Origin of the sequence: Paenibacillus sp. S02 (genome assembly GCF_019454065.1) — a bacterium.
Lineage (GTDB): Bacteria > Bacillota > Bacilli > Paenibacillales > Paenibacillaceae > Paenibacillus > Paenibacillus polymyxa_B.
In genome coordinates, this window is sequence record NZ_CP073682.1 from 4,913,624 (window position 1) to 4,971,294 (window position 57,671).

Below are 57,671 nucleotides of genomic sequence, written 5' to 3' on the forward strand. Positions count from 1 at the left end.
GTCTTTCGGTAGCAACCAGCCGAGGTTGCTCGCAATCAACAGCAGACCTTTCAGAATACCGGACCCCGCCATAACTCCGAGCAACGGTGCAAAAATGCTGGAAATTACGTCAATTACGGCACCAAATCCTTTGTTGCCTTTAGCAGAATGATCTTCTTTTCCAGTTTCATTCAAAATATTGGATACTTTGCCGATTGCATTATATACCTCTGGTACTTTGTTGCCGACTACAACCTGGAACTGACCACCGCTCTGCTTTACCGTGATAATTCCATCGGTTTTTTCCAGCTTTCCCTTGTCTGCTTTTGCCTCATCTTTTAGCACAAAACGCAGGCGAGTGGCACAGTGAACGAGCGATATTACATTTTTTTCGCCACCTACCAGGTGTACAATTTCCTTAGCCAGTTTTTCATAACTCATGATGGACACCTCCATGTTCTAAGGGGCTTTTTACATATTTAGGCACACAAAAAACCTAAGCCTTGAAAAATGGTGGGCACTTTATTCCCGCAATTTTTCATGACTTAGGTTTTGCCTGCATAACCAGTAACAATCCCAGTTAAAACTTATTAAATTCCTGTTGCTATCATAATATAATTAATCTACCATATTTGTCAACAAAAACTTTTAATCGTATATTTTTGACCCTTTTTCGTCGAAAAAGTTCGACTTATCTATTCACCACCCGTTCAATATGCACGGTCAGATATAGCTTTTCTTCGTTCGTCAATTCGTGGTTGTATTCTTTTTGCACAAAAGCCCCGATTTTCTCTGTGCAAGCAGCTGCTTCCTTGTGCTTTTCCTTAATCATGTCATACAAATGATCATAGTTATTTTCATAGTGATTTCCCTTAAATACGCGCTGGGCGAAAAATTTCAGATGCGTAATAAAACGGAAATAGCTCAGAGAGTCCTCGTCAAAATCGACCTTAAAATGATATTTTGCGATATTGATAATTTGCTGGATAAACTTCGTGATACTCATGGTCGTAATGACTTCCTCGTTCATTTCAGCATTCACGATGTGAATCGCAATATAAGCCGCTTCGTCCACAGGCAGTTCAATACCGAGCCTTTGTTTGATTTGCTCCAACGTTTTTAGACCAATCGCGAATTCTTCTTTATACAGCTGCTTGACTTCCCACAATAACGCGTTTTTGATTTCCAATCCTTCCCGGTATCTTTCAACAGCGAAATTGATATGATCGGTCAGCGAAACATAAATATTTTCGTTCAGCTTTCTGTTCAGATTATGCTTGGCATCATTAATGACTTCCTCCACAATCACGATCAAATCAAGCGGTACCTCACGCAACAACATTTTAAAGTTATCGGACGTCTGCTTGTTTTTCAGAGCAAATACCTTCTGAATTCTGGTTTCGTCTACTTTGTCTCCAGGCTTTTTCTTAAAAGCAATCCCCCGACCCATTACCACGAGTTCGGTACCGTCCGTCTGGTAGACGCTGATTACATTGTTGTTAATGACCTTTGCTATGTTCATCTCGATCCCCCGTTCCATATGCCAGCAAGAGCCACACATGCTCCATCCTCTTTATTGTAAACAGAAAAAAACCGAAGCACGCCAAATAAACAAGACTGTAACATCTTCTTATTTGTGGCTTAGGTTTTGCCTGCTACGCAGTAACAATCCTAAAAATGATGGAATTGCGTCAAGTATAGCCCGAAGAGGAACGATTGTCAACGCTTTCAATGAAGAAACGAAGATCGGAAATCCCCGTGGGCCCGGGACGTCCGATCCTATTTTCTTATGGTACGATTATTCGCCCAGATTTTCGCCATCGGAATGAATTACGTTCTTGTACCAGTGGAAGCTTTTCTTTTTAATACGTTTCAATGAGCCGTTGCCTTCGTTGTCGCGGTCCACATAAATATAACCGTAGCGTTTTTTCATCTCTCCTGAGGAAGCGCTGACAATGTCAATAGGTCCCCAACTTGTGTAACCGATAATTTCAACTCCGTCTTGAAGAGCCTCACCCATTTCGGCAATATGCCGCTTGAGATAGTCGATCCGGTAATCGTCGTTAACTTCTCCTTCAAGCGAAACCACATCATTGGCACCAAAACCGTTTTCCACTACGAACAGAGGCTTTTGGTAACGGTCATGCAATTGGTTGGCTGTGATGCGGAATCCTTTTGGATCGATCGTCCAGCCCCATTCGGACTTGTCCAGATATGGATTGGCCACAGAGCCAAACACATTGCCGCTGGTCATGTTCTTCACGATTTCCGGGTCTGTGCTGGTCGTCCGGCTTGAATAATAGCTGAATCCGATATAGTCAACGGTATGATCTTTCAGAATGGCTGCGTCGCCTGATTCCATCTCAATGTTTAATCCATGATCCTTGAAGAAGCGCTTCGCATAACCAGGATATTCGCCGCGTGACTGTACATCAATGAAGAAGTAGGACTCGCGGTCTTTTTCCATGCCCTGATACACATCTTCGGGATTACACGTATACGGATAGAAGCTGCCGGCAGCAAGCATACAGCCAATCTTGGCATCCGGGATAATCTCGTGACACGCTTTTACAGCCAGCGCACTTGCCACAAGCTGATGATGTGCAGCCTGATACTGAATCTGTTTAACGTTTTCACCTTCTTGAAAAACAAGACCAGCGCCGAGAAACGGCAAATGGAGAAGCATGTTAATCTCGTTGAATGTCATCCAGTATTTCACTTTATCCTTGTAACGGGTGAATACTGTTTTAGCATAGGTTTCAAACAGGCCTACCAGCTTCCGGCTCCGCCAGCTTCCATATTTCTCGACTAGATCCACTGGCACGTCAAAATGAGCGAGGGTAACGACTGGCTGAATGCCATGTTTATGCAACTCGTCGAACAAATCATCGTAGAATTGCAAACCTGCTTCATTGGGAGTAGCGTCTTCTCCTGTTGGAAAAATACGAGCCCAGGCAATGGAGACACGCAGCGCCTTAAATCCCATTTCTGCAAATAGCGCGATATCCTCGCGATAGTGATGATAGAAATCAATGGCTTCGTGGGAAGGATAGAATTCGCTTTCAAGCGGAGTCAGCGAAGGAACATTCCCTTTCATTATGTTTCTTCTCTTCTCTCCGGTAGGCAGCAGATCTACCAGACTCAATCCTTTACCGTCTTCCAAATAAGCACCCTCAGCCTGATTGGCAGCAAGAGCACCGCCCCATAGAAAGTCTTTAGGAAAAATATAGCTGGACATAAACATTCTCCTTCCAAATGTGTGATAAAAGGGATACCCGAGGGTAACAGATAATAAAAAAACCCAAACCAGCCTGTATACACTTACAGTGTAAACAAGCCAATTCAGGTTATGCCCTATCGGTAACATCCCATGAAAAGGTTATACGTATTTGATTGAAACTCTAACAAAGATTTGGGAACCTGTCAAATTCATTTGATATAATAGCACGCAATTAACAAACCAACAGCATTATTTCAATCGCCTATTGGGTAATGAATAGAACTATGAAAAAAAACCAGATAAACGACTTTACGAAAGATACCTAGCTGTTCGTCTTTGTCTGGAAGGGCACACGTTTTCGAAGATCGGTGATCTACTCAGTCGCTAATTTAAGATATTTTGTTGCAAGAAATTTAGAAAATCCCTTTGCATAGAGCCAAGAGGAATAATTTTTTTGATTATCTTGAACCTCCAATGCTGTCCTTTAATGTTAAATGACCATATTGCAGAAGAGAGATATATGGAATGATATTTTTGTTCTTGTAAATCAGCTACTTCAAATTCAACTTTTTCTACTACTTTAGATGAAAATAGATTGAGGAAAAGTATGACAACCCTATCATTATTCAGGAGTAATATAGCTCGACTTGTACAAGCCGAAAGACTCTGAGGAGTTGAATAGCAGATAAGCATGTTAGACTCTCTATGCGATTCAGTTAACTTATCAATAGTTTTTTTGTTAATGAATATCATAGTCAAATACCTTTCTATTTGGATATTCAAACGAAATAGCTTCTTAAAGAATATACTTCAAAATATTCAAAATTCCAATTGTCTATGATAAGAGCAAATATATTATATGCTACCACAAGTAAACTATTCCAAGATAGGCTAGATACCCTATTAAGATGGTTACTATATAAACCGTAATTAAGATCATAACCTAACCAGTAGACGATCAATTGTTTCCAGTGGTTGTTTATTGATTCGTTTCATAAACTGGCCGACATGAAGCTTAATCTTATAAAACTTCTCAAAAAAGACGTTATTCACCACATTGGATTTAAGCCACAGCATAGCCCCTCGACTGGATTAAGGTTGGGACTATAGGGCGGAAGAAAGGCCAGGTGCAGGCGTGGATGTTCCTAGTCTCAATTGGCAATATAAATAGTCTTATTGATGATATAACCCACACCAGCAGCTGTGGGTTATATCATCAATTGAGACTAAACCATGCCTAGAATAGCTATCTTTATAACGTTAATCAAAGATATTTATAACGTCTAGTAGGATAAACGTACCTTTTCTATAAGATACACTGAGATAATAATTGCTGGTATTTTCACAGGGATTCCTTCCTTCACTCTCTATGAGGTAGAAGGCTTCTCAACACACATTTGAGACACGCCGTAAAGATTTATGACCGTGAAGAAATCCGCTGGAAAGGCGGTAGTTATTGAAGGAAAGTTTCATGCAACTTGGTATTCTAAAGAGATTGTGGAAGATACAAAAAAAGAAGTCTGTCTATCATGTTTTTTAATAATATCATTCAACTCACGATAAAATGTCTTCTAGGCGTCCCCCTGTCTTTATCTCCAGCTCCTTTATAGCTGGCATCCTACGGCGGCCTGTAGAATTATATAAAAGTATCCGCAGCAGTCTAAATTCGATATTACGTAACATGATGCTCCCTTATTATTTAACAAACTCAAACACTACCTTATACTGGCTACATGGTATGACAGCTGCATTCATTGTTATTTGCTATAAGCAACTGTCTTACAACCCGCATAGCAGGCGATTATTGTTTCGCACGCTTTGAGTACTTAACTGGCTGAATACATCATTAATACCCGCCGTTACTATAAACGGCGGGTAAAATTTTACCGAATACCCTCATATCATTGTCATTTGTTGCAAGTGACTGACATCCGCTTCGAGCTCCACGGAATATTCATTTTGATTATGGACATGAACTAAGCTTAAACTAGCATTCTGTGCCTGAGGAGCATCCCATACATTCCGTATAGTTTCTTCTTTAAAATAACACATCAGCAATTTCAAGACTACACTGTGGGAGACGATCAAAATTGATTCCGTGGTGCGGTCATTGAGGATACGTGATAATAATCTAATCGCTCGGTTCTGAACATCAAAGAAGCTCTCTCCTTCCTCAGGTCTGAATGATTCGGGGTGTTGACGAAACTGCTTAAACAAAGCTGGATTTGATTGTTCCGCCTGCAGGGGAGTTAGACCATCCCAAAGACCAATATCCATCTCATATAGGGATTCATCATGTATTAAAGCTGTTCCCCTCTGCCCCCTGATCATGTCAGCAGTCATCGTTGCTCTTAAGCTTGGACTTGTATAGATGCAATGCAAGTTGACACCCCTTAAACGTTCCGCAATTAAGGCAGTTTGCCTTTTACCCAGTGCGTCTAATGGAGAATCTAATCTAGATTCCATAACTCCTCTATGGTTCGCTTCACTTTGCCCATGCCGAATTAAATATATCGTGCTCATTGTATATGTCCAGTTAGGACGCCTTGTGCATTATTAACTGATGGAATGGCTAATTCATCTACAATATGTGTTTTGAGAAGTGGACGGTCAGTTTCATTGGCAATAATCTCTCTCCAATCAAAGCAGCTGCGGATTATCGTTTCATATTTCCCGTTGCTTAGCTCTTTATCAGCGTTAATCATATCGTTCATGACTTTCCAATAATGCAAGTCATTAGGCAATGTCTTTATCCACACTCTTGCCATCAATCGGCCGAAATAATCTCGTGCATCAAGCAGGGCCGCTTTAAACTGATCTTCGTTTCCTTGATAAGACCTCGTAAACATTGCCTGTATGCGTTCTACATCATTGGGTAACGCATGGTAGGCCTGATCACCTAACTCTGGAGTGATCAGGTTTCTTTCAATTAGATTTTGCTGGAATACCTCCACTAATACGTCAAATGCTCCGCCTGTAAATGGTTGGGACAAATTATGAGGCTTTTTTACCCATTTTCCAAGTATTTCGTCGAAAACGGGCTTCACATCAGACATTTTCATATTATTGAAAGCTAGACGTATTTGGCGTGAATCACTTAATTCACCCATACGCGATAACTCATTAATAGAAAAGAGGTTTCCTTTTGTATTGTAGAGAACGTGGTTAATTACAGAATCAAAATGTAGAACTGAGACAATAGCCACCAGATCTCCAAACGCCTCATGGTGCCCATGGTATTCTTCTGTATCCTGGTTCTCTGGCCATCCAATGATTGAATTTTTAATTGTATGACCCGTTTCATGCGCAAGAACATCAAAGTTTTCACAGTGCGGATTACTATGGTCGATGCTGCCATCTATGTTTCGTCCATATCCAAATTCAAGGAATCCATAACCTGATTGTGCATTATCCCATTCCACGAGAGGAATAAGCTCTAATTTATTAAAACGCCTGTGGAAAAACCACTGAATCGGCTGTTCAAAATAATCTTCCCAAATATCTAGAACGCGCCTAACAGTAGCATACATAACTGTTGACGAAAACTCACGGGTATTAGGCTGAATATGGTCAAAATGCCCCTCGCGATTGGGCTGAACAGGTGGAAAACGAAGACCAGAGTACGGAGGGCCTTCCCCTTCAAATTGATAATGCCTCTTGTCCTTCGCATCAACTACATACATTCTTTCATCTTCGGGACCTGCTTGTATAGAACCGAGAGGTATATTAATGTACACCACCTCAGCATGCTCAAAGCCCTTTAACCGCTTATTTTGCGGATAAACCAAAAATCTTGTACCAGTTCCCCTCGCTTGTTCATCTAATGATTGTGACAATTTAATTTCTCCTTTTTATAACTGGAATTTTTCAAACAAAAGTATTATTAGTCATTAAGCCAAGTTTTATGAAATCCTAAATATATTATTAGTCCATTTATTTCATTTTTTCTTAATAAAGAAAACATTTATACTAAATTGGTACTCATGCAATTAATCATATGTCGGGGTTTTCTCATAAAATGAATATGAATGAGCGTCTCTCTTTACTCAGCAGAAACATGACGCTCGCCTCCTTTCAGAGGTAGGCGATTTCTGTGTCCCCGTAGGTATGATACGGCTATGCCCGCCGATCGGTACAACAGCTCTCCTGCTAGGATACCGCCAACGACATCCGCTAGTACATGCTGCTTGACCAGCAAAGTGGACGCTATAATGACAATAGACATCGCGGTGACTGCCCAACGAATCGTTCTTCCGAATACCCTTGCTCCACGAAGCATCAGGTAGCTGGTTAGCACATGAATGCTCGGGAAACAGTTAAACGGCTGGTCATTGCTGTACACCAACCAGACCAAATGGTTGATGACGCCTGTCTGGGCTAGATTGTCTGGACGGTGAACAGCCGTTTGGAAAAGGGCATAGACGATATAAGAAAGGATCAGCCCTCCACAGAGCGCAAGTAGCGTCCGGTAATAAGCTGTTCTGTCCTTGAACGCAAGTCCGATCAGTACAGATGCAATGAACGGGTACCAAAGAACATAAGGAATAATAAAGGACGGAACGAATGGCGTTAGGCGATCTAGGTCCGTTACGAGGCTATAGACGTGTTCGGTAGGATGGTTAAGTATACTGTAGAAACTATACAATAACGGAACCACTGTAAGCCATAGAAGAGACAGCCAAGTTGAAAGGAAGGATTGTTTTGTAGGGTGAGTCACGTTATCATCTCCTGATTAGGTTTATCTATAGCAATGAACCCATCATAATGATAAACTCTGAAGAACTTTAGAGGATTTTTCTAAAGAATTCCTTAACATTAGTTGGTAGGGATTATTCCCTTTCGCATCTTATTTATAGGGAAACTTATCAACGATTTACGTAATAAAAAGCCTTGCCAACTTATTTTTGTTGGCAAGGCTTTTTGGGTTCTTCAATCAGATCAGCTTTCTGATTTTCGTGCACTTCTTGCAGACTTCGAGTCTGAATAGTGTACACATCTTCAGATTTTCTTTAGATATATCCTCGTAAAATCCTTAGATTTTTTCGTTACTATTTTTATATGAAACAAAACGAGGAGATATGGCAATATGTTTCGGATTATTTCTTCCAGTTGTTCGATATATCATCCCTTTATTTGTTGGGTTAAGCAGGGTTAAATTCAGTAAATTTGCCCTGATATCATATTGCAGCGCTTTATTATGGACAGTGACGTTTTTTTCTGTCGGCAGGTATTTGGGGGAAATCATATTTTAGATCTCGATCTTTGATCGAATGAACCCAAAAGGGAGAAATTAAATAATGGGGGAAAAACAGTTGAATATCAGTGAATGTCTACTTTTTTTGCAAGGATTTCTCACAAATCCACAACGAGTAGGAAGTGTTATACCTAGCTCCCGATTTCTAGCAGCTAAAATCGTTGAGTCTGTACCATGGAATGAGGTAAAGGTAGTCGCAGAACTCGGGTCAGGTACAGGTGCTATTACACGTTTCATGAAGCCACATTTAACCAGATCAACAAGAGTGCTATTGTTCGAAAGGGATAAGAAAATGAGAGCTACTCTGAAGACAGAATACCCGGATTTCGCGTGTCATTCAAACGCTTGCCAATTAATCAAAAAATTGAATCAAGATGACATCGGCCAGCTTGATTGTATTATTAGCGGATTGCCATTTTTTAATTTTACGAGTGAAATGCGAGAAACCTTACTTAATCAGATTATTAAAGCATTAAAACCAGAAGGAATTTTTGTCGCTTATCAGTACTCACTTCAAATGAAAAAAAAATTTGCCGAAGACTTAATCATCGAAAAAATCGAGTTCGTGCCCTTCAATTTCCCTCCAGCTTTTGTATATACCTGTCGCAAAAGGGGACGCAATAATCGGTATTAATAAACTTTTCGTAGCAATCATTAGATTTGCCTTAATTATAGAATTTTAGTAGCCGTAATCATAAAAAATAGGAAAGGGGTATCATGTAATGGATACAATACTTGTTGTAGGTGACGATACAGAGATTCGAGATGTCATTCACGTTTATTTGCGCAATGAAGGATACTTTGTCATAGAAGCTGCAAATGGTATGGAAGCGTTAGATTTAATAAGATCAATCTCTTTCGAACTTGTCATCTTAGATATTATGCTGCCACAGATGGATGGCATTAATGCTTGCATTAAAATAAGGGAAATATCGAACACCCCCATTATCCTGCTATCGGCAAAGGAAGAAGATATTGATAAAATTGTGGGTCTTACTCCCGGTGCGGACGATTACATGATAAAACCCTTTAATCCGTTAGAATTACTCGCTCGAGTAAAAGCTCATTTGCAGCGACAATCATTAATAGGAAAAGAAGAATTTAATTCTCTTATATTCTTCAAAGATCTTGTTATCGATAAGACTAAACATTCCGTTACATTGAAAGAAAATAACATTTCGCTGAACCCTCTTGAGTTTTCAATTCTAGAGTTGCTTGCAAGCCACCCTGGGCAGGTATTTAGCTTTGATAAGATTTACGAAAGTGTGTGGAAAGATCCTATTGGGTATTCCGATAATACCGTGAAGGTCCATATTCGTAATTTACGAGAGAAATTAGAGGAATCCCCCAGAGATCCTCAGTATATTAAAACAGTTTGGGGAGTTGGTTATAAAATTGACTGAAAATGTGCAAAAGCCAAAACGAAAAAAAAGGATGATTCAGGTCAATATTTTAATCAGAATGATGCTAAGTCTTATTTTCACCACAACCATAAATAACATGTTCATTTTACTTTTACTGGAGATTGGCTATGGCATGAAATCCGAGTGGCTCCTCAATTTCATTCCGTATATTTTCCCCCCCTTGTTTATGGTTTTCTTTATTATTACTTTCCTCGCTTTGACTCGACGAATCGTAAGAGACTTAATTTCGTTGGAGCAGGGGCTTCAAATTATATCCGAGGGTAATTTAAACTATCGAGTACCTGTCATGCGAAAAGATGAACTCGGGAGGGTTGCGTTTAATATCAACTTGATGGCGGAACGTCTGCAACAGCAGATCGAAAAGGAACGTAAACTAGAAAACTCCAAGTTGGAGATGATAACAGGCATATCACACGACTTGCGTACGCCACTTACAAGTATTATTGGCTATATAGAACTTTTAAGAACAAATTCATTTCAGAATAAAGATGAATATACGCGATTTGTTCAAAACACTTATAACAAAGCTATTCATTTAAAAAAATTGCTCAATGATTTGTTTGAATATACCCGACTTACTTCGGTCGATACCCGCCTGGACCTAAATAAGATCGATGTATTCCAGCTTCTAGATCAATTAGTTTTTGAATTTGAACCGATCGCTCAAGAGAACGGTATCAATATTATTAAAGATTTAGGTAACTCTCCTATTATAACCGTTATTGACAGTGAAAAAATTGCCAGAGCAATCGATAATCTACTCATGAATGCCCTTAAGTACTCTGTAAAGCCGGGAACCGTTCGTATTTTAATGAAGTTGGATAATAAGCAAATTAGTATTGAGATCGAAAATAAAGGGAATCCCCTCACACAAGAGCAAGAAAATAAACTCTTCAATCGTTTTTATAAAGTAGACCATTCAAGAAGTAGTGAAGGCATTCAAACGGGAGCAGGTCTGGGTCTTTCTATTGCTAGAAACATTATTGAGTTGCATGGAGGAACCTTAACGCTCAATCATATAAATAACATATTTAAATTTACTCTTACTTTGCCTTTCGAAAGAGTTCTGACCAGTTCCATTGGATCAGAAGAAGGCCACTCCAGCAACCTTGATGTATAAGTTAAAAAACTTAAGCCCCCATCAATACTTTGTCCCGGGCTTAAGTTTTGATTTTTAGTATCAAAATTAAACTTACTCTGTTTCCTTAAGTATAATCTTCGAGAGTGCTGACAGATAATGTGTTTATGTAAAACAAAAAAGCCGCGCTTATCACGGCCGTACCATAATTAATGCTCATATATTTAGCCTGTTCATTATGCAGCTCTTTTCTCATCTACTCTCTGAAAACAATATCCCGTATATAATGCTTCAATGATAAATTCATTTAATGCCTCCAACATGTATGCAGGTGCATCCCTGTCTGCTCCAAACGTTTGCCCGCTATCATGAAGAACGATAACAGCTCCACCCTTTAGCTTGGACAGCAGCCTTTGCTTAATTTTTTGCTTGCCGCCAGAGCTCTTCCAGTCACCTACAATAACAGACCAAAGAATCATGCGAAATTGCTTCATCAAAAAAAAATCAAATAGGTTAATGATTCCCCACGGGGGCCGATAATAGAAGGCTTTCTCTCCAATAATACGATTAATGACATTGGCCGTTTTGTTTACCTGCTCGCGAACCCTCTTAGGACTCATTAAAGCATTTGACCAATGTACATAATTGTGGATTCCGACAAGATGCCCTTCATTGTGCATCCGTTGGATTAAATCGGGATATTTCTCTGCTTTGCGACCAAGGACAAAAAAGGTACCCTTTATATTATATTTCTTTAATAAATCAAGCAAAAGAGGCGTGAATTCTGGGTCCGGACCGTCATCAAAAGTTAAGGCAATGGGCTGCTCGCCCGTTCCCCTTTTATAAACTCCGATTCCAAATAGTCGGATTATAAGGGTCGGGATAATCGTGTATACGAGTAATGCACTAATGAGAATTATCAATGCCTGCTTCATGATCCTGCTCCTTTTTAACAGTAATAAATCCATGCTTGCCTTTTATCTAGGAGCATATCTTTATTTCACTGGATCTATTATTCATTGCAATAGTTCCAAAAATAACTTCTAATGAAGCAAACGCGGACTCTTTAGGATGGATCTGTTTAGTATTTTCTATCATATGTTGAAGAAGTTTTGCATCATCTAGTAATTCCGATAGGCGCTCGGTTAGATCCCCAGATGTCTCTGCATGAATGGCTACCCTAGAACGAACTAAAAATTTGGCATTATCCTGTTCTTGACCAGGGATTGGTTTACAAAGTAGCATCGGCAGTTCCATAGCAATCGCCTCAAAAGTCGTGACTCCTCCTGGTTTGGTAATCATAATATCAGATATAGCCATTAACTCATGAACATAGTTAATATAACCTGTTAAATAGATGCGATGTTTGGAAATTTTCAGACTCTCATTCAATTTCATTCGAAGTTTTTCATTATGCCCACAAACAATGATGAATTGTACAGGCTGTGACAATAGATCAAATTTCTGAATAGTAGAGCTTCCATCACCAATCATGCCGCAACCTCCTCCCATCACAAGCACAGTAGGCATATGAGGATCTAAACCATACTTCTTAGCTGTTTTCTCTCTTTCTATGGACTGAGAAAATTGCTGACGAATGGGAATTCCCGTATCTGCAATCCGAGTCTCTTCAACACCTAATTGTATTAAAGAATCACGTACACTTCTGGAACCCACAATATATTGATCTGTAAGGTGCATACTACAATAGCTGGCTGTATTTCATTAATCAATTTCATCATTCGTCCGATTCCTGTAGAAAAAATGGTCTTTATAATATAGGATAGGGTGTTTTGTCTCCGCGTTTTCTGATATAGATATCCATAAACTTGAGGGAATGTTTTTACGGCTTGGAGATAAACATTTCGACTCAAATGATTTATATAAGGATGGACCCATTCCATAAAATCAATAATGACAGGTTCCATATGAGGAAATCGAATTTGCATCGCATCTTGTATTGCTTGGGCTACTTGAATGTGACCATCTCCATAATTTCCGGTAAGAATCAACATTTTTTCTTTCGTTCCTTTTTTCATGGAACACAGCTCTCCTTTTCAAAAAATCAAATCTCAGAAACTGTTAAGAATTACCTTCCTTTTATGTTAAGAGAAATCGGCATAAACTGAAGGCACAGAAAGGATGCTTTCATATGCCCAAGAAATGATTCTTATTATTGATGGTGAAATGAAATTCGGGAGTTGGTGGGGGTATATCTGACTATGACGATTAATATTTTTAAATCAGCAGTTCGCCTTATGTGAAAACCGTTTGAGCTGCTAGAATATATAGCAACAGTGAAATCATAACTTTGTTGTATTTCCTTTAAATCTATCAAAAGTGAACTTGCGAACCTTCGGCCAAATCAAAAATGTATTTAAACATGTGTCGGGTCAGTTTAAAAAAAGAAAATAATAAAGGCTGGTCTAGCTTTAGAAAAAAACATCCCGCTTGTAATCGATTTACAAACAAATTGATACAAGTTATTACAATGGCGAAACTGAGATATGCAATGACGAGACTGAAAACTAACGCCAAAAAAATCTCAAAGCAAACATTTCTTTTGCCGTTTATCAGTTTCAATTCTCTACCCAACTCCCCAAACGGTTTTTATATATCGCGGCTCTCTTGGGACATCATCTATTTACTCGTGTAAATTCAGAATTTAAACTACTACCGTATTATCTAAATTTCCTAAAGGTTGATTCCACACATCACGCTTTGCTCCTTTTCCGACTTTTAAGAATCATGAATATGACAATTCCTATGATTAAGGCAAGTCCCACATATATACCGTAGTGATAAATCACTGTCCCGATTGTTTCCACATGACCACCTGCAAATTGGCCAACTACAAAAAAGACAGACGTCCAAGCAAGCCCGGCTGTATAGGAATAAAGGATATAACGGCGAAATGACATTTTATTAATTCCGACTAAATAGGGAACAATATGCCTCACCACCGGAAAAAAGTAGCTAAAACTCAATGCAATATTTCCATATTTATTTAGAAGGTGTTCTGATGTTTGTATATGCTTCCCCAATTTTTTTTTATGGCGAAGTTTATCCAGCACCGGCGAACCGAAAAACCTGCCTAGAATATAACCAAGAGATAGCCCGGAGATAACTCCTAAATAAGTGATAATAAATGCTGGGAAATAATGGAGTATTCCTACTTTACTAACGGCTCCGCCGGTCATAACGACAACCTCGTCCGGTATTGGCATTCCAACAATTCCGAGCCATAATGCAAAGAATAAAGCAGCATAACCAAACTGCGCAATCCAATGAATAAGTGTGTCATAACTCACTTAAATCCCCTCCTTCTTACGGCATGTATAAACAAAAGCAGGAGGAAAATTGAGGGGCACAAAATTGATTTTATCAATAATGAATTTCTCAGATAAATGTTTCTTCATCTGAAGGGAGTATTGAAAAGCGATAAATTTGCCCTCTGGTTTTAAGGCTTCGGTAATTTGATGGAGTAAAGTTTCTCTTAATTCGCTCTTAAAATTAAAAAAGGGTAATCCGCTAATAATACAGTCCAACGGATTTATGCCTTGTTGATTCATTATTTTTGTTAAATGACAAGCGTTTGAATGACATGAGAAGTTTGGGTAGGTTGTTTGCAAAACCCTCCTCATCTTATCGTCCATTTCAAACAATAACACCTTAGCAGATCGATTTACTCGCAGTTCGATAAAGCGTGTGATAGCTCCTGTGCCAGAACCGAATTCTGCAATTGTGCTCACATCATCCCATGACACAGATTGAACCATTTTACTCGCCAGAAACCGTGAACTGGGCAAAATACTTCCGACTCGCTTTGGATTTTTAATAAATCGTTGCAAGAACATTGCATACTGATTTGAAATCAAATGACTCTCCCCCTTTCATCTATTTTTTTCATTTGTCCACCAGCTTATGCAGTAAGGTCGGATAATTTCGACTTGAACCACTTGGTTGTGATAAAGGTGCCAACGGCTATGATTAAAGCAACCACGGCCAATTTAGGATCGATCAAATCTAGCAAATTCAATATATAATGTCCAAGGAACTTGCCAAAGGCAAAGAACGTTGCGGTCCAAATAAACGCGCTGGAATACGAAATCAAAGCAAACTTCTTGTATGAGATACCGTTTAGACCAACGAATACAGGCAAAATATACCGAACGACTGGTATGAAATGTCCAAGACACATTGCGATATCTCCGTGTTGTTCAAAAAATTTCTCTGCTTTTTGAAAATGACGGTTGTTTTGAAACTTTAGTTTGAATTTTTCTCCAAAGATTCTGCCCGCAACATAAGCAATTGTAATTGCTGTAAATAAGCCAGCGAGGATAACAATATATACAATCCACGGGTTTAAAGCTCCGTTGTTACTCAAAATTCCACCTGTTAGTATGGTTATTTCATTTGGAACCGGGACGCCGAATGGGCCTAGACAGAAGGCTAAGAAAAAAAAGAGATATCCATAATGATCGACTAGCTGTAAGACGATATCGCTAATCATGTTCTAACCTCCTCGTTAATGTCGATGAAAGTATATTATTATAAAAATCTTAGGAGCTTATAGGGATATTTCTAAAGAAATTCTGAAGTAATGCAAAAACGCCTTCAATTCTCCCCTCCAAGCCATGGCTTGACACCTTAAACTGTTTTTACGCCGAATGTAGGAAAGGTCTGATCAGCTTTTAACCAAGCTAATTAGACCTCAACTTTATCCTAACACTTTGGTAATTCTACTTCTTTAGCACTGATGGAAATTGAAAAAGAGAGAATTCTCTCCTATTCCCACTCGTACTGACATTGAAAGAATGATAATAGCAATTAGTTATCTTCTGATCAAAGTTATTAAGTACTCCACTGAGCCCGGGATCATTCACCTTGTAATGAAGTGTAACAAAGGCATCCCATTTTGAGAGTGAAAGCAAAGCTTCACCCTACATACAAGTAGAAGAAAATACACGATCACAAACATCCTCCTCCCCAACATTATGAAGGGATACAAATTAGAGTAGCGCTTGGCCTTTCTATAGCCATAAATATCATTGAATTGCGTGGCGAAACAGTTTGCCCTTATAAAAAAGCCTTACCGACTTGGTCGGTAAGGCTTTTTGGGTTGGATGATATAGATTTTAAACCTTCTATAGATGAATCTTTAGATTTTCTTTAGAAATATACTCATTAATTCCTTAGTTTTTTTCATTATGATTTCTGTATCGAAATAATAAAGAGGTGCAGAAATAGAGGGGATTGGGCCATGTGCATCGATATGTTCTTCCCAATCGTACGACATTTCCTCCTTATGTCTTTACTTCAATTTTCTCATTTTTAATCGTTTCGGTATCCATCCGTTTCGATAAAAGAAATAAATTTGTTTAATATTTGTGCCATATTCAGCATTGTTCCTGACAATAAAAACAGTAATGGAGGAAAATCAGTTGAAACTTAATGAATACTTTTTATTTTTGCAAAGCTTTATTCGCAGCCCAAGAAATGTAGGCAGTGTTATACCAAGCTCCCGATTTCTAGCGACCAAAATGGCGAAACAAGCCCCCTGGAACGAGATTAAGGCAGTCGCAGAACTCGGATCGGGTACAGGTGCTATCACCCGTTTTATCAACGCCCAGGTGAGCGAACCCACGAAAGTATTATTGTTTGAGATGAATGAGACTATGAGGAATAATTTACAGACAGAATACCCAGACTTCTCCTGTCATCCGAACGCTGCTCAGTTAGTAGAAGCAATGAAGCAAGAGAACATTCATCAGCTAGATTGTATTTTTAGCGGACTACCTTTTTTTAATTTTGAGCGTGAATTGAGAGATACCTTGGTTGAACAGATCTATAAAGCACTCAAACCTGGAGGCTTGTTTATCGCCTTTCAATATTCGCTTCAAATGAAAAAGCAGCTTTCCGAAAAATTTATCATTGAAAAAATTGATTTAGTGCCTTTCAATATCCCTCCCGCTTTCGTTTACGTCTGTCGCAAAAAGGAAACAATTTAAATGATGATGACACTTTAATTCACTCCATTAAATGTTTCGCTTATGCATATGTAGAAAAAGTGAAGACTTTACCTTATCATCAAGATATCTATACTAGTTGCAGTAATTTCAGGAACCTTAGATACCCTAATTCTACCAAGTCAAAAAAGAAGGAGCAGTCAGTAATGAATACCATTCTTGTTGTGGATGATGATTCCGAGATTCGGGATGTCATTCATGTATATCTTCGTAATGAAGGATACCATGTAATTGAAGCAGCCGATGGTGAAGAAGCCCTGGATGCCATAAAGACAACACCGATTCAACTGGTTATCCTGGATGTCATGATGCCACGAATGGATGGAATCAGAGCATGCCTTAAAATAAGGGAAATATCGAATACTCCGATTATCATGCTGTCAGCCAAGGAAGAAGATATTGATAAAATTAACGGATTGACCACTGGGGCCGATGACTACATGATTAAACCGTTCAATCCATTAGAATTGCTTGCTCGCGTAAAAGCGCAGCTACGTCGTCAAACATTAATAGGAAAAGAAGAATTTAATTCCCTTATTCTTATTAAAGACCTGATCATCGATAAGAGTAAACATTCCGTGAAGTTAAAGGGCAACGAAATTTCGTTGACTCCTCTTGAGTTTGCTATTCTGGTCTTGCTTGCCAGCCATCCTGGGCAGGTTTTTAGTTCGGAGCACATTTACGAAAATGTGTGGAAGGCGCCATACGGATTTTCTGATAATACCGTAATGGTTCATATTCGTAATTTACGAGAAAAATTAGAGCAGTTCCCAAGAGATCCTCAGTATATTAAAACGGTGTGGGGAGTTGGCTATAAAATTGAATAAACATGTACAAAAGTCAAAACGAAAAAAACGAATTCAAGTCAACATTTTAATCAGAATGGTGCTAAGTTTTATTATCGCCATTGCTATAAATGATATTCTCATTTTACTTTTCTTGAAAATTAGCAGTGCTATGGAATGGCATTGGTTTCGCAATTTTTTTCCTTATCTTCTTACCCCCTTGTTTATGGTAACGTTTATTTTTACTTTTTTAGTTTTGACACGGCGAATCGTTAGAGACTTAATTACATTGGAGCAAGGGCTTCAGATTATTTCCGAAGGTAATTTAAAATATCGGGTACCTGTTGTTCGGCAAGATGAACTTGGACGTGTTGCGCTCAACATCAATCGAATGACAGAACGTTTAGAGCAACAGATTGTAAAAGAACGTGAAATAGAGAAATCCAAGATGGAGTTGATCACAGGTATTTCACATGACTTGCGCACGCCTCTGACAAGCATTATCGGCTATATCGAGCTTTTAAGAACAGACTCATATCAGGATAAAGATGAATATACGCGCTTTGTTCAAAACACCTATAACAAAGCAATTCATTTGAAGAAGTTGCTCGATGACTTGTTCGAATATACTCGGCTCACTTCTGTCGATACCCACTTAAATCTCAGAAGCATCAATTTATTTCAACTCTTGGATCAATTGCTATTCGAGTTCGAACCCATTGCTGAAGAAAACGGTGTATATATCGTGAAAGATATCGGTGACTCCCCGATCGTTGCCTCCATTGACAGCGATAAAATTGCTAGAGCAATCGATAATCTTCTCATGAACGCCTTAAAGTATTCCTTGAAGCCGGGAAGCATTTGCATTCGACTGAAAACGAGCCCTGAGCAAATTACGATTGAGGTCGAAAATAAAGGAGCTCCTCTCACGCAAGATCAAGAGGAGAAGCTATTTGATCGTTTTTATAAAGTTGACCATTCAAGAAGTAGCGAAGGTATTCAAACAGGAGCAGGACTGGGCCTTTCCATTGCTAGAAATATTGTTGAGTTACATCAAGGTACCTTAACGCTTAATCATAGTAATAACGTATTTACATTCCAATTGAAATTGCCTTTTGAAATTAGCTCAAGTAGCTAACCGTGTCAATTAAAGTTTTTTTAAAGACTTCTATGGAATGCGGAGAAGCTCCGCTTCCTAAACCTCTTATTTACTTACTGCTTTAAATACAAATCACTCAAAACATTTCTTTAAAATTCTATGACAGTATCATTAATTGAAGCGAAGTGCACCTAAACGCTCAAACTGATCCACGCTTGATCGATCACTCTTCTAATTTGTTGTAAATCCAATCTAATCTTTTGGCATACGAGTAAACTTCTCTTGCAAGCCTAAACTACCATGACTGCTTTTAGAAACAGGCTCTTAAGCAGCACTTATACCTGTATAATAGAGCGGTTTCATTGTAAGTTTTTTATAATGTTACCTATACGCATGCCCATATAACAAACGAATTAGACATAATTGCATCCCCCCGCTCTCCAGTGTGGGTGAGAATCAAAATGCACATCGTGAAGAAAAATTAGCGCGTCTGGTATTCCAATATGGCGGGAATTGGTATGGATTTGAAGGATTACACCGGTACAAAGAAAAATTCTCTCCTGAATGGCAAGCACGATATTTAGCTTATCCGGCAGGTATGGCACTTCCAATGCGTACACTTGATTTTGTCCGGTTGGTATCTCTTCTTCCGGAATAACCAGAACTAAAGATATTTATAACATCTAGTAGGATAAACGTCCTTTTCTATAAAATACACTGAGATAAGTATGTTCCACTGATTGTTATCAATACATAGATGTTAACTGTATATTCACGAGTGGGATTGCCCCATTAATAGTAATATTGATTTTGGAAAACGAATAGATTTATCAGTGAAATTAATTCATTTAGTTATTTATTTCATCATCTGTTTGCAAATTAATAAGGTGAACTTTTCAAATAAATCTCTTGGCTTAAACCCTGAAGACTTCTCGAACCAGTCCCTTGGAATTTTCCCCCTTCACACACTCTATCAAGGTATATATAGATTCCATATTCTTTCAGAGTATACATAATATGAACTACAATCTTTTCATTGAGTTATTCAGCTTGCCATATATCTTTCAATTTCCAATATGTCAGCCCATTTACTAGTGCCTCTCCACCCTCCGTTATGATTTCTATGCCTAGCAATTTCTCACTCGGATAGATGCGACTTGTCATCGTAGCTTGCCCTTCATTCGCAAACATTTCAATGGATGAGCGATCCAGATATACATGCAATGTCAGCTGTCCCTCAGCATTGAATGCTGTTTGACGTACTCCATCTGTCTTCTTACCTGATTTAGAACAATTAAGCATAAGTTTCTGCTCCGGAATAGAATATGTGATAACCGTTTCTTCTCGACCTGTTCCGCGAAACTTCAAGCCTACCAGGTCTGCACTTGACTTCGTGAGGTCGAACACTACCTTAACTTCAAGCAGATCGGCTTCAACTTCCTTGTAGTAACTTCCAGAAATAGCGCCATATTGATACAAAACATGTTTACTTTGACGAAGTAACTTCATTTCTTCAACTGGAGTCATCAGTACTTTATTATTGTCACCCAACGTAATTAAACGTGGGATCGTCATTGCTCCACACCAGCCATCTGCTTTCGTCGGCATATCCGATTCCCACATATCCATCCAGCCAAGCGCAATGCGGCGACCTTGATCATCTAGAAAAGTTTGAACCGCATAGAAGTCATGACCATTATCCAACTCGATGAACTCTCCATGCTTATATTCATTACTATCATAATTATATTCGCCAACATAATATCCCGTCTGGAACAAGTTATTGTACTTATCTCCTTGCGCATCAATACCTTGTGGGGAGAACATAAATATATGCTTACCGCTCAGTTCAAAGAAATCAGGGCACTCCCACATGAAGCCCATATTCTTATCTCCCTGCAGAAGCACACCATGATAGGTCCAAGTTCTAAGATCAGGAGATGTATATAGAATAACACGCGGCAGATCTTCTTTCGTGCTGTTACCTAGGATCATGTACCATGTATCCTCATGCTTCCATACCTTCGGATCACGGAAATGCTTGGAGCTATCTGTCGGAGGTTCAGCGATTACGGGATTCTGCCTTAGTTTTGTAAAATGAATGCCATCTGTGCTTACTGCCACATTTTGATTTTGGAAAAAGATATTGTTTGGTTGATCAATATAGTGATGTCCAGTATAGATCAATGTCAGTTCGCCGTTATTATCTACTGCACTTCCTGAGAAGCAGCCATCAAGGTCACACGCATCTCCAGGCGCTAATGCAATCGGACAATGCTCCCAATGTACAAGGTCTTTACTCTTCACGTGTCCCCAATGCATTGGACCCCAGTTCTCATCATAAGGATGATGCTGATAGAAGGCGTGATATTCACCTTCAAATTGAATTAATCCATTTGGGTCGTTAATCCAGTTTGCTGGTGCCATAATATGATAACCTAATCGGTACCGCTTGTTCATTTTTGCTTCTGCCTGTTTCAATGCTTCCTCAGCTTGCTTCGTATTGTTATTATATGTGTTCATTTGTCTTCCTCCTATGCTGTTTCAATATGCTTGTTAGGGTTGGGATCCAGATTTTTCGGTTCTTTCTTTAAGGTAAAGATTGAGATTGTTGTAAAGGCAAATACGAAAACACCCATAATCACGTACGTATTTGCAAAGCCTCTAATGTCATAAGACATACCGGCGATTGGCGAGAAGATCGAAGCTCCTACCTGACTCATAAACTGGTATCCCACCAAATATAAGATCGAAGACAGACGCGTATCGAAATTAGCAGCCAAGTACTTAAATACGGAGATCAGCATGATTGGCAGTTCCAATGCGTGAATCAATTTCATAGCGGAGATACCATAAGGTCCAATAACTAAGCCTGAACCCATGATCCGGAACGCCATCAAGAACCCTGCCAATATCAGACCCTTTTTTGCTCCAATTTTGTTGACAATGAAAGGCTCTAAGAACATCATACCTGCTTCCAAGAACACTTGTAGGGAATTTAAGTAACCGTAAACTTGATTGCCTAAAGCAACCGTTGAGAACGTCGATGAAAAGTAATTCGGGAACTGCTGGTCATACACATTGTAAATACAGGTAACACCAAGAACATATAAAATGAAGAACCACAAATGCTTATTTGCAAACAAATAGCCGATTTGCTTAAAGTTAACGGACTCTGCTCGCTCCATCTCGGAATCTGTCATTTCAACTTTAATTGTCATCGTAATGATAAACAGAATGACAGCAGATACTGATGCAATCCAGAAGTTAATGTTAGAGTTGATATTGAAGAGCTGACCAGCAAAAAATGTTGCTGCTGCCCAACCTAGCGAGCCCCACATACGAGATTTTCCATATTCAAAGTCATATTTTCGGCTGACTTTCTCGACATAAGATTCGATGGCTCCGATCCCTGCCAAAAAAGAAATACCCAAGTATAATCCACCTACAATTGCGCCGAGGAATACATTGTATTGAAGTAACGGCCCATAGATAAAGATATAGAAAGGACCAACAAATAAGAGCAAAGAACTGATTAGAAATAAAATATGCTTCTTTAATCCGATTTTATCAGATATATAGCCATAAAGCGGTTGCATACATAGCGCAAAGATAGCGTTTACAGTAAAGATAACACCTGTTTCAGCACCATTCAGACTGATTTCTTGCCCTAGCCAGATGGAGAACAATGAATAACTTGCTGACCAAGTAAAGAAGAAAAAGAAGAAATAGGCACTTAGTTTCCAGTACATGCTCTTTGACTTTCTCATATCGAACGCTCCTCTAAGTTGAACATTTAATGTAAATGAAAGCACTTCCGTATTTACAGATCGATTATATGTCAACCGCTTTCATATGTCAACCGCTTGACATATTTCCGAAAGAAAAAGAGCTCTCCTCTTTGATTTCAATTACTCTAATAAGGATAGCTCCACCTTATATCACAATGCTGAGAACTATGGAAATTGTATTAAGCTGTACTAGCTTCAATCAGTTTCACTGGTAGATAGGTTTCTCGCGGGACATCACTGAATCCACCTTCAATTTCTTTAATAAGTAACTCTATAGAAGATCTCGCGATCTCCTGTATTGGTTGCTGAATTGTCGTTAATTCAGGGAGAAGATTGCGGGTTGTTTCTGTTCCGTCATATCCAATTACGCGAATATCTTCAGGAACACGTTTTCCTCTTCTTCTTGCTTTAGCAATAAAAGACGCAGCCACCAAGTCATTACTCGCAAACAATCCATCTACTTCAGGATGTTCATCGAGCAAGCGTTTAATCGGTTCATCGTGATTCTGTTGGTGGAAGGGATCATGTACTTCATAGGTAATTGCCTTTCGACCATACTGCTCCATCACATCTTCATATGCTTTTCTTCTTAAGCTTGCCGGTGTCTCTAATTCAACAGGGCCATTTATGTGTAAGATATGCTTGCACCCCTTTTCAATAAGCAGTTCTGACGCCAGCTTTCCACCCATATAATTATCCGATCCTACAACTGGGATTGAATCGGATAGGAAGCGATCGATCGCAATGACGGCAATATTCTTCTGTTCATAATTTACGATACCTCGGTTGTGTGTACCAACGATAATACCGTCAACTTGATTTCGCATAAGCATATCCACATAAGATTCTTCTTTATCCAGCTGATTCAAACTGTTACAAAGCAATAGCTTATAGCCTAATGACGCACAAATATTCTCTATATGAAAAGTCAGCTCTCCGAAAAATGGGTTGCTTGTAGTTGGAATGATTAATCCAATCAGATTTGTTCGTTTACTAAATAATGACCGAGCCACATCATTTGGAAAATAATTCAACTCCTGCATCGCTTTATGAACTTGATCCTTCGTTTCTTGACTGATATAGCCACGATTATTAAGTACGCGAGAAACCGTAGTCGGTGAAACTCCAGCTAATTGTGCAACATCGTTAAGTTTTGGTTTCATTGATTCTCCCTGCCTTCTCTCCATGCCATATCTCTAATTATTTTTTTCATTTTAACATGGTTAAATGGGAAAAAACATGCTTGAGCAATCTTATGGATTATTCTTCAGATTTGTCCCCCTATAAGAATCTCTTTGGCGACAGAAGAACGAATAGGATAATACGTAAATATATTGTTAGCTGATGTCTCGTACATCTTGCTCTTCATATGTTACAACAACCTTCTAAATTTCTTCTGTGTCCCTCTTAGTGAATTGAGGTTTCAGAAATTTGAGAAGTGTACATCCCGTTCTCATTAAAAAATGTTTTGGATATCTCACTTCAAAGCGAAGCGATCTCTTTGGGGGGTGTTGTCGGATGATACTTAGAATTATCGATAGCTCCCTTTCTTGAAGCCTTGTTTTTTTCGAGGGAGAGCTCTCCCATGCGGTGGTCAAATCGTACTTGGAGGAATGCAGATCCCCCCTGTCGTGTCCCAATTCACTTTGCAAACATAAAAGCTCGGCTTTCTCTGAACATCATTAAACATTTAATCCCTCATTACTACATTGAGGATCAATGTAATCATGACGCTTATCATATAAGGTATGCAACGAATCCAAGAGGATAGAGATATCAAGAGTTACGAAAAAGTTATGCAGTCGATGAAATCAAAAAAAATTTGAACCTAAAGATTATTTTGATAGAATATTCAGGTAAACAGTGATATCTTCGACTGGACAATTGAATTTAAGATTACTACCTAAGCCGCGGTTGCTCATGGGTTTGCAACTCATCCTAATAATTATGAGGTGAACAGCATTGAATGCAAAAATAGTCATAACTGAGGAAGAACTCAAGGCAGCCTATCAAATCAGGAAAGCTGTATTTGTCGAAGAACAAGGAATTTCGCCCGAAGAAGAATTTGATGCCTATGATCAAGAAGCAGAGCATATGGTGATATGGGATCAAGGCCAGCCTGTAGGCGCCAGCAGATGGAGAATCGTAGATGGCATAGCTAAGTTTGAAAGAATATGTGTTGTAGCCAGCCACCGTAAGCACGGCGTTGGCAAAATGATCCTTGCATTCCTTGAGCAACATGCCCTAAACAAAGGCTTAAACCAAGCCAAGTTGCATGGACAGACACAAGCGGAACCTTTCTATCATAAACTAGGCTATCAAACTGCCTCAGAGGTTTTCATAGAGGATGGACTGCCTCATGTATTACTGGTCAAACAGCTTTAAGGTCAGTAAAAAAGAGGTTCAGGGGATTTCCTCCTGAGCCTCTTTTTCGTATCATCTATTTCGTATGAGTGCCTTGCCGTCTTACAATAGGTGTTGCTTACCGTTTAGTACATCCCATTTGTAGCGAATCGTCTGTCCGTTGCTCTTGACATTAAAGTACAGGTTCTGTTCATTCCAATAATCCACCTGTACATTTTCCACAGCCGTATGTCGCAGGAATGAACTCAACAGGAGTTCGCTGTCGTCCTTAAGTTTAAGCAGCATTTCATCCGTGCGGTAGTCAGAAGCACTTGAATGAAGCGATATAGTAGCATATTGTCCATTGGATGAAAAGGCCAAATTTTCAATCCCCACATCGCCTTTTCCGTACAATGAAGTAATCTGATGGACTTCCTTAAATTGATATTGGCCCAGATTATAGTCCAGCAATTGTACATATCCTTACTGCTCATGATCGACATCCGATGCATACAAAGAAGCAATCCGGCCTTCCCCCTTTAAGACGTTTGGCTTGGGGAATGTCATCCATTGAAAACAGCTTTTCTATTGTAGAGCCCTTTTTTCTTTTCACAAAATTGCTATTCATTTGACTAACCGTCGAGTTGTCAAGTATTTTAATGGATTCGATTTTATAACCGTATCTGTCGCCAATTCTCACATATCTGGCATCCCGTGTTAAACTGTAAGGGTCTGCTTGTAGACCTATTGCTCTCGCGTATCTATATGCAATTTGTCGCCCATGGTGCCAGAATCGATTTTTTATAGCTTATTTGGCGCGGATTCGAGTTCATAATTAAAGAGAATAATCCTTGAACAAGCAGACTCAGTGCATAGTCGTAGTTTTTGTAAATCATGGCTTGATTGAATGCTTTAACTAATTGTTCTGGCCCTAGATCTTTTGTGGACAAACCAATCTTGTAAGATTGGCATTCGACTCATCTTTTCTCTTGGTAAGAACATAAATAGAGAGGACGAGACATTGGACCAGACCGGAAGGCTGTAGTGGTATAAGCCGCTTTTCGGTGTGCTCCCCTCGGTTCTATCACTAGCTTCAACTCCGCAAAACCTTTTTCACACGTGATTGACTCCGTCATATTGGTTGTAATCGAACGCTTGGTTTGTGGGTTAACTTCAATTGAGACTATAACATGCTTAAACTGGCTGTTTTTATAACATTAATCAGATAACATCTAGTAAGATAAACGTTACTTTTTCTATAAAATACACTGAGAAAAGTATGTTCCACTGATTGTCACCAATACATAGATGTTAACTGTATATTCACGAGTGGGATTGCCCCCAATAATAAGTAATATTGGTTTTGGACAGCGAATAAATTTATCAGTGAAATTATTTCATTTGACTACGATCAAGCATACTCATTTTAGATGATACATATGGAACAAAGTACTACTCCCTCACATAATATCTTTTTTCCGTGTCCATTCTTCCTAAAGCCAAATTTTCATACCTTCTGTGCCCCTATGAAATCTATTCCTACTTTGCTTTGAGTCATTTAATGCATCACTATTACAAACAATAGTGACCTTTCTTAATTGATAGTTGTAATAACCGACTAGATATCCGTCTGTTTCCAAATTTTTCATAGATAGAGCCCTGTGATAATATTTGATGCATCAAGTTTTCTTCAAACTTAATTTCAAACTCACCTTTTGGAAATTTTATATTTTCAAAAAAATTGAGCAATAGCAAATTGGTTTTTAACTTATGTCCCTGTCCATGGGTCTGGACAAGATTTATAACGCTAAATCAAAAAACTGCGATTATCGCGGCTCCTTATGAGTATAAGTTTTTCCACTCTGAGAGCAGTCCCTTTATTTATGCACTTTCTGTAATGTGATCTTCATATTTTTCTAGATCCGATCTGCGGTTGATTCTAAGGGGCAAACTCCAGTTACGCCTACCCAATCGTCCGTTACTACGGAGTAATCCCAAGCGCTTGGGATAGTAAATACCCTACCAGCAGCATTAAGTTGATAGGTATTTTTAGTTTTATAGAAAACACAAAATCGACATTAGTGGCTGGTTTATAATCTTTTTGCGCTAAAATAGTTGGAACGAATCTCAAAAAAAGTTATATTAGGATATATATATAATATCATTAGTATAATAAAAAAGGAGGAATATCCTAAATGGATGTACGAAGCTGTTTGCAACAAGGATGGAAGGTAGGCTTATGTATGTTGTTGTTGTGGATATGGATGATGGGGGCTGTAACAGCGGGTGAAGCCGGAGCACAACCGGTGTTCCCGGGAGCCGTGGGATACGGGACTGACACTTCAGCAGGCCGGGGCGGAAAAATAATCAAAGTGACCAACCTGAACAATGACGGGCAAGGCTCATTTCGTGCGGCATTAGAAACCAAGGGACCGCGGATTATTGTATTTGAAGTCGGCGGTGTCATAAATCTAGAAAAGGAGCGTCTTGAGCTAAGAGAACCCTACGTGACCATCGCAGGTCAAACGGCTCCCTCCCCTGGCATTACATTCATCCAGGGAGGTATGCAGATCAGAACGCATGATGTGTTGATGCAGCACGTCCGGTTTCGGATGGGCAACGGGGACAGCACTCAAGGTGCAGGCTTTGAACCAGATGTATCCACTTACGGAGCCTCCGCTTATAACATTGTCATTGACCATTGCTCCTTTTCTTGGGGAGTGGATGAGAACATGTCCTTCTCAGGTCCTCGTACCAGCGGAACCAAGGCGACTACCCACCGTGTAACACTCAGTAATAGTATTATCGCCGAAGGCCTGTATAATTCCGTTCATGAGAAGGGCCCCCATTCCATGGGCACGCTCGTTCATGATTACGTCCAGGACGTGGCAGTCATCGGAAACCTTTATGCCCATAACATGGAACGTAATCCGTGGTTCAAAGCATTCTCGACGGGCGTAATTGTTAACAATGTCATTTATAATCCAGGAAAATGGGCAATTCGACTCGGATTCGTGGAGAATGAATGGACGGATACGGGGATCAAACCGGAAGGCCCTAGAGTCAGTATCGTCGGGAATTACATGCGGCATGGAGTAGATACGATTAAAGGGTTAGGAATGGTCGGAACGAACAGTAAAAGCGGCTGGGCTTATCTCAAAGATAATCTTGCTTATGACCGTAATGGCAAGTCAGTCCCGCTGACTTTTGGCGGAATCAAGGAACTTGACAATCCACCTGTTTGGGTTGAAGGACTTGAAGCACTAGCTGCCTCAGAAGTAGTAAAGGAGGTCACTGAGCATGCAGGAGCAAGGCCAAAGGACCGGGATGCAACAGATCAACGAATTATCTCTGATTTTCTGACGGGTCGAGGAAAGATAATTGATAGTCAGGAAGATGTAGGGGGATACCCGGATGTTCCAGCGACCTACCGTGCTTTAAATGTACCTGACCACAGCATTGACGAATGGTTGTATCAATTTTCAATTGAGTTGGAGTAGTCTTTAATGCTCTTCAACAAGATCTAGTACAGTCCAGCATTCTGACTTGGGTACCTCCCAAGATTATAGGTATCTGATGTCCAATGAAAAGATCTGCTCAAACGTTTTTCGATTGCCCTCATCATATAAATTGCAATCAAGCCTGATCCTTCTTCGTTGAAAAATCAGCTTGTACTGTTCTTATCTACCACCGCACTTCCCGAGAAGCTCGCTCCGTCCTCTCCAGGCAGAATTGTCGGTGGGAGTTCTCCCCAATGCATGCGACCAAAGTCAGGCCGCGTATCATGGGGCGTATGCTGGTAGAACAGGTGGTACTCTCCCTCATAGTAAACCAAGTCGTTAGGATCGTTCATCCAATTTTTCTCAGGAGAATAATGAAATTGAGGCCTGTATGTCTCCCTATAATAACTGTTTGAGATCCCACCTTTTTTTGTTTCAGCCTTTCTGGATGAGCACCATGTGGATACGTCCATGCTCCTTTTTGATCCGGCAACTCCGACTACACTGGCCTTTGTTTCCCTTACCGCTAACGGCGAACGGGATTTCGTGTTCAATCGCGGAGCTGACCGTCAGCTGTCTCTGCAGGACATTGATAGAGAATGGACCCGGCAGGCTGGAGGAATTTATCACACTATCCAGAAGAGGAATTAAACATCATTACAGGGCTAGCTGACCGCGATGCTTCATTGGATCTTTTGCATGGGTTGGGAGCCAAGACGGTGGCAGTTACCTTGGGGAAAGAAGGAACCCTCATCTCAAGTGGTGCCTCCCGTTCGTTAATCGGCAGTATTGCTGTCAAATCGATCGACTCTACTGGTGCCGGAGATGCCTTCGTCGGAGCAATGCTGTATCAAATCAGCCAGCTGAGTCAGCCTAAGGCATTTACCTTCAACGCGAAGCAGCAGCAGGAATTTGTGACACTTGCCAATCAAGTCGGCGCCATCGTGTGCACTAAAGTTGGAGCGATTGCTGCCTTGCCGTCGTTGGAAGAAGTTAATCGTTTCGTAGCGCAAGGTTGAATCAAGGAATGAAGCGTAAAAACAGCAAAAGGTGTCCCACGATCTCTAAGGTCGACTGGACACCTTTTTATGTAGAGGTCCGTCATTCATTGGAAAGATGCTACCGATCAGGGCACCTTCCAATGAATGACGGAAAGCTTGGTGAAAATTCAAATTTATTATTTATGATGCGCATCCCTGTTGCTCTCGATTAATAAAATGAAGCGAGAGCATCGCGTCCTTATAATTGATAGGTCAATGAAAATGACTGACTGAAGGTAAGAATATATATAATCACTTTACAAATGAAAACTTTTATATCGCAAATGAAAGAAAAAATTATTCGCGAAGTACCAAAGATTGTGCAACCAAGCCTATACAAATAGAGTGGTTGCAGTAAGTCAATTTACACTTAGCCTGATTATTTTCTGATTTTGCTGATGAAAAACGGAATCGAATATGCTCCTGCATAAAACTTTTGATGGATTCGGATGCTGCTCCCTCTGTTGTCTATACTCAAATATCTCGCAAATACTTTCGTCAATATCAATGCTAGTTAAACCACCTCTTCCCTTAAGCCAATATCCAAGGTAATCGTCCCAATCTCCAGTTCCGATACCAACATTACATACTTGGATTTCATCAAAAATATCGAATGTCTTCTTTACGTAATCTCTTGTCACCAACTGTGTGTGAAGGCACTGTGGAGAAGAGTTCCATTCCCCCGCATTCGGACCTTTGAGTTCCAGATAATATTGCAGTAATTTCTCATCTTCCTTATTCATTGATAATGCCCCCATCATTAAGTTATGTTTGGTTTGTTCAATTCGATTAAATACAAACAAAAATTGCTCTTCCAACTTTATGCCTTTCTCACTTGATATTTTGCTTACAATGTATTCTTCACCCCATATATAGAAGGTATCGTCTTCAATCATAACCGTTTCTGCAAATTTCCTGCTTAAGCTTGGATTTTATAAGGTAGTTTTGATTGGAAACTTTGTGTCGATGTACATTGAACCAAACAGGATTAAGTATTCTGTCTCTGATAATGGACCAAATAATTAAAAAAAGTTTGTGTCGCTGTGCAGCGACACAAACTAAATCCATAGAGCCATAGAGATACAAATATCATTATTTAACTTTTCTTAACCATTCATCTTTATGTTTAGTTTCACTTTAACTTCATTAAAAAAAGCCGTTGTATCCCATACATTGAGCCCAAAGTATCCTTCTTTATAAGTTTATCTTTTGTGTCAATAACTAATTTATTGTTCAAACTATTTGGCTGTAAATCCAGTTTTCCATCATTGTTATATGTCGCAATTTCATATCCGATCCCATCAACAAATTTAATTAATTTTACAACATTATTTTATGTGTCTCTATTAAAGCAACTTCAAGAGTATTTCCTCGATCTCGGCAGGATTAGTTGCATTTTGAAAACGTTTAACGAATTTTTCTTCTTGAAACAAACTTGTTAAGTTCTTTAAAAATGAGATGTGCATCTTAGGATTTTTTACTACAAGTACCATCACGATTTCTGCGTTGACAGTTTCATCTGATCCCCCCATATCCTCGAACTCTATGCTATTATCTAAAACTGCAACGGCAATAGCAGTTTCGTTAACGAATTCTTTATTTGTATGTGGAATTGCTATACCAATTGTCCCCATGTTGATTCCGGTCGGATATTCGATTTCACGTTGAAGCAATGATTCTGTATATCCTTTTTTGGCATAATTTTTCTCTTCTATCTTTTTTCCAAAGCTTTTGATAAGCTCTTCCCTCGAATCGTAACGTGCGTGCAGTTGAATTAAATCCTGATCAAACACGAGTCCATTTATCGTTTTTGCGCTCATAATAATTACTCCCTTTTATAAAAATCGGAAAACATAGATATCTTTTTATTAATCCGTACCATATTTTTTGATGATACTATGGATATCCATTGCACTTTGGGCTTGAATGATAGCTTCACAATCATCTTTACTTTCAACAAGTTTCATTAACTGAACCAATGCCCTTAAGTGCTGTTGTTTATCGACAGCGGCTATGATAATAACGATGTTTATCGGCCTATTTCTTGCAAATTCAACGCCTTGCTCTAAACGGAGCAAGCTCATAGCTACTTCGTTTACGCCACTTTCGGGACTATCATGAGGAATTGCCACATTTGGGCTAATAATGATATACGGATCTTCCACATCGTAATGTTGGATCATAGCTTCTACATAAGAAGGTTGGATACTCCCTTGAAGCAGCAGCGGTAGCGCCCCTAATCGTATAGCCTCTTCCCAAGATGATACTGAAGGAAGCAATGTAATATTTTCCGGCGTTATCAGGTCATGCAAATTTGTCTTTTGTAATTCGGGTTGTGATTTGAAAGACAACGAGTGATGGCTTGTAAAGTAGTGTTGTAATTCCTTTGCAAGAAGTTGCCTGTTCTGAACGGTTGCATATTTCTCAACGATCTCCAGAATATTTTTCAAACTTAATTCAGATGGAGTGAATCCATGCAATAATTCCATCACTTGTTTTCGTAGAGAGATCTTTTCTTCCTTTTGTAATATTGGCTTAACTATAAATAGTCGTTTGTTCGTTTGCAGATATACGGAAGAAAAAACAATGTCATATTCCAAATCATACATCTTGAATTCTCTCACAGATAAGGAATCCAGAAAAATGAATTCAGGAAATAAATCATTCAAAGTAATGAGTAAAAGCTTAGAAACGGATACTCCGTTAGCGCAAACCACTACTGCTTTTGTTTTACTCAGAATGCTGTCTCCTTGCTTTGTTAACCAACCGCCTATCAGCATCGTTAAATAAGTGCATTCACTATCTGGAATATCACAGCCAATGTAATCAGCTAAAGGTTTTGCTGACTTTTTTACAAGGTGGTGCAGTTCTATGAATTCACTATTAATTGTTTCTTGTAGTGGATTAGTAATAGTAAGTTTGTATTTAATGCGATAATATGCAGGTTTTATATGCAGCATGATCATATGCAACAACTGCTTTTTGTCTTGTAAGGGGATGCAGGACATTTTCTCGAATCGCTCCAGCATCTTTTTCAATGCCTGATTTAAATCTGATACAATGTCTTCCCCAAGGAGCTCAGATGAGGAAACATTCGTCGTAAGAATTTGCAGCGTTATGAATAATCTTTCCTCGGTCGGGATATGCACCAAATCCGATAGTAGTTCTTGAACCGCTTGGTACTCCTTGGTATCCGATAATTCTTCATAGCTAATATGAAAGGAATTTATTGTTTTCCCAAGTTTGATTCTTCGCAGCAAGATCAGTAGGATATGCGGCAAAGTTTTCATCTTATCATCTGTAAATTTCAAGCTCAGATGGCTTTCAATCTTTTCAAGACGTTCATGAATCTGTTGCACTTCTTTTTCAGTGATCTCTGCTAACTGTTGAACCCATTTTTCCCCATTGTACATGTGATGAATTTTGTTAACGACATCAATCAATAACTTTCTTTTTTGAAATTCAACACCCTCAATTGAGTAACCAGATAACCGGGAATAACGGATACTAAGATCATAAGGTTCGACTAATTCTTGTGCTGCTTTTAGATCATTTAGTATGGTATTCTTGCTTACGTAAATGGAACTGGTAAAATGAAATAAAGATAATTCTTCACTACGACTCAGTAGGATCAGAATAATAAGTTCTACTCGCTCTGCTTCAGAAAAAATATACTTTTTTGTCGAAGGCTTGTTTACTTCATTAGGCACAGCAGAGAAGAGAGTAGCATCAACAATAAAAACACCCTGTTTATTCCGTTCAATTTTTGGTAGGCGTTGGCCCTCTAACCAGTCATTGATTTTTTCAAGGCTGTAACTGATTTGCCTGCGGCTTAAACCATACTTATGTTCCAAGTTCTTACTCTTCACACTTGGATTTGATAACAATTCTTGCAGCAAGCTGCTGCTTCTATCATCAAGCTGCATGGCTCTCTCTCCTCCTTCCTTGTTAATAATAATATTGACAGCTCCAGAGGATTATATAAGAGGCTTCAAGTTTAGGTCGTATTCAAATTACTCAATTTAATCTTTGCTCTTGGAGGCGCTCTGTGAAGAATCGAAATTTTGTTCTGCCTCCAAATCAAACGTTTATTCCAAATTAGCATGTCTTAATTTCATGTCATCATAGGTTTCATTAAAATTAGCTACCCATTCCAAAACAATCGCATCATACAAAAGAAGACTTAATTGCTCAAATGCCGATCCCATTGGTTGAATAGAAGATTCCATTAAATCAGTATCCGTTTCTTTATTGTCAACATTAATTAAAAGCATGTAATCAGCTAGTTTCCCCAAAGTGGACTGCGAATTCGTTGTATTAAGAATTACCTTTGCTCCTGATTGCTTTGCTTTTTTTGCATTTACTATTAGACCAGCGGTTTCTCCTGAACCAGAACCAATAAATAAAATATCCTCTGCTTGAATGCTTGGAGTAGTAATATCACCAACAATATAAACCGTTTTACCTAAGTGCAACAGTCGATTAGCGAAAGCACGGATCGCTAAACCTGATCTCCCTGAACCAGCAAGGAAAATCCGCTTTGTATTATACAAGACTTGCAGAATTTGTTCACTTTCACCAACATTCATTAAGGAAATACTTCTTTCTAATTCTTTCATAATGACTTCCATTTGTTTAATTAATTTGTCCATAAGTTCACCTTCAGCTTTCTGGATACATGATTACCTTGCCGATAAGTTCTTTTCTTTCCATTAATCGTTCAAACATTTCTGAACCTTCTTCAAGCGGTATACGATGTGTAATCATTTTTTTAGTATTTAATCTGTTATTGTGCATAAAGTGAACAGTCGTTGCCCATTCCTTACCTGGGAATGGTGCGGATACACAACTCCATGATCCCCACACGGTTAACTCACTTCTTAGGATTTTTTCAAAATAAAATCTTTCCATCGCAACGTCTGCATAAGGGATACCTAGGAACACAACTCCGCCGCCTTTTTTGGCGTAACCAAACACAGTTGCTGCTGTATGGGGCGTTCCAGCTGCTTCAACTACAATATCTGCATTCATGCCATCCGTATATTCAGCGACCTTTGTCAGAACATCTTCATTCAGAGAATTTATCGTATAATCGGCGCCTAACTCCTTCGCAATTTGAAGTTTTTCATCATCAATATCAACCGCAATTACTTTTTTCGCGCCAAATATTTTTGCCCATTGAACAGCAAACAACCCAATGGTTCCCCCTGCTCCAACAATGACCACATCGTCGCCCACCGATAGATTGGTTCGATAATACCCATGTAAAACTACAGTAGAAGGTTCTACCATTGAAGCTGATTCGAAATCCAAATCATTAGGTACTTTAACTAAATTCTTCTCTGGGAGTTTAATGTATTCGGCGAATCCACCGGGTTCCTTAGCACCTATTGCATGCAATGAATTCGCTCTAGCTGGTTGACCTGCTCGATAATAATAATCATCTTCTTCAATTAGTGCTGGACATCCAGCAACATGGTCTCCAACTTTTAGATCTGTTACTTGATCGCCAACTTGTTCTACAACACCTGCAAATTCATGTCCCCATACCTGACCAGGTGTGACTGCACCCAATTTTTTATATCGAGAGATATCAGATCCACAAATGCCACATGCTTTTATTTTTACAATGACATCTTTTCCATCCAGTATTTGAGGTTTTTCCGCTCCTCCAAAACGTATGTCTCTGGCACCATACAGTTTTAATGATTTCATTTTCTCTCATCCTTTCTCTCTCCATGTTCTAGACTTTTCAAATTCTTCACATGTGCTTTGTTATTCGAAAATAAATATGATCCGATGACAACCAAAGATGCTCCAGCTTCGATACATTGACTAGCTATACTCTCATCGACTCCACCATCAACTTCGATCTGAATATCTCGTTGACCTATCATTACTTTCAGTTCTCTTATTCTATCAATCGTTTCTTCCATAAAAACTTGATTAGGTCTTCCTGGATTGATCGACATAACTAGAACATAGTCAATGATGTTTAGAAAAGGTTTCAATAAAAAGGTGTCCGTCCCAGGATTAATGACGATCCCTGCTTTCCTTCCATGTTGCTTAATCTGATCAATGACAAAACGAATATGAGGAGTTGATTCATAGTGAACTGATATCATTTCTGCTCCAGTGTCCAACACACTCGCTATATGCTGCTCTGGGGCTGATACCATCATGTGAACATCTAATTTCATATTCACTTGTTTTTTTATATTTTTAATTTGTTCTGGTCCAAATGCGATATGAGGGACGAAGTTTCCGTCCATCATATCTACATGAAGTACTTGAAATCCTTCTTCATATAAAACATCGCATTCACTTTTTAAGTTCATTAAATCTGCTGCAAATATTGAAGGTAAAATCAGATTCATTATTTTTCCTCTTCTCTAGTCTTTATTTAACTAAAGTGCTTACCCAATAAATTAATAAGTTCCATATCTCAGAAAAAGTAACATCTGTCCCTAAACCTTTTAACTCGACACCTGCGCTGTTTAGCATCTGTGTTGCACCTGGTGCAACAAATCCTGCCAAATAAAATGTGATAATACAAAATACTACTGTCGACACAATAGAACGGAATAGATTTCCTTTACTTGTTAACGTACACATTACAGAAATATAGGTAACAGACATTAACAGTCCTATTGGAAAGAACTGAACTCCAGGTAAAATGAGTGCCAATAACATAACAATTGGAATAGAAACGACTGTAGTTGTAATAGTAGTCGGATCGCCTAAGCCTAGCGCAATATCCATCCCCACATTTAGATTGGAGTTATTCCCCATGCGTTTAATCATAAAGTCTTTTGCCGATTTCCCAATTGGAGATAGCCCGTCCATCATCACTCCAACAACTTTAGGCATTAATACCATAACTCCAGCTATCCCTGTGGCCATAGTCACTATCTCTGTAACAGGTCTTTTAGTAATTGCCCCTAAAACTAATCCAACAATAAATCCAATAATAACTGGGTCCCCGAGAACGCCTATTTTTTTATTAATTTTACTCAGAGAAAACTCCAATTTATTTAAACCAGGAATGAAATCAATGATTCTATTTACCAGCCAGGCAATCGGATAACCCCAAGCTGAATAAATAATAGTTGTGCAGGTTGTACCTTCTAAACCAAAGTATTCTTGCCATTTTGAAGCAATTAAATCACCAACGAATAGAGCAATAACAGACATCACCAATGTTACTACCAACCCTAACCAGAAACTGTCAAAAAGAAAGTAAGCCAAAGCTCCTGGAATTAGAAAATGCATGTAATTCCATATATCCACATTTAACGTTTTTGTCCATCTAAGTCGAACTAATACTAGATTAATAATTAAACCAAGAGGAATTGCTAATGCTGCAAAAGGAGGCACCCAAGATGCCGCCCCTACAGCTGGCCATCCAATATCTGCAATTGTAAATCCAGAACCGATTTTTGCATAATAATCAACTGCCGGTTTTAGGGAGGAATTGAGCAAGCCAACAACTAATGTTAAACCTAAGAAGCCTACCCCAACTAAAAGGCCTGATTTGATAGCGTTTCCAATTTTCATTCGAAAAACTAGACCTAATACGGTGATTATTATTGGTAAAATAGCTGTTGCTCCCATATCAGTAATAGATTTAATAATATTATGCACAGTATCCATTATGATCTACCACCTTAACTATTTTTTAAATCCAGCAGTTTTTCAGCCAATTGATTTTTTAATTTTTCTTCATTAAGCCCGGTTACAAATCCCATGATGTTCATATATGGCTTTTCATCGGTTTTAAAATTATTAGTTGTCAGAACAATATCGACGTTGTCAATAATATTCGGTAATTCCGTCATACTCGTTTTAATGATATCGTAATGTTCAATTCCTGCTTCTTTTAATACCTCTTTCACTCCATCTGCTGCGATAGTAGAAGTTGCTACTCCGCTTCCACAAGCTACGGCGATTTTAATTTTTGAATTTGACATGTTAATTCCTCCTGGTATGTTAGTTTTCGAAGCTAGTTTTAAATCCATTTCCAATCCCAAAGGGTTGAAAAAATCCTCCTTGCAAATTGTTTTATATTTCCTTTTACTCAGCAGGATTAACTTCTTTCTTGCTGTGGATTCATAATAACATGATGAATTCAATTGTTGTATTCGTTTACATCCCACTTTATAGACAACCGGTTGTACAATATAGTGATGAAAAAAATGATTTTCCCTCGATATTTTTCAGGTTAAAATCCATCTATTCCAATGAATTCAATCGTATCAACGAGTTCCGGGTTGGGTACAACGGTAGATGAGGCTGAGCTGCAACATGTAGACGTGAGAGATGATGAATCCTGGTACATGACGTCCTGTGGAGAGGAACCCACATCTGCCACAACGGAGGAAATGACACTTAGCAGCGCAGATTTGGCATTGCCGGGTTGATTCCATTTTGTCTCACTCTTTTTTCAATGATTTTCTATAATTCTCCAAAAAGAAATCCTGTCATCAAAGTTTTTGACGACCAGGATTTATAATAGTGACAAAAATATATTTTACATATGTGACAACCTTCAAACGACTTAATACAAGCAATACATCTCTTGTTGTTATAGAATCAGGCTATAGTTTTAAGAACTTTGGCTGTGGCCTGGTTATGACTTTGAAACTGAATTTGAATTACGCAATTGCTCACTAAAAAAGTCGCAACTCTAATACGTACTTGAATAAAAGAATATCCTCAAAGAGGATTATCTTACTTCTTGTTATAAAAAATGGACTGTCGTTTTTCATACGAAAATTCCATCAAGATAAATCACCTTTGAGGATAACTCATTTGAATACTTAAGCAAAATCCCCGCCGTTACTGGATTCTTAAGGAAATGTCAGTCTCATTTAGTGCTATAACTTGTCTCATTTGATGTTATAAACCACAGCAGCCCCGTGTTCATTCTCTTAGTTTCGTTGTCTCATCGCCTCAAATAATAGCACCGTAGAAGCCATCGCTGCGTTCAGTGATTCCGCTTGCCCCTGCATCGGAATGAATACCGACTCATCCACCATGCGTGCGGTAGCAGCAGAAATACCTTGGCCTTCGTTTCCGATCACAAGCCAAGTGGAAACACGCAAATCCATGGTATAGCATGACAAGCTCGCATCCAGCGAGGTGCTGATCAGTCGGGCACCTTTGCTTTTGGCCTGTGGTAAAAGCTCCTCCAGACTGCCTTCAATCACTGGCAGGTGAAACAACGATCCCATCGTGGAGCGGATCGTTTTGGGATTGTACAGGTCGGCGCAGCCATGACCCAATATTACGCCTGCGGCTCCAGCAGCGTCCGCGCTGCGGATGATGGTGCCTACATTGCCGGGGTCCTGCACCCCGTCCAGCACCATCACCAGTGCATCCGGCTGCTCCAGCAATGCCGGGAATGCGCTGCGCTCCTCCTTACGCACGATGGCAAAGACCGACTGCGGCGTCTTTGTATCGGTGCATTTTGCAATGACCGCCGCTGACACGGGAACCCATTCCACCGGCTGGTCGGCTGGATCCAGGCCATTCAGCTCGGCGGGAATGCCCTTGTCCAAATCATAGGCAACGGTTTCGACAGCCGCGTCCGAACGCAGCGCTTCCTGCACCAGATGAATACCCTCGACAATATATTTATGCTGCCGTGTGCGATGCTTTTTCTCCAGCAGTTGCGCCCACTCTTTTACACGCGCATTATTCGGTGAAATGATTTCCATTCGTTTAACCTTCCGTTTCTTTGTCCGTTTCTTAAAAATAAATGATGCATCACTTGTACTTGTACATCAGCCTTCATTAGGCTGCAAATGCCAGCTCCAGCTTGGTCAGATCATCCTTGTGGCCCACGATGACCAGTACATCACCCGGCTCCAGACGATCTTCGGCATAAGGTGAAATGTTCATTTCCTGATTTCTACGAATCGCCATCACATTGCAGCCAAAGCGTGCACGTATGTCTAGCTCCTTCAGGTTTTTGCCAATCATGGAATCGGCGGCTCTCATCTCCAAAATACTGTAGTCCTTAGACAGCTCGATATAATCCAAAATGTTGGGAGATGTCAAATGATGGGCTACCCGTAACCCCATATCCCGTTCAGGATAAACGACTTTATCCGCACCTATTTTTTGCAGCACTTTCCCGTGCAATTCATTTTGTGCCTTGACCACAAGGGCTGGTACGCCCATGTCCTTGAGAATCAATGTCGTCAGAATACTGGCCTGTATATCTTCGCCAATCGCAACTACGATTACGTCAAAATTACGGATACCCAGCGCTCGCAGCGCTTCCTCATCCGTCGAGTCGGCAGATACCGCATGCGTCACAATATTCGACATTTCCTGTGTACGCTGCTCGTCCGAGTCAATAGCCAGTACATCAAAACCCATCTCACTCAGCGCACTGGCAACACTGGAACCAAAACGGCCCATGCCAATGACCGCATACTGTTTTTTTGCCATTCCTTCTTTACCTCCCGATCACCATACTATCCGTCATAGTATAGCATATCATGCTACAAACATAAATTTTGACATACTTATGCCAAATGCTTCTCCATGTATACTGGACAACAGCTCAAGCCATAATACATTCGACCACTACTACAACATACGGGAGGTACACATGCCCATTACAATGGATTTACGACAAGCAATTGTTCACAAAGTACACGGCAAATCAGAAGCTGATCTTACGGACATGATTATTGGGTCAGTGGACGGACCGGAGGCCGCTTTGCCTGGATTGGGTGTCATTCTTGAAATTGCTTGGAAGCATATGAGTCCAAACCAGCAGCACGATTTCGTCCATTTGGCACATGAACAAATCGATAAAATCAAACCCGTACCTTTAACCTAGCTCTAGCTATTTAACTTTTTGTTCCGATTTAATTGTGCTCATTATTTTACCCGTATTCGAAAATGAGAATAGTCCACTCGCATTAACATCGAGTGGACTATTCGTTGTATACACTAAATGACTTAGATCAAACTGTCCTGCTTATTCAATCTTATGGAGCCATTTCCAAAAACTTAGCTGTCGGGTTTTTCTCCATAGCCGTACGCATGGCATACTCGTTTTCGAACAAGGCAACATAATTGCCCTTCTTATCCTTTACCAGCGTAGAGTTAATACGGAACTTGCTCGGATCAATCTGATCATCCACAATCCAACGTGCAAATTGGAATGGCATACGCTGAAGCTGTACATCAACGCCATATTCACCCTTCATGCGGTACTCAAATACTTCAAATTGCAGTTGCCCGACAACACCCAATAGCGTATCGTCAAAGCTTACCGTACGGAATACCTGAATCATACCTTCCTCGGTCAACTGGTCAATACCCTTCAGATACTGTTTGTGCTTCAAGGCATTTTTCACCGTTACCTTGGCAAAAATCTCAGGCGAAAAAGTCGGCAATTCATCAAACACAACCTCGCTACCTTGGCTGAGTGAATCACCAATACGGAAAATACCTGGGTCAAACAATCCTATAATATCGCCAGGAAAAGCCTCCTCGACAATATCACGGTCCTGTGCCAGGAACTGCTGTGGCTGAGACAGCTTAATCTCCTTGCCCATCCGTACATGCTTAACACTCATCCCGCGTTGAAACTTACCAGAGACAATACGCAAAAATGCAATACGGTCACGGTGAGCCGGGTTCATGTTCGCTTGAATTTTAAATACATAGCCGGTAAACTTTTCGTTTGTTGGCTCAATTTCCCCAGCTGTACTACGGCGCGGCTCCGGTTTAGGAGCAAGCTGAAGGAAGTTTTCCAAAAATGTTTGTACACCAAAATTATTAATCGCACTGCCGAAGAATACAGGTGTTAATTCTCCGCGCTGTACTTTTTCCATGTCAAAAGGGTCCCCCGCGACGTCAAGCAACTCCAAGTCTTGGCATAATTGGTCATGCAAATAATCGCCCGCCATCTCACGAATGATCGGATCATTGTAATCTTCCACTTTTTGTACTTTGATCGTGGAATGGTCATCTCCCTGAAACAGCTCGACCTGATTTTTGACACGGTCATAGACACCGCACAGCTCGCGTCCTGTACCAATCGGCCAATTCATAGGCACCGAACGGATGCCAAGCACCTGCTCCAGCTCCTCCATCAAATCAAAAGGACTGCGTCCCTCACGATCCAGTTTGTTAATGAAGGTGAAAATCGGAATTCCACGCTTCGCACAAACTTGAAACAGCTTAATCGTTTGCGCTTCCACACCTTTCGCTACGTCAATCAGCATGACTGCACTATCTGCTGCTGTTAATGTACGATACGTGTCTTCACTGAAATCCTGGTGACCTGGGGTGTCCAGAATATTGATGCGGTGACCATTGTAATCAAATTGCATTACTGAGGATGTTACAGAGATCCCCCGCTGTTTTTCAATCTCCATCCAGTCACTCGTGGCGTGTTTGCTTGCTTTACGCGCTTTAACTGAACCAGCAAGACGAATCGCGCCCCCGAACAGCAGCAGCTTTTCCGTCAGTGTCGTTTTACCCGCATCCGGGTGAGAAATAATCGCAAACGTACGCCGTTTGTCGACTTCCTGTTGAAGTATATCTGTTGTTTTACTCATTTCACATATCCCTTCATGATCAAATCCATTGCATTACTGCTCAAGCTATTCATAAAAAGGCCATGACGCACGCCTGTTTTCATAAGTTCATCGGCTCTATCAGCTATATTGCCGTTAGCTCCAGTATTCGGCGTACTCCGTTACCATATTCATTATAAATACGATCTATTTACATGTTTTAGCCTGCCTTTAACTTATAATCAGTTGCAAACTGAAAACCTGAGACTAAGCTATTATAGCACACTCCGAACGCAAAGCATCCCCTTACGCCCTGAACAGGACATAGGGGGATGCAGGACAAATCGGGATTACTGAACGCCGCCTACTCGCCAGATGACATTATCTTCATCCTGACCGCTAACCGGCCACCACTTGAAGCCATCCTGCTCCAATAGCTTGTGAGCACCTTCCGGTCCCCATGAGCCTGCAGCATAGGTTTCCAGCGTATCCGGGGTCTTCTGCCATGCTTTGGCGATTCGATCGACGAATCCCCATGCCGTGGCAACCTCATCCCAACGCGTGAAGTACGTCGAATCACCCTCAATCGCATCCATCAGCAATCGTTCATAAGCCTCCGGTGAGTTGATACCCACCATACAGCTTTGGCAAAAATCCATAGCCAGTGGCTCAATATCTGATTCCGAACCGGGTTTTTTGGCATTGATTTTAATGTAAATGCCCTCCATTGGATTGACCCGAATCACGAGCAAGTTCGGTTCCAGCTTATGCTTTTGACCGAGGTACACGTTCGTTGGCATGCTCTTAAATTCCACAACAATCTCCGTTGTTTTTACAGGGAGACGTTTGCCCGTACGAATATAGAACGGTACGCCAGCCCAACGGAAATTATCAACAAACACGCGTGAAGCAAAATAAGTCTCTGTGTTCGACTGTGGATCAACCTTGTCTTCTTGGCGATACCCTGGCAACTGCTGACCGCGATAACTGCCTTCGGTGTATTGGCCACGTACCACATTGGTTTTCACATCCTCAGACGTTTCAAAAGGGCGCAGCGAACGCAGCACTTTTACCTTTTCATCACGGATATCCTCAGGCAACAAACGACTAGGTGGTTCCATCGCAATCATCGTTAGCATTTGCAACATATGGTTCTGTCCCATATCCCGCAGGGCGCCGGAATGATCATAGTAACCTCCGCGTTCCTCCACCCCTACCGTTTCACTAAGCGTAATTTGCACATTGGCAATATGCTTATTATTCCACAGTGGTTCAAAGAAGGCGTTCGCGAAGCGGATTACCTCAATATTTTGTACCATTTCCTTGCCAAGATAGTGATCAATCCGATAAATTTCTTCTTCGGCAAATACTTCTCGTATTTCAACGTTCAATTCTTGTGCAGATTCGAGGTTATAACCGAATGGCTTCTCAATTACTAGGCGATTCCATCCTTTTCCATCCATCATGCCGCCATCTTTCAAACTCTTCGACACGCTTCCGAATAATTCAGGAGCCAAAGCCAAATAAAACAACCGATTTCCCGGTATGTTAAACTTGCTTTCTATAGACTCCGTCTGCTGTCTCAGCTCATGGAACCCTTCGACATTGTTGATATCCAGCGATTTATATTCAAAATGCTCGGCAAATGCCTGCCATTCTTGATCATTTTCTGCTTTGTAGCGACTAAACTCCTGTATAGAAGCGTACAGGTCATTACGGAATTCTTCCTCTGTGCGAGGACGCCTTGCTACACCAATAACGGCAAAATCTTCAGCAAGCTTGCCTTCGCGGTACAAGCTGTAAATAGCAGGAAAAAGCTTGCGACGAGCCAAATCGCCCGTAGCGCCAAAAATAAACAGAACTGCGCCTTGCGTCACAACAGATTCTTTAGCAGGTATGTCAGCCATGAAGTACCTCATTCTTCCCATGTCAAGATTCCGCAATCCACAATCCCCGAAATCCGCATGTAGTATTGTGTATATTTATACAAGATCATACTTGATTTTCGAAAAACATGGAACTAAAGATTTGATGATATTTTATCATATCCTACATGGATAAGCTATCCGATGAATCATAAATTTACCTTATAAGTCAGTATTCAATCGTGATGAGCGGGAAACCGAGCGTTATACGTGTATCCTGCTGCTCCCTATCTTCATGTACAGCCATCTGCATCTGGACCTGATGCTCACCGCTTTGAATCATTAACGGCAGCTCTGGAGCTTCATAGGATATAGCCACAGTAGTCGCATCCGTATATCTTTCTTTGGCCTGCATGAAGATGTTCTCTGCTAAGCTCGCCTCTGTCAGTTTCAACAGTTGATCTTTGGATTCCTTTGTATGCAGCGAACGCTGAAGGGCTGTGTTCCACTGCGCTTGAATCCCCATAGATTTTAATTGCTCAGCACAAAGCTTATGAAGCTGAATCAACCGCTCACATCCTGCATCGTTGCTCTCCAGTTGAACAACTACATACCATTGTCCAGTTCGACGTTCCATCACATTTAAGCGGATTCTTAGATCCTCACTATGACGAACAGAACGATAAACCGTGTGTCCATTTTCTACGAGTTTGTTTACTGTGGGTATATTCAGCTGATCAGCTATCTGTGCCGCCACATCTGCCGGCTCTTCATGGTTAGAAATCCAATCGCCTTGCCACTTCACAACCAGCTTATCCAACGTACCCGGGGCCTGGTCTGAGATGATTAACAATGAACGTAAAGCCGTTTCTGCCTCACGGGAATCATATCGGTTTGTCTGAAGGGTTCCGTAGCGCCAGCCAGCCAGTACCAGCACCGTTCCTAATACCAAAATTGCAAGAATCCCCTTTTTAATCAGCTTTGCTTTTAACATTATCGTTCCCCCCGCTCCACAACCATCCGATTCCCACACCTACGCTCTGATTACTTTCTTTTTCGGCTGGATTGAAATCTATGAATCTATCAATAGCATTCCCGTTGTCAGAGGTTTTATACACACAGCAATACGGCAAAGCCCTTCTAAAATATTCATCTGCCTACTGGGTGTTCGACCATACATCGTAGGCACCGTAAGAATAGACTATGATCACAATGCATCTTACACCAAAAGAGGTGAAATCATGTTTCCGATTTATCCTGTAAATGAAGCTAATGTGGCACCTCATGGTGGACGTCTGGTCTGTGCCGTTATGCGTGATGGTACACGACACATCGGCATCTTAAGTGGGTGTAGCAAAGGCAAGCTGATGTTGAACGGATATCCACCCTCCTTTCCTGGTAGTCTCTATGCCGGGAGCTACAGTAACAAAGGAAAACAAACCCCCAAAAAGATTTCCTCTAAAAAGAAAAAAAGGAACCCTAAAAACAAAGCTCATACCTCTGCCAAACTAAATGCCTTAATTAAGCCGCCCAACGCACCTCTGAGTCCATCCTTTCCTTATGACGCAGGCGGATTTGCTGGAAATGGCTATAGTAGTTATGGAAATGGCAGAGCAGGCTATCGCGGTGGGTACGGCGGATATGGATACAGGGCAGGGCTTGCACTAGATCTGGCTTTAATCGCCTTTTTATTCCTCCTGATCTAAACACCTTGTTATGGAACACAAAAAACCGGAGGACTATTGTCGTCTCCGGTTTTTTGTATTCGTTTATTCTACATTCTACTCTGCTAGTCCGTTCTTATAAGCATAGATCGCCGCCTGTGTACGGTCTTCTACTCCTAATTTAGCGAGAAGGTTCGTGACATGGAATTTTACCGTCTTAATCCCGATAATCAGCTCATCTGCGATATCTTGGTTAGACTTTCCTTGTGCCAACAGACGAAGCACCTCCATCTCGCGATCAGTCAGCTCCGTATGCGCGGGCGCCTCAGCCTGTGGCTGGCGGAATCGATTCATCATCTTGGAGGCCACCTGTGACTCTAGTACGGACTGTCCACGTGCAGCTGCACGGATCGCATCCGCTATCTCGGAAGCACGAGACGTTTTGAGCAAATAGCTGAATGCCCCTGCCTCAATGACCGGATACATTTTCTCATCGTCCAAATAACTCGTCAGCACAATCACCTTGGTCTCTGGAAGCAGGCGAGTTACTTGGCGTGTCGTTTCGATGCCATCCATGCCATCCATGACCAGATCCATCAAAATCACATTTGGCCTGTATTCGGAAGCCAACCGTATGCCTTCTTCTCCGCTTCCGGCCTCGCCGACCACTTCAATGCCTTCTTCCGTCCCCAGCACCGCCGCAAGACCAATCCGTACCATTTCATGGTCGTCTACCAGCAGTACGCTAATCGGTAATTCCGTTTCCATGATCATCGTTCCTTCCGCTTTCATCATTAATAACTGGCACGGACACCTCGATCCGTGTTCCTTTTCCTGGAGCCGTTATATATTGAATAGCTCCCCCAATTTCACTGACCCGCTCCTGCATCGTGGATAATCCATATGAAGTCTGCTTTTTCTCATCCAGTTCAAAACCAATACCGTTATCCCGAATCGTCAGCCTGATGGAATCCGGGCGTTGCACGATACGAATTTCCATGCGGGTTGCTTTGGCATGGCGCAATGTATTAGACATCGCTTCCTGAACAATACGAAACAAGTGGTTCTCAATGCCTTTAACCAACTGTACTCCGCTTTCAATCTCAAAATCAATCTCCATCGGTACCTTTGCCTGCAACTCCTGTACCAAATCACGCAAACCCTGCTCAAGCCGTTTTCCTTCCAGATAGACAGGCCGCAGATGAAGTAGTAACGCCCGCATTTCGGATTGTGCCACGGAAGACATTTCTTCAATTAGCGCAACTTGACGCTGCGCTTTATCAAAATCCTTATCCAGCGTCCTCCCCACAGCCGTCGCCGTCATTGAAATAGCAAATAATTGCTGTGATACGGCGTCATGCAACTCTCTGGCCAGCCGCTGCCGCTCCTCCACAATCGCAGTCATCCGTGCCTGTTCTGCCAGCTGAGCATTATCCGTGGATAAGCGTTGTAAAGACGTAACTTGTTCCTGCCATTTACGCCCAATCCGTTCCAGCTGCTCTCCCAGCCTGCCAAGCTCATCATGCCCTAGGGGCGGCAACTCACGTGCAGGGGTTCCCTTTTCCCACATCAGCAACGTCTCTCTCAACATTTCCAGTCTGCTTTTAAAGCGGTAGCTTTCATAAAATCCGTACATTGCCCCTGTACCAATCAACACCAGTATAACGGCTCCTGCAACTTTCAATATCATTCCCCAGGTTGGGAACGACTTCACATATCCATATGTATACAGCATATAAAAGACAACTACGCCCACAACAACACACAGGAGGATACCTTCACCCATACTGCGGGTTACCATGTTGGACGTTTTTTTATGATTCATCCCGGCTCCTCCTGATTCAATAAAATCGGACGCGGACATCGCCCGCCAAGTACGAAACGACAAACTTCACTTTATACTCACTCTGCTCAAAATGGGGAGACTTCCAAACTAGTCGATTGAGCATCCCTGCCTCATGATCCCGGTCGAACTGAATCTGCCCGAACAATATGAACATCTCCACCTCTACACCGTAATTATCCGGTAGGGTGATGTCAATGTCACCGAAGATCCCCTGCAAAAATATGACGGGCTCACGTTCCTCTGGGAGAGCCAACGTCAGGTCGGCATCCACGTCCCCAACCACATGCCATATGCTTGTGCTGCGCAGGCTCCAAGGCACTTCATCCCATTTATGATTGGATATAAAATTGTGCTTGAATATGGAGCTTTGACCTTTATGCAGCTTCCTTGAACGTGAATAGAATACAGCTAATGATGCTAGGGTAACTACCACAAACAGGAACAAATGATCCAGCACTAACAATCCAGCACCAATCGCGAGCATCGTGTAACCCTTTTTGATTTTGGAATTGCGGATCTTATATATTCCGGCCAACATTAGGATCAGTGCAACCACGGAGAGGAACCCAATCCACTGACCGAATAAAATGATAATCCCGATGCCAATCCCTGCCAGTGCCAAGGCTGATTTTTTTCTCTCCATGCTGCACCCCCTTTTTGTTTATACAGGACGGAAAAGCCATAGTGGCGCGACATTCCGCCATATGGCTTTCCTGGACCATACAGATTGAGCACGATCATCGACCAATGTCCATTCCATACAGCATATCATAATGTCTTGTTTCCGAGTAGTCAGTCCTTCTTCATATCGACTGGTTTAGCACCTGTCTGAATTTTGGACTTAAGCTGTTGAAGCTGCTCATCCACTTTAAACTGTTTTTCAGCCTCAGCCGGATTAGTATATGCTTCTCCTGGAGCTTGACGGTATGGAGCACGCAGTACGTCAGCTTCAGCTTCCATTTGCATGATTTTTTCTTCCATACGGTGGAAGCCCAATGAAGCAGACCCACTTTCAATCGTATGCAAACTATTGATTTGAGACATTTGCTTTTTGGCTTTCGCCATTTGAGCACGGGATACTAACTCATTGCGCTTGTTGCGCATTTTATAGAACTCATCTTTCATGTCGTGAAGCTGTTGTACTAATTCTTTTGCTTGAAGCTCAGCTTGTGTATGCAAGTCGCGGTATTCGTCCTGCTTTTGCACAAAATAAATCTTCTCTCCCAACAGCTTGCGCGCTACTTCTTCCTGACCATTTCGTAATGCGGATTCAGCTTGCTTCTCACGCTCATTGGATACACGCACCGCTTCCTCCAAACGCTGTTTCATACGTCGTTCATTCGCCATTTGCTTGGCAACCGTTACCTCAGCCTCGTGAATTTCCGCCTCCATATCGCGCAAATATTGATTCAACATAATAATCGGATCTTCCACTTTATCCAACACTTCATTCACCGATGCTCTTGTCATATCCTTCATTCTTTTAAAGATCCCCATTATTTACGATCTCCCTTCTCAAATTGCTCTACTTTTTTGCGTAACTCTGCTAATTCTTTTTTCATTGCCTTTTTCTCGATATCTTCCATCATGGAATCCAGGTCACTGTTCTGACCTGTGTTAAATTTGGATGAACTGCGGGCATCTTGCCCAAAAAACGGGTTCGAATTGCCGTATGCACCGCCCTGATTGTAACCAGTTCCTTGCCCATACTGCGATCTTGTATTGTTACTGCCATAATAGCGTGGATCCTGTTGATTGTAGGGTCCGCTGTCAGGGCCAAATCCTCCATCAAAAGGAGATCTCGGCTCCTTGGAGATAACCAGTGCCGCAATCACATAAATCATAAATGTGGTTCCTGCTGTAATAAAGAAACTGATCACAACCAGAATACGAATCCATGTTGAGTCCATTCCTGTTGCGTCAGAAAGACCGCCACATACACCTGTTATTACTCTATCCCGGCTTGATCTGTAAATTCGGGTCATTATCAATTTACTCCTTCCCGCTGTTGTTCAGCTTGCTTTTCAGTCTCGCCCACTCTTGTTCGAGCAGCGATCCACCGCCTTGAGCATCCTGTGCATGGTCGCCCTCACCCCGACGTAAATCACGCAGACTCATCGTTTCTGCTTCCATATCGGCTACCCGATCTTCCAAGCGGTTGAACATTCGGGGAACATTTCGTCCACCGTATGTACCAGCCCGTTCGTTCATTTGCTGCTGGAGTCTCAACGTCTGTACACGTGCCGCATAATACTGACGCTTGCTGTGTACCGTTTGATATTCTGTCTTTAACGTATCTAGCTGTTGTTCTAGCTCACGTAGTGATTCACGGCTCTGCTCCCACAGTTCTCTATACTGCTCTTCTTTTTCTGCATATAGCATTTTCTCCTGAAGGGCCAGCTTCGCGATATGTTCTTCATCAGCCTTCAAAGCCAGTAGCGCCTGTTCCTCCCGTTTGGTCTGCATGGACAATGCATGATCCAACTGCTGCTTCATCTGTCTTGTATGCATCGCATACTGTTGATGGAGTTTTTCCGCTTCGGCAATTTCCTGGCGGGTATTATACAAGAACTGGTCAATTAGTTGCACCGGGTCTTGGCTTTGTTCCAAATGCTCATTGAAGGTCGCTACCGTGATATCGCGCATTCTTCGAAAAACACTCATTTGCGTCTGCTCCTTTCACCATTCGTATTGCCATAATTTATCACTTCGTTGCTGCAATCTTTTTTCATTCGCCAAACTGCTAAAATCAGTAACGTCTTCTGCGGTCACTCAGCAGGGAAACACCAAATATGATCAACCCGATTGCCAGTAGCGGTCCCAGAAGCCAGGACAGTTTTCCAAGCAAAATCAGTACCCCGAGTACAAGTACGATCCAGCCGAAGAGCGCATTTCCTTTTTTCACACCGTAGTAGCCTAGCATGACCATAGCTATCGGAATTAAGTAACCAATCAGATGTCCTAAAAAGTGACCGAAAAACGGAGTAAACTTACCGAGCAGCATAATCGAACCCAACACGATCAGTACAATCGCTAACCCATTCCCTTTGTTAACTCTCATCATCTCTCACCGCCTTTCACTGTGTCTTGCTTATGTTCTTATTGTACGCTGACCTAGCGTTCGACAAAACGGACCCCAGACGGTTTTTGAACCTAGACCTAAGTCGGGGATGAGTATAGACCTGCGGCTATCACCCTCTATGCTGTTCTGCTGCACGGGCTATCGAGTGTTGCTCACCCGCTTGCTTGGAACGTAGTGAAAGGACGAGACAAGCCAGTAAAGCTATAGCTGCAACCATATAAGGCAGATTAATATGAACATCGAATAACAGTCCTGCAATTAATGGTCCAATCACATTACCCAAGCTTGTATAGGACGAGTTCATGCCTGCCACAAAGCCTTGCTCATCTCCGGCCTGCCGCGATAGAGAAGTGCTTACTGCTGGGCGAAGGATATCCATAGCCAGAAAAATGATGAAGGTCGTCAGCATAATCATCACGTACTGTTCAGCAAATAGGGTTAGAAAGATGAACAGGCCCCCAATAGCCAAACAGAGGTGAATTACTTTTTTCTCTCCAAAACGATTTATGATCCATCCAAATATAGTCGCTTGGACAACTGCTCCCAAAATGGAGCCTGTCGTTATAATGATGGCAATATCCATTGGTGTAAAACCATATTTATGGTCAACAAACAGTCCAAACACTGTTTCAAAGTTCGCTAACCCAAAAGCAACGACAAATACAATGAGTAAACCCATGAAATATGGAGATTGATATGACTTGGCAAATTGCTGCAAAAGATTTTCTTTTTGACGTGGAAGCTCTCTATTATATTGTTGCTTTTCCTTGCTTAAAGACTCAGGCAGCACTAACAGAGACAAGATAGCTGCTATTCCCGCAGCTCCTGCTGCCGCAAAAAAGGGAATGCGTATTCCATATGTGGCAAGCAATCCGCCAATCCCTGGCCCGATTATGAAGCCTGTGTTGATCGCTGCATTGATCATGCCCATTCCCTTGCCTCTTTCCTCAAACGAGGTCACGTCAGCGACATAGGCCATAATAGAAGGAGTAAGCAACGCTGCCCCTGCTCCACCCATGATTCGTGCTATGAACAGGGTAGGAATGGAATTCGCCAGTCCAAAAACAAGCTCTGATAACATGAAGATGAACATCCCAGAAACAATCAACTTTTTACGTCCATAACGATCAGACAACTTTCCTGACAATGGTGATAATAAAAGCTGTGTCAACGCAAAAGCCGCAACCATCAGTCCCATCGAGGAACCATTCATCCCTAGCTCACTTATAAACTTAGGTAACACAGGGACAACTAAGCCAATCCCCATGAATGCCAAAAAAATGTTAAGCATCAATAACAGCATTGCTCCTCGATTTCTTGTGAGTATAGACATATTTCCACCCTTCCTTTTCGTATCTCTTTATTCAACATCAGGTAAACTTCATTATTCTTTTTCAAAAACAATTGAAACTGAAATTGTTTTCTTAGTTTTCATATACAAAAATGGCCTCTTCAAATATGCAGCATATTGTTGAGGCTATTTTTTTATTTTTCGACCAATCCGAACAACAAAATATCTACAATAGAATAAGTTGCTTCCTCTACCGTCACACTGTTATCCAGAAAGAAACGCTGATCAAGCGTTAAATTTACAGATTCAATAATAAGCTTCATGATCAGAGCCTCATTTTTATTCACAATAATTCCTTCTCGGATGCCTTCCTGAATTAATGTTCTAATCGGAGACCAGTCATTTAAATCGGCATGCACCCTTTTCCATTGCTCAGGATAGTACTTTTTCATCTGGTCCAATATTCTTAAATCGTAAAACTTATAATACAGAGGCATGACCCTAATCGACTGCTTAATCTTGTCTAACAAAGATAACTCATTATTTTCGATAATCTGCTCAGTTTTTCGAATCATATCATCATTTGTACGCTCAATAAGTGTTTCTAAAATAAGCGTCTTAGACGAAAAATTTTCATACAACGTACGCTTACTAATAGCAAGTCTTTTCGCAAGATCATCCATAGTAAATTTCAATCCATTTTCATGAACTTCCTCTACAAAAGCCTCCAAAATTCTTTCCTGCATATTCGTCCTCATTTCTTTCGGGCTCAGTAAACTAGAAAAGTTTTTTCAGTACCATCATCTTACGATAAGATCAAAGCGCTGGTCAAATCCATGTTAACCTTGTTGCCAAAATCATGAATATATAATAAAAAGGATGATAAAATGCCTTTAAGCATTTTATCATCCTTTTGTGTATACCGGCGAGAGGACTCGAACCTCCACGGTTTCCCACTCGATACCGAATACAATCTTGATAATACTTTGTTTGATGAAGTAAAAAAAGTGTTGCTCGTCGATTTCGACCCGCAAGGTAATCTGTCGATGTACTTTGGTATTGAGCAGCGGGATCAACTTCCGTAGCTATGGTCTGCGACAGGAATAACTCAGTTGCTCAGTATCAAGAAATTTAGAATACTTGTACAACTTCTTTAATATCATCAATTTCCTCAAGAATTGCGCGCTCAATAGCAACCTTTAACGTAATCGTAGCACTTGGGCAACCATTGCAAGCTCCCAAAAATCTTAATTTTGCTATACCGTTCTCAACCTCGACCAGTTCAGCATCTCCACCGTCACGCAGTAAGAAAGGACGTAGTTTGAGAAGAACTTCCGATACTTCATCGAATAAAACTCCATTTTCATCCATTATGTCAACTCCTCCCATTGTTTTACCAACCGTCAATTCAGACCTTTTTTCACCCTAGATCGTCTGAGTGATCCTTTGCTTTTTGCCTAAGAGTGACCTCTTGATCCGAAAGTTCCCTTATAAGCGTATGAATAGAGTCTAAAGGTATCATCACACCACAACTTGCGCTCAATCCTGACAGCATATTGAAGCAGAACTGAAGTTTTCGTATCTCTCGGGTAATTTGAGCTAGTTCTGAATCGTCCGAATTATTTTTCTTCATTACTAGCACCTCGCACTTCTTTAAAGAATGATAAAGGTTTGATCTATTAAATTAATGAATCAACCGATGCTTCCTTCCATCTCAAATTGAATCAACCGATTCATTTCAACGGCATATTCCATTGGCAATTCTTTGGTAAACGGTTCAATAAAGCCCATTACAATCATTTGTGTAGCATCTTGTTCTGTAAGCCCGCGGCTCATTAAGTAAAACAATTGTTCCTCGGACACTTTGGATACTGTTGCCTCGTGCTCCAAAGTAATCTGATCGTTTTTAATTTCATTGTACGGAATCGTATCTGATGTTGACATGTTGTCCAATATCAACGTATCGCACTTAATATTGGACTTGGACCCTGCGGAATCGCGGCTGAAGCTGGACAACCCTCGGTAGTTTACTTTTCCGCCCTGCTTGCTGATGGATTTGGATATAATCGTAGATGTTGTCTCGGGAGCAAGGTGAATTACCTTCGCGCCAGCATCTTGATGCTGATCTTTACCGGCTACGGCAATAGACAGGATGGACCCCTTGGCTCCCCGTCCTTTCAATAATACTGCCGGATACTTCATTGTTACCTTGGAGCCGATGTTGCCGTCCACCCATTCCATTGTGGCATTTTCTTCTGCCACAGCCCTTTGGGTTACCAAGTTGTAGATATTAGGAGCCCAATTCTGAATGGTCGTGTAACGGACACGGGAATCTTTCCGGCAAATAATTTCAATAACTCCACTATGCAGAGAACTGGTACTATAAATAGGTGCTGTACATCCTTCAACATAATGGACAAAGCTGCCCTCTTCGGCAATAATTAATGTCCGCTCGAATTGACCCATATTTTCAGAATTAATACGGAAATAACCTTGTATAGGAACCTCGCACTGAACACCCTTCGGAATGTATACAAAGCTACCGCCTGACCAAACCGCACTATTAAGCGCCGCAAATTTATTGTCGGCGGGAGGGATGATCGTCCCAAAATGTTGCTTAAACACTTCGGGGTATTGCTTTAATGCACTATCCGTATCAAGGAAAATAACGCCCTGATCCTCCAGTTCTTTCCGCATGCTGTGATAAACTACTTCCGACTCATATTGAGCGGATACGCCCGCCAGGAATTTTTGCTCCGCTTCAGGGATTCCCAGCTTGTCAAAGGTTGCTTTGATCTCGGAAGGAACCTCCTCCCAGGTCTTTCCCTGTTTTTCAGAAGGGCGAACGTAATACTGGATGTCATCAAGATTTAGCCCGGTCAAATCCGCTCCCCATTCAGGCATCGGCATTTTGTAGAATTGATTCAAAGCTTTCAACCGAAAATTGAGCATCCACTCCGGCTCTTCCTTGATTCGGGAAATTTCCCGGACAATCTCTTCCGTCAGACCTTTTCCAGATTGAAAAATAGACTGGTGCTTGTCGCGAAACCCATATTTATATTCGCCCATATCTGGTGCTTTTTTAGCCATTAGTATCACTCCTTTTTAACCTTTTAAGATTCATTTTGATTTGCTATGATCTGCCGAGCTTGCTTTCCACTAAATCTTTTAGGCGACTGCGAACACCTTCCAGTGGGATCTCCGAAATGACAGGAGCGAGAAATCCGAAAATAACAAGATGTTCGGCTTCACTCCGTGATATCCCGCGCGACATCAGATAATAGATTTGCTCTGCATTTACTTGCCCCACGGATGCAGCATGACCCGCGGTTACATCATCCTCATCTATCAGCAGGATCGGATTGGCATCGCCGCGAGCTTTAGGACTTAGCATAAGCACGCGTTCTGTTTGCTGACCATCACAATGGGTTGCACCTTTTTCAATCTTTGTAATGCCGTTGATAATGGCCGTAGCTTCTTCAAGCATGACTGCACGCGTAATCATCTGGCTTACCGAGCTTCTGCCAAAATGCTGAGCTTGAGTTGTATAGCTCGATTTTTGATTGCCCGTGCCAATAGCAATCACCTTATTGTCGGAGACCGCCCCGTTGCCTTGTAGCAAAGCCTTGGTGTCGCTGGCGGTATAACCATTGTTCATTTCACCGATAATCCATTCCACACCCCCATCAGCAAGAACGACCGCCCGTCGCTGGGTGAAATCTGTTGTAGTTGCAGCAAGCTGATGAACCGAAGCTACTTGCACCTTTGAGCCCGCCCCCGCGAAGACCTCCGTCACACCGTTATGCAATACCTTGACATCATCACCACTCGATACACAATTATCCACATAAGTGATCTTGCTGTTGCTCCCTGCCACAATTAAGACGTGAGGAGCAAAACACACACCGCTTGTATCGTTAAGAAAGATCGCTTGAATAGGTGCTTCAACCTCTACACCGTCTGGGACATATAGAAAAACGCCACCACTCCATAAGGCACTGTGTGCAGCAGATAAACGATGTTCTTCTGGCTTTACTGCCTGAAAGAGATAACGTTGAACCAGCTCCTCATGCTCTTTTGCCGCAGTATGCAGATCCGTTAAAATGACTCCCTGGGCGGCTAAGCTCTCGGACAATTTCGTATACACTACATCCGAGTTGAACTGAACGATTAGTCCGCCTTTCACCGGAGAAGCAACCAAACCTCGAACAACCTCCGGCGCTTCCTCCAAACTAGACCACGCATTCTCAGCTTTGTAATCTCCACTTTCGTAGATATCCCATTTTTCAAGATTGATTTTCTCCACTTTAGGCAACTCCAGCGTCCCTGCCAGTTCGAGTGCGTGAACGCGGCGTTCAATCAGCCAACGAGGTTCATCCTTAGCGCTTGACCATGCGCGTAAATCGCCCACATTCATTGAAACTCTAGCTTGTATATCCACGTGCTGTTCCTCCTCTCCGGCTTTTAAGCTTCCCTTACCGTCTCATCCGTAATCCCAAGTTCCTCCTTCACCCAATCGTATCCTTCAGCCTCCAAACGGTGGGCAAGCTCCGGACCGCCAGATTTAACTATCCGGCCTTGCATCATGACATGCACAAAATCCGGGGTAATATAATTCAACAGTCGTTGATAATGGGTGATGATTAAAAAGCCTCTATCCGGGCTGCGCATCTCATTTACGCCATTGGCCACAATACGCAGTGCATCAATATCAAGCCCTGAGTCCACTTCATCCAGGATCACAAACTTGGGTTCAAGTAGCATCATTTGCAAAATCTCATTCCGCTTTTTTTCACCGCCAGAGAATCCCTCATTCAAATAACGATGCACAAATTCCGGGTTCATCTCCAGCCCCTTCATTTTGCTCTCCATTTCACGGATAAAACGGATTAAGGATATCTCATCGCCTTCTTCACGCCGTGCATTGATGGCACTTCTGAGAAAATCCGAGTTGGTCACGCCAGCAATTTCACTTGGGTATTGCATAGCGAGGAACAAGCCTGCCTGGGCACGCTCATCCACCTCCATCTCCAGAAGGTCTTCATTGTCCAATGTCACCTTACCGCCAGTAACCTCATATTTGGGATGGCCCATTAAAGCTGAAGCCAATGTACTTTTTCCCGTCCCATTAGGCCCCATAATCGCATGAATCTCTCCGCCATGAATCTCCAGTGTGAGCCCTTTTAAAATTTCTTTCCCTTCAATCTTGGATCTTAATTCCTCAATCTTTAATGTCGTCATTTATCGTAAACTTCCCTTCGGAGTATTCTTCGGCACGCGCCACCAAATCACTCATAAATTTTCCAATAGTCTGCAGCTCAACCTCTGAATAGGATTCAATGAATTGGTAAAACCTTTCTTCTTTTTCTTTGTGCAGTTCTTTATGCAAATGATAAACGTGTCTTCCCTTATCCGTTAAACTAAAGTAAATCTCCTTACGATTGCTGTTCAGTTGACTTCTCATAATGAAGCCCATTTCCAGCAGCTTTGCACTAATTTTAGTAATGCTAGCTTTGGACAACCCCATCTTCTCCACAATCCCGGTATGATTTATCGGTTCATAATCACCAATGCAATCAATAACGTGTACACTAGTAATATTGTTGGAAAGCATGTCAATCTGGTACTTTCTGGCCTGTTGCCGAAACGAGTTAAATTCTTGTTCAGTATACAGCTCATTCAGATGTAGCATTTTAATATATTGCTCGTAAAGATGACCTTTAAAATGATTTTGAAACTCCAATTTCCCAATCTCCCCTCTCTTGTAGTAGTTGCAGACCAAGTTCAGTGTCACCATTAGATTATTTTTTGTTCACTAGTAAACAAAATTATATTA

The 57,671-nt window shown here is 41.1% G+C and carries 55 protein-coding genes and 3 pseudogenes (1 of these 58 cut by a window edge); 14 read left to right on the plus strand and 44 right to left on the minus strand.

The window, feature by feature from the left end; all coding sequences use genetic code 11:
* The 6 genes from KAI36_RS21865 to KAI36_RS21890 form a co-directional block, all read right to left on the minus strand.
* Nucleotides 1-420: the 5' portion of a beta-glucoside-specific PTS transporter subunit IIABC gene (locus tag KAI36_RS21865; protein WP_220026010.1), read on the minus strand. The gene continues 1,470 nt to the left of window position 1, outside the view; 420 of the gene's 1,890 nt are visible here — the first part of the coding sequence; the start codon lies at nt 418-420; the stop codon falls past the left edge of the window.
* Nucleotides 421-670: 250 nt separating this feature from the next.
* Nucleotides 671-1,501, minus strand: a complete 831-nt coding sequence (gene licT, locus KAI36_RS21870; protein ID WP_023990227.1) for a BglG family transcription antiterminator LicT — start codon at nt 1,499-1,501, stop codon at nt 671-673.
* A 276-nt stretch (nt 1,502-1,777) separates the two neighbouring features.
* Entirely contained in the window at nt 1,778-3,217 is a 1,440-nt protein-coding gene (locus KAI36_RS21875; RefSeq protein WP_220026011.1) for a 6-phospho-beta-glucosidase, read from the minus strand.
* A gap of 1,878 nt (nt 3,218-5,095) precedes the next feature.
* Complete coding sequence (locus KAI36_RS21880; protein WP_220026012.1) at nt 5,096-5,722, minus strand: histidine phosphatase family protein; 627 nt, start codon at nt 5,720-5,722, stop codon at nt 5,096-5,098.
* Nucleotides 5,719-7,035 (minus strand): gluzincin family metallopeptidase, encoded by a 1,317-nt coding sequence (locus KAI36_RS21885; protein WP_220026013.1) that lies wholly within the window; start codon nt 7,033-7,035, stop codon nt 5,719-5,721. Before KAI36_RS21885 ends, KAI36_RS21880 begins: the two co-directional genes overlap by 4 nt.
* Before the next feature lie 206 nt (nt 7,036-7,241).
* Complete coding sequence (locus KAI36_RS21890; RefSeq protein WP_220026014.1) at nt 7,242-7,916, minus strand: phosphatase PAP2 family protein; 675 nt, start codon at nt 7,914-7,916, stop codon at nt 7,242-7,244.
* Between the two features lie 580 nt (nt 7,917-8,496).
* Between KAI36_RS21890 and KAI36_RS21895 the strand changes: the two genes are divergently transcribed.
* The 3 genes from KAI36_RS21895 to KAI36_RS21905 all read left to right on the plus strand — a co-directional run bounded on the left by KAI36_RS21895 (nt 8,497) and on the right by KAI36_RS21905 (nt 10,997).
* A complete protein-coding gene (locus KAI36_RS21895; protein ID WP_220026015.1) occupies nt 8,497-9,087 on the plus strand; it encodes a class I SAM-dependent methyltransferase in 591 nt (196 codons plus the stop codon).
* Nucleotides 9,088-9,175: 88 nt separating this feature from the next.
* The gene (locus KAI36_RS21900; protein WP_220026016.1) at nt 9,176-9,856 is read left to right on the plus strand and encodes a response regulator transcription factor; all 681 of its coding nucleotides are present in this window, start codon (nt 9,176-9,178) and stop codon (nt 9,854-9,856) included.
* Nucleotides 9,849-10,997, plus strand: coding sequence for a sensor histidine kinase (locus KAI36_RS21905; protein WP_220026017.1), 1,149 nt, complete (start codon nt 9,849-9,851; stop codon nt 10,995-10,997). The genes KAI36_RS21900 and KAI36_RS21905 overlap by 8 nt, the downstream gene beginning before the upstream one ends.
* Nucleotides 10,998-11,191: 194 nt before the next feature.
* Here KAI36_RS21905 and KAI36_RS21910 read toward each other — a convergent pair whose 3' ends face one another.
* The 6 genes from KAI36_RS21910 to KAI36_RS21930 all read right to left on the minus strand — a co-directional run bounded on the left by KAI36_RS21910 (nt 11,192) and on the right by KAI36_RS21930 (nt 15,468).
* Complete coding sequence (locus KAI36_RS21910) at nt 11,192-11,890, minus strand: polysaccharide deacetylase family protein (RefSeq protein ID WP_220026019.1); 699 nt, start codon at nt 11,888-11,890, stop codon at nt 11,192-11,194.
* Between the two features lie 46 nt (nt 11,891-11,936).
* Entirely contained in the window at nt 11,937-12,656 is a 720-nt protein-coding gene (locus KAI36_RS21915) for a glycosyltransferase (RefSeq protein WP_258297057.1), read from the minus strand.
* Nucleotides 12,602-12,994 carry an MGDG synthase family glycosyltransferase gene (locus tag KAI36_RS27470; RefSeq protein ID WP_258297056.1) on the minus strand — a complete coding sequence of 131 codons (393 nt, stop codon included), beginning with the start codon at nt 12,992-12,994 and terminating at the stop codon, nt 12,602-12,604. The genes KAI36_RS21915 and KAI36_RS27470 overlap by 55 nt, the downstream gene beginning before the upstream one ends.
* Nucleotides 12,995-13,669: 675 nt before the next feature.
* A complete protein-coding gene (locus KAI36_RS21920) occupies nt 13,670-14,266 on the minus strand; it encodes a DedA family protein (RefSeq protein ID WP_220026020.1) in 597 nt (198 codons plus the stop codon).
* On the minus strand, nt 14,267-14,812 hold the full coding sequence (locus tag KAI36_RS21925; protein ID WP_220028186.1) for a class I SAM-dependent methyltransferase: 546 nt from the start codon (nt 14,810-14,812) through the stop codon (nt 14,267-14,269). It lies immediately after the preceding gene.
* 65 nt (nt 14,813-14,877) lie between these two features.
* Nucleotides 14,878-15,468: a DedA family protein gene (locus tag KAI36_RS21930; RefSeq protein ID WP_220026021.1), complete on the minus strand. Its 591-nt coding sequence runs from the start codon at nt 15,466-15,468 to the stop codon at nt 14,878-14,880.
* A 931-nt stretch (nt 15,469-16,399) separates the two neighbouring features.
* On the opposite strand from KAI36_RS21930, the gene KAI36_RS21935 reads away from it, so the two are divergent.
* The 4 genes and pseudogenes from KAI36_RS21935 to KAI36_RS21950 all read left to right on the plus strand — a co-directional run.
* Nucleotides 16,400-16,966, plus strand: a complete 567-nt coding sequence (locus KAI36_RS21935; RefSeq protein ID WP_220026022.1) for a class I SAM-dependent methyltransferase — start codon at nt 16,400-16,402, stop codon at nt 16,964-16,966.
* Between the two features lie 164 nt (nt 16,967-17,130).
* The gene (locus KAI36_RS21940) at nt 17,131-17,811 is read left to right on the plus strand and encodes a response regulator transcription factor (RefSeq protein WP_023990458.1); all 681 of its coding nucleotides are present in this window, start codon (nt 17,131-17,133) and stop codon (nt 17,809-17,811) included.
* Complete coding sequence (locus KAI36_RS21945) at nt 17,804-18,907, plus strand: sensor histidine kinase (RefSeq protein ID WP_220026023.1); 1,104 nt, start codon at nt 17,804-17,806, stop codon at nt 18,905-18,907. The genes KAI36_RS21940 and KAI36_RS21945 overlap by 8 nt, the downstream gene beginning before the upstream one ends.
* A 394-nt stretch (nt 18,908-19,301) precedes the next feature.
* A pseudogene (locus KAI36_RS21950) lies at nt 19,302-19,526 on the plus strand (phosphatidylglycerol lysyltransferase domain-containing protein); the annotation flags it as partial.
* A 383-nt stretch (nt 19,527-19,909) separates the two neighbouring features.
* Here the strand turns inward: KAI36_RS21950 and KAI36_RS21955 are convergent.
* From KAI36_RS21955 to KAI36_RS21965, 3 genes are all read right to left on the minus strand, one after another.
* On the minus strand, nt 19,910-21,391 hold the full coding sequence (locus KAI36_RS21955; RefSeq protein ID WP_220026024.1) for a glycoside hydrolase family 32 protein: 1,482 nt from the start codon (nt 21,389-21,391) through the stop codon (nt 19,910-19,912).
* A gap of 11 nt (nt 21,392-21,402) precedes the next feature.
* On the minus strand, nt 21,403-22,638 hold the full coding sequence (locus KAI36_RS21960; RefSeq protein WP_220028187.1) for an MFS transporter: 1,236 nt from the start codon (nt 22,636-22,638) through the stop codon (nt 21,403-21,405).
* Nucleotides 22,639-22,838: 200 nt separating this feature from the next.
* Nucleotides 22,839-23,822 (minus strand): LacI family DNA-binding transcriptional regulator, encoded by a 984-nt coding sequence (locus KAI36_RS21965; RefSeq protein ID WP_029515909.1) that lies wholly within the window; start codon nt 23,820-23,822, stop codon nt 22,839-22,841.
* Between the two features lie 799 nt (nt 23,823-24,621).
* Here KAI36_RS21965 and KAI36_RS21970 point away from each other — a divergent pair.
* Complete coding sequence (locus KAI36_RS21970; RefSeq protein WP_220026025.1) at nt 24,622-25,044, plus strand: GNAT family N-acetyltransferase; 423 nt, start codon at nt 24,622-24,624, stop codon at nt 25,042-25,044.
* An 81-nt stretch (nt 25,045-25,125) separates the two neighbouring features.
* Here KAI36_RS21970 and KAI36_RS21975 read toward each other — a convergent pair whose 3' ends face one another.
* Nucleotides 25,126-25,473 (minus strand): hypothetical protein, encoded by a 348-nt coding sequence (locus KAI36_RS21975; protein WP_220026026.1) that lies wholly within the window; start codon nt 25,471-25,473, stop codon nt 25,126-25,128.
* 1,724 nt (nt 25,474-27,197) lie between these two features.
* Between KAI36_RS21975 and KAI36_RS21980 the strand changes: the two genes are divergently transcribed.
* Entirely contained in the window at nt 27,198-28,502 is a 1,305-nt protein-coding gene (locus tag KAI36_RS21980) for a pectate lyase family protein (protein ID WP_220026027.1), read from the plus strand.
* Between the two features lie 167 nt (nt 28,503-28,669).
* Here KAI36_RS21980 and KAI36_RS27480 read toward each other — a convergent pair.
* Nucleotides 28,670-28,975, minus strand: a pseudogene (locus KAI36_RS27480) (hypothetical protein); the annotation flags it as partial.
* On the opposite strand from KAI36_RS27480, the gene KAI36_RS21990 reads away from it, so the two are divergent.
* Together KAI36_RS21990 and KAI36_RS21995 are read left to right on the plus strand one after the other, a co-directional pair.
* On the plus strand, nt 28,962-29,153 hold the full coding sequence (locus tag KAI36_RS21990; RefSeq protein ID WP_220026028.1) for a hypothetical protein: 192 nt from the start codon (nt 28,962-28,964) through the stop codon (nt 29,151-29,153). The pseudogene KAI36_RS27480 and the gene KAI36_RS21990 overlap by 14 nt on opposite strands.
* Entirely contained in the window at nt 29,102-29,521 is a 420-nt protein-coding gene (locus KAI36_RS21995) for a carbohydrate kinase family protein (protein ID WP_220026029.1), read from the plus strand. The genes KAI36_RS21990 and KAI36_RS21995 overlap by 52 nt, the downstream gene beginning before the upstream one ends.
* Before the next feature lie 380 nt (nt 29,522-29,901).
* On the opposite strand, the gene KAI36_RS27485 is transcribed toward KAI36_RS21995, so the two are convergent.
* The 8 genes from KAI36_RS27485 to KAI36_RS22035 form a co-directional block, all read right to left on the minus strand.
* A complete protein-coding gene (locus KAI36_RS27485) occupies nt 29,902-30,438 on the minus strand; it encodes a hypothetical protein (RefSeq protein ID WP_258298158.1) in 537 nt (178 codons plus the stop codon).
* 450 nt (nt 30,439-30,888) lie between these two features.
* Entirely contained in the window at nt 30,889-31,362 is a 474-nt protein-coding gene (locus KAI36_RS22005) for a PTS sugar transporter subunit IIA (protein ID WP_025722483.1), read from the minus strand.
* A 48-nt stretch (nt 31,363-31,410) separates the two neighbouring features.
* Nucleotides 31,411-33,468, minus strand: a complete 2,058-nt coding sequence (locus KAI36_RS22010; RefSeq protein ID WP_220026031.1) for a BglG family transcription antiterminator — start codon at nt 33,466-33,468, stop codon at nt 31,411-31,413.
* Between the two features lie 162 nt (nt 33,469-33,630).
* Nucleotides 33,631-34,194: a 6-phospho-3-hexuloisomerase gene (hxlB, locus tag KAI36_RS22015; protein ID WP_025722481.1), complete on the minus strand. Its 564-nt coding sequence runs from the start codon at nt 34,192-34,194 to the stop codon at nt 33,631-33,633.
* Nucleotides 34,195-34,204: 10 nt separating this feature from the next.
* Nucleotides 34,205-35,257, minus strand: a complete 1,053-nt coding sequence (locus KAI36_RS22020; protein WP_220026032.1) for a galactitol-1-phosphate 5-dehydrogenase — start codon at nt 35,255-35,257, stop codon at nt 34,205-34,207.
* A complete protein-coding gene (rpe, locus tag KAI36_RS22025) occupies nt 35,254-35,919 on the minus strand; it encodes a ribulose-phosphate 3-epimerase (RefSeq protein ID WP_053325504.1) in 666 nt (221 codons plus the stop codon). The genes KAI36_RS22020 and rpe overlap by 4 nt, the downstream gene beginning before the upstream one ends.
* Nucleotides 35,920-35,941: 22 nt before the next feature.
* A complete protein-coding gene (locus KAI36_RS22030) occupies nt 35,942-37,195 on the minus strand; it encodes a PTS transporter subunit IIC (RefSeq protein WP_023988790.1) in 1,254 nt (417 codons plus the stop codon).
* A gap of 14 nt (nt 37,196-37,209) precedes the next feature.
* A complete protein-coding gene (locus KAI36_RS22035; RefSeq protein ID WP_034095039.1) occupies nt 37,210-37,512 on the minus strand; it encodes a PTS sugar transporter subunit IIB in 303 nt (100 codons plus the stop codon).
* A gap of 270 nt (nt 37,513-37,782) precedes the next feature.
* Between KAI36_RS22035 and KAI36_RS22040 the strand changes: the two genes are divergently transcribed.
* Complete coding sequence (locus KAI36_RS22040; protein WP_220026033.1) at nt 37,783-37,962, plus strand: hypothetical protein; 180 nt, start codon at nt 37,783-37,785, stop codon at nt 37,960-37,962.
* Nucleotides 37,963-38,472: 510 nt separating this feature from the next.
* Here the strand turns inward: KAI36_RS22040 and KAI36_RS22045 are convergent.
* Nucleotides 38,473-39,261 (minus strand): TrmH family RNA methyltransferase, encoded by a 789-nt coding sequence (locus KAI36_RS22045; RefSeq protein WP_220026034.1) that lies wholly within the window; start codon nt 39,259-39,261, stop codon nt 38,473-38,475.
* A gap of 76 nt (nt 39,262-39,337) precedes the next feature.
* Nucleotides 39,338-40,003, minus strand: a pseudogene (locus KAI36_RS22050) (potassium channel family protein); the annotation flags it as partial.
* Nucleotides 40,004-40,163: 160 nt separating this feature from the next.
* Between KAI36_RS22050 and KAI36_RS22055 the strand changes: the two are divergent.
* A complete protein-coding gene (locus tag KAI36_RS22055) occupies nt 40,164-40,397 on the plus strand; it encodes a small acid-soluble spore protein SspI (RefSeq protein WP_016819939.1) in 234 nt (77 codons plus the stop codon).
* Nucleotides 40,398-40,548: 151 nt separating this feature from the next.
* Here the strand turns inward: KAI36_RS22055 and KAI36_RS22060 are convergent, their stop codons facing one another.
* The 3 genes from KAI36_RS22060 to KAI36_RS22070 all read right to left on the minus strand — a co-directional run bounded on the left by KAI36_RS22060 (nt 40,549) and on the right by KAI36_RS22070 (nt 44,946).
* A complete protein-coding gene (locus tag KAI36_RS22060; protein ID WP_220026035.1) occupies nt 40,549-42,129 on the minus strand; it encodes a peptide chain release factor 3 in 1,581 nt (526 codons plus the stop codon).
* A gap of 308 nt (nt 42,130-42,437) precedes the next feature.
* A complete protein-coding gene (gene zwf, locus KAI36_RS22065) occupies nt 42,438-43,994 on the minus strand; it encodes a glucose-6-phosphate dehydrogenase (RefSeq protein WP_220026036.1) in 1,557 nt (518 codons plus the stop codon).
* A gap of 187 nt (nt 43,995-44,181) precedes the next feature.
* On the minus strand, nt 44,182-44,946 hold the full coding sequence (locus KAI36_RS22070) for a YwmB family TATA-box binding protein (protein WP_220026041.1): 765 nt from the start codon (nt 44,944-44,946) through the stop codon (nt 44,182-44,184).
* A 247-nt stretch (nt 44,947-45,193) separates the two neighbouring features.
* On the opposite strand from KAI36_RS22070, the gene KAI36_RS22075 reads away from it, so the two are divergent.
* Nucleotides 45,194-45,658 carry a hypothetical protein gene (locus tag KAI36_RS22075; protein WP_220026042.1) on the plus strand — a complete coding sequence of 155 codons (465 nt, stop codon included), beginning with the start codon at nt 45,194-45,196 and terminating at the stop codon, nt 45,656-45,658.
* Nucleotides 45,659-45,733: 75 nt separating this feature from the next.
* Here KAI36_RS22075 and KAI36_RS22080 read toward each other — a convergent pair whose 3' ends face one another.
* The 14 genes from KAI36_RS22080 to KAI36_RS22150 all read right to left on the minus strand — a co-directional run bounded on the left by KAI36_RS22080 (nt 45,734) and on the right by KAI36_RS22150 (nt 57,578).
* Nucleotides 45,734-46,384 (minus strand): response regulator, encoded by a 651-nt coding sequence (locus tag KAI36_RS22080; RefSeq protein WP_220028188.1) that lies wholly within the window; start codon nt 46,382-46,384, stop codon nt 45,734-45,736.
* Complete coding sequence (locus tag KAI36_RS22085) at nt 46,362-47,441, minus strand: sensor histidine kinase (RefSeq protein ID WP_023990236.1); 1,080 nt, start codon at nt 47,439-47,441, stop codon at nt 46,362-46,364. Before KAI36_RS22085 ends, KAI36_RS22080 begins: the two co-directional genes overlap by 23 nt.
* Nucleotides 47,442-47,457: 16 nt before the next feature.
* Nucleotides 47,458-48,105 carry a cell wall-active antibiotics response protein LiaF gene (liaF, locus tag KAI36_RS22090; RefSeq protein WP_076294256.1) on the minus strand — a complete coding sequence of 216 codons (648 nt, stop codon included), beginning with the start codon at nt 48,103-48,105 and terminating at the stop codon, nt 47,458-47,460.
* Between the two features lie 149 nt (nt 48,106-48,254).
* Nucleotides 48,255-48,959 carry a PspA/IM30 family protein gene (locus KAI36_RS22095; protein ID WP_025718885.1) on the minus strand — a complete coding sequence of 235 codons (705 nt, stop codon included), beginning with the start codon at nt 48,957-48,959 and terminating at the stop codon, nt 48,255-48,257.
* Complete coding sequence (locus KAI36_RS22100) at nt 48,959-49,447, minus strand: PspC domain-containing protein (protein WP_220026043.1); 489 nt, start codon at nt 49,445-49,447, stop codon at nt 48,959-48,961. The genes KAI36_RS22095 and KAI36_RS22100 overlap by 1 nt, the downstream gene beginning before the upstream one ends.
* Nucleotides 49,448-49,454: 7 nt before the next feature.
* Entirely contained in the window at nt 49,455-50,126 is a 672-nt protein-coding gene (locus KAI36_RS22105) for a PspA/IM30 family protein (RefSeq protein ID WP_013311897.1), read from the minus strand.
* 85 nt (nt 50,127-50,211) lie between these two features.
* Nucleotides 50,212-50,523 carry a LiaF transmembrane domain-containing protein gene (locus tag KAI36_RS22110; protein ID WP_013311898.1) on the minus strand — a complete coding sequence of 104 codons (312 nt, stop codon included), beginning with the start codon at nt 50,521-50,523 and terminating at the stop codon, nt 50,212-50,214.
* A 130-nt stretch (nt 50,524-50,653) separates the two neighbouring features.
* A complete protein-coding gene (locus KAI36_RS22115) occupies nt 50,654-51,877 on the minus strand; it encodes an MFS transporter (protein ID WP_220026044.1) in 1,224 nt (407 codons plus the stop codon).
* A gap of 152 nt (nt 51,878-52,029) precedes the next feature.
* Nucleotides 52,030-52,581: a TetR/AcrR family transcriptional regulator gene (locus tag KAI36_RS22120; protein WP_013311900.1), complete on the minus strand. Its 552-nt coding sequence runs from the start codon at nt 52,579-52,581 to the stop codon at nt 52,030-52,032.
* Between the two features lie 385 nt (nt 52,582-52,966).
* Nucleotides 52,967-53,206: a NifU family protein gene (locus tag KAI36_RS22130; RefSeq protein ID WP_013373004.1), complete on the minus strand. Its 240-nt coding sequence runs from the start codon at nt 53,204-53,206 to the stop codon at nt 52,967-52,969.
* A 321-nt stretch (nt 53,207-53,527) separates the two neighbouring features.
* A complete protein-coding gene (sufB, locus tag KAI36_RS22135; RefSeq protein ID WP_023990245.1) occupies nt 53,528-54,925 on the minus strand; it encodes a Fe-S cluster assembly protein SufB in 1,398 nt (465 codons plus the stop codon).
* A 43-nt stretch (nt 54,926-54,968) separates the two neighbouring features.
* A complete protein-coding gene (gene sufD / locus KAI36_RS22140) occupies nt 54,969-56,252 on the minus strand; it encodes a Fe-S cluster assembly protein SufD (RefSeq protein WP_220028189.1) in 1,284 nt (427 codons plus the stop codon).
* A gap of 47 nt (nt 56,253-56,299) precedes the next feature.
* Nucleotides 56,300-57,076 (minus strand): Fe-S cluster assembly ATPase SufC, encoded by a 777-nt coding sequence (gene sufC, locus KAI36_RS22145; protein WP_023990247.1) that lies wholly within the window; start codon nt 57,074-57,076, stop codon nt 56,300-56,302.
* The gene (locus tag KAI36_RS22150; RefSeq protein WP_023990248.1) at nt 57,057-57,578 is read right to left on the minus strand and encodes a MarR family transcriptional regulator; all 522 of its coding nucleotides are present in this window, start codon (nt 57,576-57,578) and stop codon (nt 57,057-57,059) included. The genes sufC and KAI36_RS22150 overlap by 20 nt, the downstream gene beginning before the upstream one ends.
* Nucleotides 57,579-57,671: the final 93 nt, after the last annotated feature.

Coding starts and splice junctions, on each gene's coding strand:
- licT (WP_023990227.1), bottom strand. CDS start 1,501: ATGAACATAGCAAAGGTCATTAACAACAATGTAATCAGCGTCTACCAG.
- KAI36_RS21875 (WP_220026011.1), bottom strand. CDS start 3,217: ATGTCCAGCTATATTTTTCCTAAAGACTTTCTATGGGGCGGTGCTCTT.
- KAI36_RS21880 (WP_220026012.1), bottom strand. CDS start 5,722: ATGAGCACGATATATTTAATTCGGCATGGGCAAAGTGAAGCGAACCAT.
- KAI36_RS21895 (WP_220026015.1), top strand. CDS start 8,497: ATGGGGGAAAAACAGTTGAATATCAGTGAATGTCTACTTTTTTTGCAA.
- KAI36_RS21900 (WP_220026016.1), top strand. CDS start 9,176: ATGGATACAATACTTGTTGTAGGTGACGATACAGAGATTCGAGATGTC.
- KAI36_RS21910 (WP_220026019.1), bottom strand. CDS start 11,890: ATGAAGCAGGCATTGATAATTCTCATTAGTGCATTACTCGTATACACG.
- KAI36_RS21915 (WP_258297057.1), bottom strand. CDS start 12,656: ATGCACCTTACAGATCAATATATTGTGGGTTCCAGAAGTGTACGTGAT.
- KAI36_RS27470 (WP_258297056.1), bottom strand. CDS start 12,994: ATGAAAAAAGGAACGAAAGAAAAAATGTTGATTCTTACCGGAAATTAT.
- KAI36_RS21925 (WP_220028186.1), bottom strand. CDS start 14,812: ATGTTCTTGCAACGATTTATTAAAAATCCAAAGCGAGTCGGAAGTATT.
- KAI36_RS21930 (WP_220026021.1), bottom strand. CDS start 15,468: ATGATTAGCGATATCGTCTTACAGCTAGTCGATCATTATGGATATCTC.
- KAI36_RS21940 (WP_023990458.1), top strand. CDS start 17,131: ATGAATACCATTCTTGTTGTGGATGATGATTCCGAGATTCGGGATGTC.
- KAI36_RS21955 (WP_220026024.1), bottom strand. CDS start 21,391: ATGAACACATATAATAACAATACGAAGCAAGCTGAGGAAGCATTGAAA.
- KAI36_RS21960 (WP_220028187.1), bottom strand. CDS start 22,638: ATGAGAAAGTCAAAGAGCATGTACTGGAAACTAAGTGCCTATTTCTTC.
- KAI36_RS21965 (WP_029515909.1), bottom strand. CDS start 23,822: ATGAAACCAAAACTTAACGATGTTGCACAATTAGCTGGAGTTTCACCG.
- KAI36_RS21980 (WP_220026027.1), top strand. CDS start 27,198: ATGGATGTACGAAGCTGTTTGCAACAAGGATGGAAGGTAGGCTTATGT.
- KAI36_RS21995 (WP_220026029.1), top strand. CDS start 29,102: ATGGACCCGGCAGGCTGGAGGAATTTATCACACTATCCAGAAGAGGAA.
- KAI36_RS27485 (WP_258298158.1), bottom strand. CDS start 30,438: ATGATTGAAGACGATACCTTCTATATATGGGGTGAAGAATACATTGTA.
- KAI36_RS22005 (WP_025722483.1), bottom strand. CDS start 31,362: ATGAGCGCAAAAACGATAAATGGACTCGTGTTTGATCAGGATTTAATT.
- KAI36_RS22010 (WP_220026031.1), bottom strand. CDS start 33,468: ATGCAGCTTGATGATAGAAGCAGCAGCTTGCTGCAAGAATTGTTATCA.
- hxlB (WP_025722481.1), bottom strand. CDS start 34,194: ATGGACAAATTAATTAAACAAATGGAAGTCATTATGAAAGAATTAGAA.
- KAI36_RS22020 (WP_220026032.1), bottom strand. CDS start 35,257: ATGAAATCATTAAAACTGTATGGTGCCAGAGACATACGTTTTGGAGGA.
- rpe (WP_053325504.1), bottom strand. CDS start 35,919: ATGAATCTGATTTTACCTTCAATATTTGCAGCAGATTTAATGAACTTA.
- KAI36_RS22030 (WP_023988790.1), bottom strand. CDS start 37,195: ATGGATACTGTGCATAATATTATTAAATCTATTACTGATATGGGAGCA.
- KAI36_RS22035 (WP_034095039.1), bottom strand. CDS start 37,512: ATGTCAAATTCAAAAATTAAAATCGCCGTAGCTTGTGGAAGCGGAGTA.
- KAI36_RS22040 (WP_220026033.1), top strand. CDS start 37,783: ATGAATTCAATCGTATCAACGAGTTCCGGGTTGGGTACAACGGTAGAT.
- KAI36_RS22045 (WP_220026034.1), bottom strand. CDS start 39,261: ATGGAAATCATTTCACCGAATAATGCGCGTGTAAAAGAGTGGGCGCAA.
- KAI36_RS22055 (WP_016819939.1), top strand. CDS start 40,164: ATGCCCATTACAATGGATTTACGACAAGCAATTGTTCACAAAGTACAC.
- KAI36_RS22060 (WP_220026035.1), bottom strand. CDS start 42,129: ATGAGTAAAACAACAGATATACTTCAACAGGAAGTCGACAAACGGCGT.
- zwf (WP_220026036.1), bottom strand. CDS start 43,994: ATGGCTGACATACCTGCTAAAGAATCTGTTGTGACGCAAGGCGCAGTT.
- KAI36_RS22070 (WP_220026041.1), bottom strand. CDS start 44,946: ATGTTAAAAGCAAAGCTGATTAAAAAGGGGATTCTTGCAATTTTGGTA.
- KAI36_RS22075 (WP_220026042.1), top strand. CDS start 45,194: ATGTTTCCGATTTATCCTGTAAATGAAGCTAATGTGGCACCTCATGGT.
- KAI36_RS22080 (WP_220028188.1), bottom strand. CDS start 46,384: ATGGAAACGGAATTACCGATTAGCGTACTGCTGGTAGACGACCATGAA.
- KAI36_RS22085 (WP_023990236.1), bottom strand. CDS start 47,441: ATGAATCATAAAAAAACGTCCAACATGGTAACCCGCAGTATGGGTGAA.
- liaF (WP_076294256.1), bottom strand. CDS start 48,105: ATGGAGAGAAAAAAATCAGCCTTGGCACTGGCAGGGATTGGCATCGGG.
- KAI36_RS22095 (WP_025718885.1), bottom strand. CDS start 48,959: ATGGGGATCTTTAAAAGAATGAAGGATATGACAAGAGCATCGGTGAAT.
- KAI36_RS22100 (WP_220026043.1), bottom strand. CDS start 49,447: ATGACCCGAATTTACAGATCAAGCCGGGATAGAGTAATAACAGGTGTA.
- KAI36_RS22105 (WP_013311897.1), bottom strand. CDS start 50,126: ATGAGTGTTTTTCGAAGAATGCGCGATATCACGGTAGCGACCTTCAAT.
- KAI36_RS22110 (WP_013311898.1), bottom strand. CDS start 50,523: ATGAGAGTTAACAAAGGGAATGGGTTAGCGATTGTACTGATCGTGTTG.
- KAI36_RS22115 (WP_220026044.1), bottom strand. CDS start 51,877: ATGTCTATACTCACAAGAAATCGAGGAGCAATGCTGTTATTGATGCTT.
- KAI36_RS22120 (WP_013311900.1), bottom strand. CDS start 52,581: ATGCAGGAAAGAATTTTGGAGGCTTTTGTAGAGGAAGTTCATGAAAAT.
- KAI36_RS22130 (WP_013373004.1), bottom strand. CDS start 53,206: ATGGATGAAAATGGAGTTTTATTCGATGAAGTATCGGAAGTTCTTCTC.
- sufB (WP_023990245.1), bottom strand. CDS start 54,925: ATGGCTAAAAAAGCACCAGATATGGGCGAATATAAATATGGGTTTCGC.
- sufD (WP_220028189.1), bottom strand. CDS start 56,252: ATGAATGTGGGCGATTTACGCGCATGGTCAAGCGCTAAGGATGAACCT.
- sufC (WP_023990247.1), bottom strand. CDS start 57,076: ATGACGACATTAAAGATTGAGGAATTAAGATCCAAGATTGAAGGGAAA.